At 71.8% G+C, this 57,197-nt stretch carries 47 protein-coding genes and 1 tRNA gene (1 of these 48 running past the window's edge); 19 read left to right on the top strand and 29 right to left on the bottom strand.

Going from position 1 to position 57,197, the window contains the following annotated elements:
• The 6 genes from ACWDUZ_RS17810 to ACWDUZ_RS17785 all read right to left on the bottom strand — a co-directional run.
• Positions 1–1,036 carry the 5' portion of an HD-GYP domain-containing protein gene (locus tag ACWDUZ_RS17810; protein ID WP_451632740.1) on the bottom strand. Its footprint begins 203 nt before the window's first position, so only the first 1,036 of its 1,239 coding nucleotides appear in the window; the start codon lies at positions 1,034–1,036; the stop codon falls past the left edge of the window.
• Positions 1,033–2,457, bottom strand: a complete 1,425-nt coding sequence (locus ACWDUZ_RS17805; RefSeq protein WP_451632739.1) for an HD-GYP domain-containing protein — start codon at positions 2,455–2,457, stop codon at positions 1,033–1,035. Before ACWDUZ_RS17805 ends, ACWDUZ_RS17810 begins: the two co-directional genes overlap by 4 nt.
• A 156-nt stretch (positions 2,458–2,613) precedes the next feature.
• Entirely contained in the window at positions 2,614–2,925 is a 312-nt protein-coding gene (gene rsrA / locus ACWDUZ_RS17800) for a mycothiol system anti-sigma-R factor (RefSeq protein WP_451632738.1), read from the bottom strand.
• Positions 2,922–3,617, bottom strand: coding sequence for an RNA polymerase sigma factor SigR (sigR, locus tag ACWDUZ_RS17795; protein WP_451632737.1), 696 nt, complete (start codon positions 3,615–3,617; stop codon positions 2,922–2,924). Before sigR ends, rsrA begins: the two co-directional genes overlap by 4 nt.
• Positions 3,618–3,923: 306 nt before the next feature.
• Positions 3,924–4,571 (bottom strand): alpha/beta hydrolase family protein, encoded by a 648-nt coding sequence (locus tag ACWDUZ_RS17790; protein ID WP_451632736.1) that lies wholly within the window; start codon positions 4,569–4,571, stop codon positions 3,924–3,926.
• A gap of 1 nt (position 4,572) precedes the next feature.
• Entirely contained in the window at positions 4,573–5,388 is an 816-nt protein-coding gene (locus tag ACWDUZ_RS17785; RefSeq protein ID WP_451632735.1) for an SOS response-associated peptidase, read from the bottom strand.
• A 103-nt stretch (positions 5,389–5,491) separates the two neighbouring features.
• Here ACWDUZ_RS17785 and ACWDUZ_RS17780 point away from each other — a divergent pair, with 103 nt between their 5' ends.
• From ACWDUZ_RS17780 to ACWDUZ_RS17765, 4 genes are all read left to right on the top strand, one after another.
• A complete protein-coding gene (locus ACWDUZ_RS17780; protein ID WP_451632734.1) occupies positions 5,492–6,214 on the top strand; it encodes a M50 family metallopeptidase in 723 nt (240 codons plus the stop codon).
• Positions 6,215–6,414: 200 nt separating this feature from the next.
• Positions 6,415–7,743, top strand: coding sequence for a 3-phosphoshikimate 1-carboxyvinyltransferase (gene aroA, locus ACWDUZ_RS17775; RefSeq protein WP_451632733.1), 1,329 nt, complete (start codon positions 6,415–6,417; stop codon positions 7,741–7,743).
• 18 nt (positions 7,744–7,761) lie between these two features.
• Positions 7,762–8,772 carry a ribosome small subunit-dependent GTPase A gene (gene rsgA / locus ACWDUZ_RS17770; protein WP_451632732.1) on the top strand — a complete coding sequence of 337 codons (1,011 nt, stop codon included), beginning with the start codon at positions 7,762–7,764 and terminating at the stop codon, positions 8,770–8,772.
• 107 nt (positions 8,773–8,879) lie between these two features.
• A complete protein-coding gene (locus tag ACWDUZ_RS17765) occupies positions 8,880–9,203 on the top strand; it encodes a DMT family transporter (RefSeq protein WP_306190532.1) in 324 nt (107 codons plus the stop codon).
• A gap of 55 nt (positions 9,204–9,258) precedes the next feature.
• Here ACWDUZ_RS17765 and ACWDUZ_RS17760 read toward each other — a convergent pair whose 3' ends face one another.
• Positions 9,259–9,870, bottom strand: a complete 612-nt coding sequence (locus ACWDUZ_RS17760; RefSeq protein ID WP_451632731.1) for a TetR/AcrR family transcriptional regulator — start codon at positions 9,868–9,870, stop codon at positions 9,259–9,261.
• A 166-nt stretch (positions 9,871–10,036) separates the two neighbouring features.
• Here ACWDUZ_RS17760 and hisN point away from each other — a divergent pair, with 166 nt between their 5' ends.
• Entirely contained in the window at positions 10,037–10,837 is an 801-nt protein-coding gene (hisN, locus tag ACWDUZ_RS17755; protein ID WP_451632730.1) for a histidinol-phosphatase, read from the top strand.
• Between the two features lie 148 nt (positions 10,838–10,985).
• Positions 10,986–11,372 (top strand): CBS domain-containing protein, encoded by a 387-nt coding sequence (locus tag ACWDUZ_RS17750; protein WP_358866976.1) that lies wholly within the window; start codon positions 10,986–10,988, stop codon positions 11,370–11,372.
• Between the two features lie 177 nt (positions 11,373–11,549).
• On the opposite strand, the gene ACWDUZ_RS17745 is transcribed toward ACWDUZ_RS17750, so the two are convergent.
• Positions 11,550–13,001 carry a catalase gene (locus ACWDUZ_RS17745; protein WP_451632729.1) on the bottom strand — a complete coding sequence of 484 codons (1,452 nt, stop codon included), beginning with the start codon at positions 12,999–13,001 and terminating at the stop codon, positions 11,550–11,552.
• 142 nt (positions 13,002–13,143) lie between these two features.
• Between ACWDUZ_RS17745 and ACWDUZ_RS17740 the strand changes: the two genes are divergently transcribed.
• The gene (locus ACWDUZ_RS17740) at positions 13,144–13,560 is read left to right on the top strand and encodes a Fur family transcriptional regulator (protein ID WP_358866978.1); all 417 of its coding nucleotides are present in this window, start codon (positions 13,144–13,146) and stop codon (positions 13,558–13,560) included.
• Between the two features lie 233 nt (positions 13,561–13,793).
• On the opposite strand, the gene ACWDUZ_RS17735 is transcribed toward ACWDUZ_RS17740, so the two are convergent.
• From ACWDUZ_RS17735 to ACWDUZ_RS17725, 3 genes are all read right to left on the bottom strand, one after another.
• Positions 13,794–13,867: transfer RNA gene (locus tag ACWDUZ_RS17735), tRNA-Met, on the bottom strand.
• Between the two features lie 68 nt (positions 13,868–13,935).
• A complete protein-coding gene (locus ACWDUZ_RS17730) occupies positions 13,936–15,885 on the bottom strand; it encodes a sel1 repeat family protein (protein ID WP_451632728.1) in 1,950 nt (649 codons plus the stop codon).
• Between the two features lie 238 nt (positions 15,886–16,123).
• Positions 16,124–19,078 (bottom strand): UPF0182 family membrane protein, encoded by a 2,955-nt coding sequence (locus ACWDUZ_RS17725; protein ID WP_451632812.1) that lies wholly within the window; start codon positions 19,076–19,078, stop codon positions 16,124–16,126.
• 177 nt (positions 19,079–19,255) lie between these two features.
• Here ACWDUZ_RS17725 and ACWDUZ_RS17720 point away from each other — a divergent pair, with 177 nt between their 5' ends.
• Positions 19,256–19,798: a PPA1309 family protein gene (locus ACWDUZ_RS17720; protein WP_451632727.1), complete on the top strand. Its 543-nt coding sequence runs from the start codon at positions 19,256–19,258 to the stop codon at positions 19,796–19,798.
• Positions 19,799–19,851: 53 nt separating this feature from the next.
• Here the strand turns inward: ACWDUZ_RS17720 and ACWDUZ_RS17715 are convergent, their stop codons facing one another.
• The 4 genes from ACWDUZ_RS17715 to ACWDUZ_RS17700 all read right to left on the bottom strand — a co-directional run bounded on the left by ACWDUZ_RS17715 (position 19,852) and on the right by ACWDUZ_RS17700 (position 23,194).
• The gene (locus ACWDUZ_RS17715) at positions 19,852–20,949 is read right to left on the bottom strand and encodes a YlbL family protein (RefSeq protein WP_451632726.1); all 1,098 of its coding nucleotides are present in this window, start codon (positions 20,947–20,949) and stop codon (positions 19,852–19,854) included.
• Positions 20,950–21,044: 95 nt separating this feature from the next.
• On the bottom strand, positions 21,045–21,209 hold the full coding sequence (locus ACWDUZ_RS17710) for a hypothetical protein (protein ID WP_451632725.1): 165 nt from the start codon (positions 21,207–21,209) through the stop codon (positions 21,045–21,047).
• 237 nt (positions 21,210–21,446) lie between these two features.
• Positions 21,447–21,908 carry a molybdenum cofactor biosynthesis protein MoaE gene (locus ACWDUZ_RS17705; RefSeq protein WP_451632724.1) on the bottom strand — a complete coding sequence of 154 codons (462 nt, stop codon included), beginning with the start codon at positions 21,906–21,908 and terminating at the stop codon, positions 21,447–21,449.
• A gap of 173 nt (positions 21,909–22,081) precedes the next feature.
• Positions 22,082–23,194, bottom strand: coding sequence for an SDR family oxidoreductase (locus ACWDUZ_RS17700; protein WP_451632723.1), 1,113 nt, complete (start codon positions 23,192–23,194; stop codon positions 22,082–22,084).
• 190 nt (positions 23,195–23,384) lie between these two features.
• Between ACWDUZ_RS17700 and ACWDUZ_RS17695 the strand changes: the two genes are divergently transcribed.
• Entirely contained in the window at positions 23,385–24,842 is a 1,458-nt protein-coding gene (locus ACWDUZ_RS17695; protein ID WP_451632722.1) for a zinc-dependent metalloprotease, read from the top strand.
• The gene (locus ACWDUZ_RS17690) at positions 24,839–25,354 is read left to right on the top strand and encodes an NUDIX hydrolase (RefSeq protein ID WP_451632721.1); all 516 of its coding nucleotides are present in this window, start codon (positions 24,839–24,841) and stop codon (positions 25,352–25,354) included. Before ACWDUZ_RS17695 ends, ACWDUZ_RS17690 begins: the two co-directional genes overlap by 4 nt.
• A gap of 61 nt (positions 25,355–25,415) precedes the next feature.
• Here ACWDUZ_RS17690 and ACWDUZ_RS17685 read toward each other — a convergent pair whose 3' ends face one another.
• From ACWDUZ_RS17685 to ACWDUZ_RS17670, 4 genes are all read right to left on the bottom strand, one after another.
• Entirely contained in the window at positions 25,416–26,171 is a 756-nt protein-coding gene (locus tag ACWDUZ_RS17685; protein ID WP_451632720.1) for an AIM24 family protein, read from the bottom strand.
• A gap of 17 nt (positions 26,172–26,188) precedes the next feature.
• On the bottom strand, positions 26,189–26,869 hold the full coding sequence (locus ACWDUZ_RS17680) for an AIM24 family protein (RefSeq protein ID WP_451632719.1): 681 nt from the start codon (positions 26,867–26,869) through the stop codon (positions 26,189–26,191).
• 12 nt (positions 26,870–26,881) lie between these two features.
• On the bottom strand, positions 26,882–28,606 hold the full coding sequence (locus ACWDUZ_RS17675) for a TerD family protein (RefSeq protein ID WP_451632718.1): 1,725 nt from the start codon (positions 28,604–28,606) through the stop codon (positions 26,882–26,884).
• Between the two features lie 216 nt (positions 28,607–28,822).
• Complete coding sequence (locus tag ACWDUZ_RS17670; RefSeq protein ID WP_451632717.1) at positions 28,823–29,419, bottom strand: M48 metallopeptidase family protein; 597 nt, start codon at positions 29,417–29,419, stop codon at positions 28,823–28,825.
• Between the two features lie 261 nt (positions 29,420–29,680).
• On the opposite strand from ACWDUZ_RS17670, the gene ACWDUZ_RS17665 reads away from it, so the two are divergent.
• Together ACWDUZ_RS17665 and ACWDUZ_RS17660 are read left to right on the top strand one after the other, a co-directional pair.
• Positions 29,681–30,925 (top strand): TOMM precursor leader peptide-binding protein, encoded by a 1,245-nt coding sequence (locus ACWDUZ_RS17665; protein WP_451632716.1) that lies wholly within the window; start codon positions 29,681–29,683, stop codon positions 30,923–30,925.
• Positions 30,918–32,318 (top strand): ABC1 kinase family protein, encoded by a 1,401-nt coding sequence (locus ACWDUZ_RS17660; protein WP_451632715.1) that lies wholly within the window; start codon positions 30,918–30,920, stop codon positions 32,316–32,318. The genes ACWDUZ_RS17665 and ACWDUZ_RS17660 overlap by 8 nt, the downstream gene beginning before the upstream one ends.
• Positions 32,319–32,370: 52 nt before the next feature.
• Here ACWDUZ_RS17660 and ACWDUZ_RS17655 read toward each other — a convergent pair whose 3' ends face one another.
• From ACWDUZ_RS17655 to ACWDUZ_RS17635, 5 genes are all read right to left on the bottom strand, one after another.
• On the bottom strand, positions 32,371–32,580 hold the full coding sequence (locus ACWDUZ_RS17655) for a hypothetical protein (protein WP_451632714.1): 210 nt from the start codon (positions 32,578–32,580) through the stop codon (positions 32,371–32,373).
• Between the two features lie 137 nt (positions 32,581–32,717).
• Complete coding sequence (locus tag ACWDUZ_RS17650) at positions 32,718–33,041, bottom strand: hypothetical protein (RefSeq protein WP_451632713.1); 324 nt, start codon at positions 33,039–33,041, stop codon at positions 32,718–32,720.
• Positions 33,038–33,406, bottom strand: a complete 369-nt coding sequence (locus ACWDUZ_RS17645) for a WhiB family transcriptional regulator (protein WP_030183342.1) — start codon at positions 33,404–33,406, stop codon at positions 33,038–33,040. Before ACWDUZ_RS17645 ends, ACWDUZ_RS17650 begins: the two co-directional genes overlap by 4 nt.
• A 174-nt stretch (positions 33,407–33,580) precedes the next feature.
• On the bottom strand, positions 33,581–33,904 hold the full coding sequence (locus ACWDUZ_RS17640; RefSeq protein WP_451632712.1) for a hypothetical protein: 324 nt from the start codon (positions 33,902–33,904) through the stop codon (positions 33,581–33,583).
• 164 nt (positions 33,905–34,068) lie between these two features.
• Complete coding sequence (locus ACWDUZ_RS17635; RefSeq protein WP_451632711.1) at positions 34,069–36,288, bottom strand: ATP-dependent DNA helicase UvrD2; 2,220 nt, start codon at positions 36,286–36,288, stop codon at positions 34,069–34,071.
• A 185-nt stretch (positions 36,289–36,473) separates the two neighbouring features.
• On the opposite strand from ACWDUZ_RS17635, the gene ACWDUZ_RS17630 reads away from it, so the two are divergent.
• The 3 genes from ACWDUZ_RS17630 to ACWDUZ_RS17620 all read left to right on the top strand — a co-directional run bounded on the left by ACWDUZ_RS17630 (position 36,474) and on the right by ACWDUZ_RS17620 (position 38,338).
• Complete coding sequence (locus tag ACWDUZ_RS17630) at positions 36,474–36,731, top strand: mycoredoxin (protein ID WP_451632710.1); 258 nt, start codon at positions 36,474–36,476, stop codon at positions 36,729–36,731.
• Positions 36,732–36,831: 100 nt separating this feature from the next.
• Complete coding sequence (locus ACWDUZ_RS17625; protein ID WP_451632709.1) at positions 36,832–37,623, top strand: class I SAM-dependent methyltransferase; 792 nt, start codon at positions 36,832–36,834, stop codon at positions 37,621–37,623.
• 199 nt (positions 37,624–37,822) lie between these two features.
• Positions 37,823–38,338, top strand: a complete 516-nt coding sequence (locus ACWDUZ_RS17620; RefSeq protein ID WP_451632708.1) for a GNAT family N-acetyltransferase — start codon at positions 37,823–37,825, stop codon at positions 38,336–38,338.
• 128 nt (positions 38,339–38,466) lie between these two features.
• Here the strand turns inward: ACWDUZ_RS17620 and nudC are convergent, their stop codons facing one another.
• From nudC to ACWDUZ_RS17595, 5 genes are all read right to left on the bottom strand, one after another.
• A complete protein-coding gene (gene nudC / locus ACWDUZ_RS17615; protein ID WP_451632707.1) occupies positions 38,467–39,411 on the bottom strand; it encodes an NAD(+) diphosphatase in 945 nt (314 codons plus the stop codon).
• Positions 39,412–39,565: 154 nt separating this feature from the next.
• Entirely contained in the window at positions 39,566–40,969 is a 1,404-nt protein-coding gene (locus ACWDUZ_RS17610; protein ID WP_451632706.1) for a dipeptidase, read from the bottom strand.
• A gap of 10 nt (positions 40,970–40,979) precedes the next feature.
• A complete protein-coding gene (locus tag ACWDUZ_RS17605) occupies positions 40,980–44,579 on the bottom strand; it encodes an ATP-dependent helicase (protein WP_451632705.1) in 3,600 nt (1,199 codons plus the stop codon).
• Between the two features lie 101 nt (positions 44,580–44,680).
• Complete coding sequence (locus ACWDUZ_RS17600; protein ID WP_451632704.1) at positions 44,681–48,190, bottom strand: UvrD-helicase domain-containing protein; 3,510 nt, start codon at positions 48,188–48,190, stop codon at positions 44,681–44,683.
• 314 nt (positions 48,191–48,504) lie between these two features.
• On the bottom strand, positions 48,505–48,897 hold the full coding sequence (locus ACWDUZ_RS17595; protein ID WP_451632703.1) for an MGMT family protein: 393 nt from the start codon (positions 48,895–48,897) through the stop codon (positions 48,505–48,507).
• Between the two features lie 186 nt (positions 48,898–49,083).
• On the opposite strand from ACWDUZ_RS17595, the gene ACWDUZ_RS17590 reads away from it, so the two are divergent.
• From ACWDUZ_RS17590 to ACWDUZ_RS17575, 4 genes are all read left to right on the top strand, one after another.
• Positions 49,084–51,993: a lysylphosphatidylglycerol synthase domain-containing protein gene (locus ACWDUZ_RS17590; RefSeq protein ID WP_451632702.1), complete on the top strand. Its 2,910-nt coding sequence runs from the start codon at positions 49,084–49,086 to the stop codon at positions 51,991–51,993.
• Positions 51,994–52,153: 160 nt separating this feature from the next.
• Positions 52,154–53,716 (top strand): alpha/beta hydrolase, encoded by a 1,563-nt coding sequence (locus ACWDUZ_RS17585; RefSeq protein WP_451632701.1) that lies wholly within the window; start codon positions 52,154–52,156, stop codon positions 53,714–53,716.
• Between the two features lie 122 nt (positions 53,717–53,838).
• Positions 53,839–55,404 carry an alpha/beta hydrolase gene (locus tag ACWDUZ_RS17580; protein ID WP_451632700.1) on the top strand — a complete coding sequence of 522 codons (1,566 nt, stop codon included), beginning with the start codon at positions 53,839–53,841 and terminating at the stop codon, positions 55,402–55,404.
• A 589-nt stretch (positions 55,405–55,993) separates the two neighbouring features.
• A complete protein-coding gene (locus ACWDUZ_RS17575) occupies positions 55,994–56,755 on the top strand; it encodes a hypothetical protein (RefSeq protein ID WP_451632699.1) in 762 nt (253 codons plus the stop codon).
• Positions 56,756–57,197: the final 442 nt, after the last annotated feature.

Here is a 57,197-nt window from a genome sequence, read left to right as displayed (position 1 = left end):
AGGGGTCGGCCTGCCGCTCCACCACCACCGCCACCTCCTGGGAGACCCCGGTCTGGCGGACCACGGCCCCGCCGAGCAGCGCGATGCGCCGCTGCTCGGCGACGGGCAGGCCGGCCGTCGCCCCCGCGGGCATCGGGTCGACCAGGCTGAGCTGCCCGATGTCGTGCATGAGCGCGGCATGCTCCAGCACGGTCAGCTCCGGTTCGGTCAGCCCCAGGTCCCTCCCCACGGCCACGCTGAGCGCGGCGACCCGGCGGGCGTGCCCGGCCGGGGTGTACCCGGCCACCTCGGTGGCCCGGGCCAGCGAGGCGATGGTCTGCCGGTAGGTGTCCCGCACGGCCGCGTACCGCCGGAAGGACAGCTGGGTGAGCAGCAGCGGCAGCGAGAAGACGGGCAGCGCCCACAACCCGGCGACGGCGACCGCGAGGGCCATCACCGCGCCCGTCGCGCACACCGCCGACCCGATCCCGAGCAGACCCCGCAGCTCCTCCCGGAGCAGCGGGCCGAACGGCCACCCCGTGCGGCAGTGGGCGGGCACGGCGGCGAGCACGGCCCCGCACAGGGCGGTGAGCGCCAGGAGCGCGAGCAGCAGCAGGGCGTACGCCGGGCCCACCCAGCCCCGGAAGACGCCTTGGCCGTACAGCGGTTGGAAGCAGACCGCGGCGAAGAAAACGGTGAGGATCCGCCGGGACAGGTGGTCGAGGGTCGATCCCCGCCCACGGGCGATGTGCGGCACGCCGGCCAGCAGACAGGCAGCGAGCACCACGGCGACGGCCTGGAGGGCGCCGTGATGGCTGGGCCGCCCTGCGTTCTCCCCCAGCAGGGCGTACGACAGCGCGCCCGCGGCGCCCAGCGGCGCGGCCTCCCGGGCCTGGCCGCCCGACCACCGGGCCAGCTCCCCCACCAGCACGAGCACACCGAACGCGAGCGCCGTCCCGCGCTCCTCGAGACCGGTCCACACCGTGACGGCGAGCGACAGCAGGCCGACGGCGAGGGCGGAGCCGCGGATCAGCACCAACGGCCACGGCCGGTTCACCCGCGCGTCTCCTCACGCCCGCGGACCGGCCCGGCCGGGGCACGGGGGGCGCGGTGCCTGCCCGGGGCGCGTGGCGCGCCGTGTCCGGACCGAGGCGACGGCGTACCGTCCCCGGGCGGAGGCGGCGGCGCGCCGTCCTCCGCCGTGACCGCGGGGTGCCAGCCGTTTCGGTCCAGGGCCCGCACCAGGGCCGTGACCATGCGCGGGTCGAACTGGGCGCCCGCGCAGCGCTCCAGTTCCCGCAGCGCCGTGGCCACCGGCCGGGCCCTGCGGTAGGAACGGGTGGACGTCATCGCGTCGAAGGCGTCGGCGACGGCCACCACCCGCGCGCACTCCGGGATCTGGCCGCCGCTCAGCCCGTAGGGGTACCCGCTGCCGTCCAGGCGTTCGTGGTGGTGCAGGATCGCCGAGCGTGCCTCGCCGAGGAAGGAGATCCCGCGTACCATCTCGTGTCCGTACTCGGGGTGCAGCTCGATCACCCGCCGCTCCTCGGGGGTCAGCGGGCCGTCCTTGCGCAGCAGCCGGGTGGGCACACCCAGCTTGCCCACGTCGTGCAGGATGCCGGCGAAGCGCAGCACCTCGACGCGATCGTCGTCCATGCCGAGTTCGCGGGCGATCATCATGGAGGCGTGTCCGACCCGCTCGCTGTGGCCGCGCGTGTAGCCGTCCTTGATGTCGACGGCCTGCACCAGCGCCCGGATCGTCGCCTGGTGGGCGGCCCGTTCCCGGTGGTACTGCGCGTACGCCCACCAGGACACGCACATCGGCAGCAGCACCAGGAGGGCGGCCACCGGCCCGTACGGGCTGCGCCAGAGCACGGCCATCATCAGGCCGGCGAGGCCGTGGACGGCGATCGGCGCCAGGGAGCGGGTGAACAGTCCCCGTCGGCCCGGCGGGGCGGGCGATGCCGTCGCCAGCGCCCGGACCCCTCCGTCCAGCGCGGTCAGCACTCCGCAGAACGCCACCACCGCGGCACCGGCCGGGACCAGGGCGTACGGGAAGTCGGGGTCGGCGACGGCGCCCGGGCCGCCCAGTCTCCCGTGCACCGCGGACGCCATCCACACGGCGAGCGCGAGTTGGGCCGCCCGCCAGACGCGGCGCAGCGACTCGGGCCGCTGCCCGGCCGCGGCCAGCAGTGCGCCGGGCAGCGGGACCAGCGCGGCGGCGGACGGCGGCAGCAGAAAGGCCGCGGCCAGCAGCACGGGGTAGAAGGGCCCGGCGGAGCTCCGGCGGGCCAGGTGCTTGCAGCAGGTGTACACGGCGGCCAGCAGGCCGACGACCCACCAGGACGCGTGCGTCACCACCGGCACCGGGACCAGCGGCGGCGCCGTGGCCGGCGCCAGCACCGGCAGCAGGCAGACCAGGGCGCCGACGGCGACGCAGACGACGTATGCACGTGCGCGCGGTGGAACCGCCTCCATGCCGTCCCTCCCCCGTCGCGCCGGTCCTGCCTGCCCACGGCTGGGAGACTAGGGGGCACGGAGGGACGTCCGTGGGCCGATAACCCGCGGATTAGCACGTACGGGTGACGAACGGCCTGCCCCGCGGGGAGCAGGCCTTCGTCGTACGTGGGCCGGTCAGGGCTCCTGGAAGGTGACCGGCTCCTCGGTCACGTCGCGCTCGGAGACGGTCTGGCCGGAGCGGATCAGCTCGAGCCGTCCCATGACCTTGGCGCGCAGGTCGGCGGGTACGTCGTCATGCCCGCAGCACCGCTTGACCAGCTTCTTCACGGCCTGCTCCAGGCCGTACTTCTCCAGACACGGCGAGCACTCCTCGAAGTGCTGCTCGAACTTGGTGCGATCGACGTCCGGCATCTCACGGTCCAGGAACTCGTACAGATGGTCGAGTACCTCACTGCAGTCCGTCTCGTGCGGCTCTCCGCAGCTCATGAGCCCGAGCCTTTCGCTTCGTTCGACTCTCCGGCACCGGCCGGGACCAGTCCGCGATCGCGGGCGTAGTCCTCGAGCATGCCACGCAGCTGACGGCGGCCCCGGTGCAGCCGGGACATCACCGTACCGATGGGTGTCCCCATGATGTCCGCGATCTCCTTGTACGCAAAGCCCTCTACGTCCGCGAGATACACGGCGATACGGAACTCCTCGGGGATGGCCTGGAGCGCTTCCTTCACGTCCGAGTCGGGCAGGTGGTCGAGCGCCTGCGACTCCGCGGAGCGCAGACCCGTCGACATGTGCGACTCGGCGCGGGCGAGCTGCCAGTCCTCGATCTCCTCCGCGGCGGAGCGCTGCGGCTCACGCTGCTTCTTGCGGTAGGAGTTGATGAAGGTGTTGGTCAGGATCCGGTACAGCCACGCCTTGAGGTTGGTGCCCTCACGGAACTGGTGGAAGGAGGCGTACGCCTTGGCGTAGGTCTCCTGCACCAGGTCCTCCGCATCGGCCGGGTTGCGCGTCATGCGCAGGGCGGCCGAGTACATCTGGTCGAGGAATTCCAGCGCGTCCCGCTCGAAGCGCGCGCTGCGCTCGGCGGTCGACTCCGCGGACGCGTCCACGCCCGTGCTCAGGCCCTCGGGCAGCTCCGCCTGGCCGTTGTCGTTCCCTGCGTCGGTCCCGGGAACCGGACCCACCTCCTCAAACGATGGCGCGGGACCGAAACCGGTCCCACTCGATTCGGAGGATAGACGACGACCTGTGCCTCCCGCCGCTCGAATGGGAGCGGTCTTGGCCGCGTGCAGCACGGACCAGTCCAGGTCAGCGCGGCTGCGGCTGGAATCGGACTCTGCCGGGTGCGGCCCGTCCAGGGGATGGCTGCGGGACGCGGGAGGGCAGATGGTCGAACCCATGCGGCGGACTTCCTCTCCTGGGACGTCGGTGCCGAGGCATCAGCACTTCTTTAGCCCTTAACAGTGACCCGCCACCCGGCATTCCCGGGATCACCCGAGTGACGCGATCCACTCCACGACGCCGTCCGTGACGATCTCCAGCGCCCGCTCCTGACTGATCTCCGCGCGTTTGGGCACGGCGAAGCCGTGGTCCCCGTACGGCACCTCGACCAGCCCGTAGGAACCCTCGGGGAACTCCGCCGGCTTCCCGAACGGGTCGTTCCCGCCCTGCACGACCAGCGTCGGCGCCCCGGCACCGAGCAGCTCGTCGGCGCGCGACTTCTCCGGCTTGCCGGGCGGGTGCAGCGGGAAGCTCAGCGCCAGCACGGCGTGGGCGCCCAGTTCGACGGCGGTGCGGCAGGCGACCCGCGCCCCCGCGCTGCGGCCGCCGGAGACGACGGGCAGCCCCGGTGCGGCGAGCGCGGGCCACACACCCCGCCAGCCCACGTCCAGGGTCTTCGGCGCGGGCGCGACCTTCTTCCCGGCGACGCGCCAGGGCTGCTCCACCAGGGCCACGCTCACCCCGCGGCCGGGCAGCACCTCGGCCAGGGCCCGCAGGTCCCGCGCCTCGATGCCGCCCCCGGCGCCATGGCCGACGGCGAGGACCATGGCGGGCTTCCTCGCTCTGTGCCAGGTGATGCGGGCATCACCCGCGTCCGTGGTGACCGTCTCCGGGGTACCGACCGTCTGCGGAGTCATGTCAGAAGAGTGTGCCCTCTTCGGGTGCGGGCAGCTCCTTCAGCAGCTCCGGCCCGTTGTTGCGGACGTTGCTCACGGCGGTGGACACGGGATAGGCGCGCATCAGGCCGGCGGGCGGCGGGGCGAGGAGGGCGCGCAGGTCGTCCACCTCCGTGCGGGCCGGGTCCAGCCAGGCGTCCCAGCGGTCGGGTGTGAGCAGGAGCGGCATCCGGGGGTGGATGTCGGCCAGTGAGCGCGGGCCGTCAGCCGGGGCCACCGCCAGCGGGGTGCGCTCCGCCTCCGTGGTGATCACCGAGCAGGTCGCCCACCAGGCCAGCGGATGGTCGTCGGGCAGCGTGCGGTCCCGCCAGAACTCGTACAGCCCCGCCATCGCGAACACCGAGCCGTCCGCCGGGGTGACGAAGTACGGCTGCTTGCGCGGCCGCTTGCGCCTGCCCTCCACCTCCAGCTCCCGCTCCTGGGTGCCGGTGACCCACTCGTAGTAGCCGTCGGCGGGCACGATGCAGCGCCGGACGGCGAAGGCGCGCCGGTACGAGGGCTTCTCGTGCACGGTCTCCGCCCGCGCGTTGATCATGCGGGCGGCGCCCTCGGGGGACTTCGCCCAGGAGGGCACCAGACCCCACTTCAGCTTCCGCAGCTGCCGAACCGGACGCTTGTCCCCGGCGTCCCTCACAGGGCGGTCCAGGACGACATGGACCTCCTTGGTCGGGGCCACGTTGTAGTCGGGCTCAAGCGTCTCCTCCGGCTCCCACTTCTCGATCTCGAAGATTCCCGCGAGATCCTCGGCTCCGCGACTTGCCGCATACCGTCCGCACATACGTGCAACACTGCCAGGCCCGCCCGTCCCCCGACCACCACCCCTGAACGAGGCGCTTCGCGCCGCCCCTTCCGAACCGCGAGCACAGGAGCCACCGGAACACATGGACAGCCTCGCCTCGACCGCGCTGCCCGGTCTCTGGGACCGGCTCGTGGGCACCCAGCCCGACCCGGACCTGTGGGTGGTGATCGCCACCGCGGTCGCCGCGCTCGGCGTCGTCGTCCCGCACACCCTGTGGCGCGTCTCCCGCAACGCCATCACCATCGCCCACGAGGGCGGCCACGGCCTGGTGGCCCTGTTGAGCGGCCGCACCCTGACCGGTATACGGCTGCACTCCGACACCAGCGGACTGACCGTGAGCCGCGGCAAGCCGTACGGCGCCGGCATGATCCTCACCGCGGCCGCCGGCTACACCGCTCCCCCGTTGCTGGGCCTGGGCGGCGCGGCCCTGCTCGCCGCCGGGCGGATCACGCTGCTGTTGTGGGTGGCCACGGCGCTGCTGGTGGCGGTGCTGGTGATGATCCGCAACGCGTACGGGGCGCTGACCGTGCTGGTCACGGGCGGTTTGTTCCTGCTGGTGTCGTGGCTGACCGGGCCCCAGGTGCAGGCGGCGTTCGCGTACGCGGTGGTGTGGTTCCTGCTGCTGGGCGGGGTGCGGCCGGCCTTCGAGCTCCAGGCTAAGCGGTCCCGTGGCGGTGCCGGGGACTCGGACGCGGACCAGCTGTCCCGGCTGACGCACGTACCGGCGGGCCTGTGGCTGTTCCTGTTCCACGCGGTGTCGCTGTGCTCGCTGATGGGCGGCGGCCGCTGGCTGCTGGGGGTGTGAGCGGGCCGTGGCTACGGGCGCGCTCCGGGCCGGAGGGGCGTACGACTCCGGGAGGTGCGGTGGGCGCACGGCTCCGGGAGGTGCGAGGCGCGACGTACGCGTACGGCGTGGGGTACGGCCGCGCCGCCCGGCGTGCCCGCCCCCGGCCGGGCCGCACCCGTAGGACGGCCTGTCGAAGCGCCTCCTTATAGAGTGGGTCCATGGCCCCGAACCCCGCAGACACCGCCCTCTGGCCCGCCCCGCACGCGAGCGGAGCCGTCGAAGCGACGGTCCACGTGCCCGGGTCCAAGTCGGTCACCAACCGCGCGCTGGTGCTCGCCGCCCTCGCCTCGGAGCCGGGCTGGCTGCGCCGCCCGCTGCGCTCCCGCGACACGCTGCTGATGGCCGGGGCCCTGCGGGAGATGGGCGTGGGCATCGAGGAGACGGTGTCCTCCGCGTCGGGCGCGGGGGCCTCGGGCGAGGCCTGGCGGGTGATCCCCGCGGGGCTGCACGGCCCGGCCACGGTCGACGTCGGCAACGCGGGCACGGTGATGCGCTTCCTGCCGCCGGTCGCGGCGCTGGCCGACGGCCCGGTGCGCTTCGACGGCGACCCTCGTTCGTACGAGCGTCCGCTGCACGGCGTGATCGACGCGCTGCGCGCGCTCGGTGCCCGCATCGACGACGACGGCCGGGGCGCTTTGCCGATGACCGTGCACGGCAGCGGTGCGCTGGACGGCGGCCCGGTCGAGATCGACGCCTCTTCCTCGTCCCAGTTCGTCAGCGCCCTGCTGCTGTCCGGCCCGCGCTTCAACCAGGGCGTCGAGGTCCGGCACACCGGCTCGACGCTGCCGTCGATGCCGCACATCCGGATGACGGTCGACATGCTGCGCGCGGTGGGCGCCCAGGTCGACACTCCGGAGTCGGGCGGCGAGCCGAACGTGTGGCGGGTCACGCCGGGCGCGCTGCTCGGCCGGGACCTGACCGTGGAGCCGGACCTGTCCAACGCCCAGCCGTTCCTGGCGGCGGCGCTGGTGACCGGGGGCAAGGTGGTCGTTCCGGACTGGCCGGAGCGGACCACCCAGCCGGGTGACCGGCTGCGCGAGATCTTCACCGAGATGGGCGGTTCCTGCGAGCTGACCGACTTCGGCCTGGTGTTCACCGGCTCGGGGTCGATCCACGGGATCGACGTGGACCTGGGCGAGGTCGGCGAGCTGACCCCGGGTATCGCCGCGGTCGCCGCGCTGGCGGACTCCCCCTCGACGCTGCGGGGCGTGGCCCATCTGCGGCTGCACGAGACCGACCGGCTGGCCGCGCTGACCAAGGAGATCAACGAGCTCGGCGGCGATGTCACCGAGACCGCCGACGGCCTGCACATCCGCCCGCGCCGGCTGCACGGCGGAATCTTCCACACCTACGAGGACCACCGCATGGCGACGGCCGGCGCGGTCATCGGCCTGGCGGTCGAGGGCGTGCAGATCGAGAACGTGGCGACGACGGCGAAGACCCTTCCGGACTTCCCCGAGTTGTGGGCCGGGATGCTCGGGGCGTAGGGGCGCGAGGACCACGCGATGCGCCGCTACGGCAAGCACACCGACGAGGACGACATCCGGACCCGGCCCGGTCGCCGAGGCACACGACCGCGTACGAACATCCGGCCCAAGCACGAGGACGCCGCCGAGGGCATGGTGCTCACCGTGGACCGCGGGCGGCTGACCTGCCTCGTCGACGGCCGCACGGTCATGGCGATGAAGGCCCGCGAACTGGGCCGCAAGGCCGCCGTCGTGGGCGACCGGGTGGCCCTGGTCGGGGACCTGTCCGGCGCCAAGGACACGCTCGCCCGCATCGTCCGCATCGAGGAGCGGAGCTCGTTGCTGCGCCGCACCGCGGACGACGACGACCCGTACGAGCGCGTGGTCGTGGCCAACGCCGACCAGCTGGCCATCGTCACCGCGCTCGCCGACCCCGAGCCGCGCCCACGGCTGATCGACCGCTGCCTGGTGGCGGCGTTCGACGGTGGTCTGGACCCGCTGCTGGTCATGACCAAGTCGGACCTGGCCCCGCCGGACAAGCTCCTGGAGCTGTACGGGGCGCTGGACATCCCCCATGTCGTCACCAGCCGTGAGGAGCTGGAGAACGGGGACGCGGCGGACCGGGTGCGCGAGCATCTGGACGGCAAGATCACCGCGTTCGTCGGTCACTCCGGCGTCGGCAAGACGACGCTGGTCAACGCGCTCGTCCCGGAGGACAGGCGCCGGCTGACGGGACACGTCAACGTGGTGACGGGCCGCGGCCGGCACACCACCACCTCGGCGCTCGCCCTGCCGTTGACCGGCGGGGACGGCTGGGTCGTCGACACCCCGGGCGTCAGGTCCTTCGGACTCGCCCACATCGATCCCTCCCGGGTCATCCACGCCTTCCCCGACCTGGGACCCGGCACGGAGGGCTGCCCGCGCGCGTGCAGCCACGACGAGCCGGACTGCGGGCTGGACGCGTGGGTCGAGGAGGGGCACGCGGACCCGGCCCGGCTCTACTCGCTGCGCCGGCTGCTGGCCACCCGGGAGCGTAGGGAAGGCGACTGACGCCGCGTGCTCACCTTGGCGTAGTTTGTGTCCGCCACGGTCCGGCACGTGCATAATCGCAGCGAGCCGGAGCGGTCACGGAGCAAGGACCTACGGGAGGACGGCACATGGCGTGGCTGCTGGTCATCGTCGCGGGACTGCTCGAGACCGGCTTCGCGGTGTGTCTGAAGCTGTCGCACGGTTTCACCAGGCTCTGGCCGACCATCGCCTTCGCCTGCTTCGCGCTCGGCAGCTTCGGCCTGCTCACCCTGTCCCTGCGCAAGCTCGACGTCGGCCCCGCGTACGCGGTGTGGACCGGTATCGGCGCGGCGGGCACCGCCATCTACGGCATGGTCTTCCTCGGCGACCTGGTGTCCACACTGAAGATCGTGTCGATCAGCTTCGTCATCATCGGCGTGATCGGCCTGCAGCTGTCGGGCTCGGCCCACTGAGGGCCGGGCACGGGCCCGAACCGGGTCCTGTCCGTACGGCCCGGCGGCCGGTGGCTCAGACGAACTGGTGGCGGCGCAGGGTCTCGCGCACCAGGGCGGCCACGCCTCCCTCGCCGGGGGGCACCGCCACACAGGACAGGGCGAGGCGGATCGCCAGCTCGCAGACCCTCGCCAGCTCGGTCACGTCCGTGCCGGACGGGACCGAGGCGGCCAGGGCGGCCACGGCACGGTCGCGGACGTGTCCCAGCAACTCGCCCGGCGACGGCAGCGGACCGTCCGCCCTGCGCTGCGCCGGGACGGGAGAGGTCGAGGGCACCGCCGACAGCGTCGGCCAGGGCAACCGCTCGCTCCAGCATCCCGTGAGCATGGCCTTCACCAGCGCGTTCTGGCGAGCCGCCGCCACGGTCCACTCGGCGGCGGCGGTGAGCCGCTCGGACGGGTCGGTGTGTCCGGCCAGGGCGCGGTCCACGCCGGCGAGATAGCCGTCCGCCTCTCTCCTGACGAGCGCCCGCGCGAGTCCGTCCTTGCTGCCGAACTCGTTGTACAGCGTCTGCCGGGACACCCCGGCCGCCGCGGCCACGTCCACCATCCGTACCGCGGACCACGGCCGACGCGCCAGCGCCGTGTAAGCGGCGTCCAGCAGGGACTCCCGCGCTGCAGGCATCATCGCCTCCCGGGGGCGAGCGACTCTGCGCACAGATTTGACGCGCCCCGCGGCACTGTCAAGGGTGCCCGGGGGCATGTGAGCCCTTCGAGCGACACACCGTGACCCCGGCCCCGCCGTCCGCGCCCCCTGTGGCCCGGTGTCGCCCCGGGCCGATACCGTTCCCTACATGCCGGACTACCTTGACGACCTGCGCCTGGCCCACGTTCTCGCGGACGCCGCCGACGCCGCCACCATGGACCGCTTCAAGGCCCTCGACCTGAAGGTCGAGACCAAGCCGGACATGACCCCGGTCAGCGAAGCGGACAAGGCGGCGGAGGAACTGATCCGCGGCCAGTTGCAGCGCGCCCGCCCGCGCGACGCGGTCCTCGGCGAGGAGTACGGCGTCGAGGGCACCGGTCCGCGCCGCTGGGTCGTCGACCCGATCGACGGCACCAAGAACTACGTGCGCGGCGTGCCCGTGTGGGCCACGCTGATCTCCCTGACGGAGGCGGGCGAGGGCGGCTTCCAGCCCGTCGTCGGCGTCGTCTCCGCGCCGGCCCTCGGCCGCCGCTGGTGGGCCGCCAGGGGCCACGGGGCCTTCACCGGCCGCAGCCTGTCCCAGGCGTCGCGCCTTCGGGTCTCCAGCGTGGCCAAGCTGGCCGACGCCTCCTTCGCGTACTCCTCGCTCGGCGGCTGGGAGGAGCAGGGCCGCCTGAACGGTTTCCTGGACCTGACCCGCGAGGTCTGGCGCACCCGCGCCTACGGCGACTTCTGGCCGTACATGATGGTCGCCGAGGGCTCGGTCGACCTGTGCGCGGAACCCGAGCTGTCGCTGTGGGACATGGCCGCGAACGCGATCATCGTGACCGAGGCGGGCGGCACCTTCACGGGCCTGGACGGCCGGCCCGGCCCGCACAGCGGGAACGCGGCGGCGTCCAACGGGCTGCTGCACGACGAGTTGCTGGGGTATCTCAACCGGCGCCACTGAGGAACGGGAGTCGTCCGCGCACGCCCCCCGACCGGCTACGCACGCCCTCTTGTTGACCGCCGCTTTGCCTGCGACTCTGAGAGTCCCCCACTTGTGAACTTGTGAATCCAGTCACCAACTGGATTCCGCGAGGAGGTGGCTCCATCCCATGCTCGTCCGCGACGCCATGAGCACGGTGGTCCTCACCATCGGCCCCGCCCACACCCTCCGACAGGCCGCCGCCCTGATGTCCGCCCGCCGGGTGGGCGCGGCCGTGGTCCACGACCCCGACGCCGGCGGCATCGGCATCCTCACCGAACGCGACATCCTCAACTCCGTCGGCCTGGGCCAGAACCCGGACACGGAACCCGTGCACGCCCACACCACCACCGACGTCGTGTTCGCCGCCCCGTCCTGGACCCTGGAGGAGGCCGCCCGCGCCATGGCGCACGGCGGCTTCCGCCACCTCATCGTCCTCGACGACGGCGAACCGGCCGGCATCGTCTCGGTCCGCGACATCATCAGCTGCTGGGTTCCGGCCCGCGTGGCGGCCTGAACACAGCCGCGCGCCGGCCCGGGGAGAGGCGGGCGGCGGCCGAGGCGTACGGGCCGCGTCCGGGAGGCGTACGGGGGCCGCCGGAAGGCGACGAGCGGCGGTCCGAAGGCATACGGGCGGGCCGGGCCCCGTGAAGGGCCCGGCCCGCCGCCCCGGCAAGCGGTCCAGCGCTGGAGATCAGCCCCGCAGGTCCTGGACCGCGGCCTCCAGCCGCTTGCCGAAGTCCGCGTCCGCCCGGCGGAAGTTGTCGATCGCGCGCGCGGCGATGTCCTCGCGCGACACCTGCGCGATGGCGCCCGCCAGGTTGCCGATCAGGCGGTCCTTCTCCTCGTCCGACATCAGCCGGTAGAGGTTGCCTGCCTGGACGAAGTCGTCGTCCTCGGCGTGCCCCGGGGTCGCGTGGTCGCCGGTGACACCGGAGACCGCGAGCGGCTGCCACAGCGGCCGGTCCGTCTGGAACGGACCGCCGAAGCTGTTCGGCTCGTAGTTCTTCGCGCCCTTGTGGCGGCCGTCGTAGAGGTAGCCGTCACGGGCATGGGTGCGCGCCTCGGCGGCGTGCGGCCGGTTCACCGGCAGGTGGTCGGCGTTGATGCCGACGCGGTAGCGGTGGGCGTCGCCGTAGGCGAAGAGACGGCCCTGGAGCATCTTGTCCGGGGACGGGCCGATGCCGGGCACGAAGTGTGCCGGGGAGAAGATCGACTGCTCGACCTCGGCGAAGACGTTCTCCGGGTTGCGGTTGAGCTCCAGCCTGCCGATCTCGACCAGCGGGTAGTCGGCGTGCGGCCAGACCTTGGTCAGGTCGAACGGGTTGAAACGGTAGGTCGCCGCCTCGGCCGCCGGCATGATCTGGACGTGGACGGTCCACGAGGGGTACTCGCCGCGCTCGATCGCCTCGCGCAGGTCGCGCTGGTGGGAGTCGGGGTCCTCACCGGCGAGCTTGTTGGCCTCCTCCTGGGTGAGGCACTTGATGCCCTGGTCGGTCTTGAAGTGGTACTTGACCCAGAAGACCTCACCGGCCTCGTTGTTCCACTGGTAGGTGTGCGAGCCGAAGCCGTCCATGTGGCGGTAGGACGCCGGGATGCCACGGTCGCCGAACAGCCAGGTCACCTGGTGCGTGGACTCCGGGGACAGGCTCCAGAAGTCCCAGACGTTGTCCGGCTCCGTCGAGCCCGTGTACGGGTCGCGCTTCTGGGTGTGGATGAAGTCGGGGAACTTGATCGCGTCCCGGATGAAGAACACCGGGGTGTTGTTGCCGACGAGGTCGTAGTTGCCCTCCTCGGTGTAGAACTTCAGCGCGAACCCGCGCGGGTCGCGCACCGCGTCCGCCGCACCGAGGTTGCCCGCCACCGTCGAGAGGCGCAGGAACGTCTCCGTCTGCTTGCCGATCTCGGAGAGGAACGCGGCACGCGTGTACGGCGTGACGTCGGCGGTCACCGTGAAGGTGCCGTAGGCGCCGGCACCGCGTGCGTGCACGACGCGCTCCGGAATGCGCTCGCGGTTGAAGTGGGCGAGTTTCTCCAGCAGGAGTTGGTCCTGGACGAGAACCGGGCCGCCGACGCCCGCGGTCTCGCTGTTCTGGTTGTCGGCCACCGGTGCACCGGCCTCCGTCGTGAGCGGCCCCTGGGTCATGTCGCCTCCCGGCACATCTGTCTGTTTCCTGTTGCTTGGCCAAAGCCGTTCTGGATCCTACAATGGACTTTGTCCAAGTCAAACAGACATCCAAAGTCACACTCGTTCGGAAACTATTCCCCTTGCTGTTAAGCTGGTGCTCATGAGCGACCTTCTGGAACGGCTGCGCGGACGCGGATGGCGGATGACCGCGCAGCGCCGCGTCGTGGCCGAGGTCCTGGACGGCGAGCACGTCCACCTGACGGCCGACGAGGTGCACGCGCGGGCTGTCGCCAAGCTGCCCGAGATCTCCCGTGCGACCGTCTACAACACCCTGGGCGAGCTGGTCTCCCTCGGTGAGGTGATCGAGGTCAGCACGGACAAGCGCGCCAAGCGGTACGACCCGAACGCCCACCGGCCGCACCAGCACCTGGTCTGCGCCGGCTGCGGCGCGATCCGGGATGTGCATCCCGGCGGCAATCCGCTGGCCGACCTTCCGGACTCGGAGCGGTTCGGCTTCACGATCTCGGACGTCGAGGTGACGTACCGCGGCCTGTGCCCGAACTGCGCGGCAGCGTGACGAACGTCTGAAAGTCCCGGCACCAGGGAGTGCCGGGACTTTTCGCATGCCGGGACTTTTCGCCCGGAGGCTGCCCGCGTGGGACTCATCGCACGTCGGGGCTGCCCGAGCACCGTGCCTTGGCGTGCCGGCGTCTTCGCGCGGAACGGAGATACCGAGGGGCGTCGCGGCACCCAGAGGCGAAAACACCGAGGGCCGGAACCCTTGATCGGATTCCGGCCCTCGGCCTTCAGTAGCGGGGACAGGATTTGAACCTGCGACCTCTGGGTTATGAGCCCAGCGAGCTACCGAGCTGCTCCACCCCGCGTCGGTGAATAGAACACTACGTGACCGGCGGGGAAAGAAGCAAATCGCTTACGGGGCAGGTCGCGCACGTCACGCCGACAGCTCCTCCCGCAGCGCGTCCCTGAGCCGTGCCGCCCGCTCCGCGACCTCGGCCGGGCCCAGCGCCACCGCGCGGTCGGCCCACCGCTGCCCCTCCGCGAGCTCCCCGCGCCGCGCGTAGACAAGGGCCAGCCGCAGCGCCGCCCGCCCGTGGCCCGCGTCGGCCGCCCGGGCCCACCACACGGCGGCCTCGGGCTCGCTCCCCTCCCGCGCGAGCAGCAGCCCGAGGTTGAAGGCGCCGTTGCGGGACCCGGCCTCCGCCGCCGCCCGGTACCAGCGGGCCGCCTCGACCACGTCCCCCCGGGCGGCGGCCAGCATGCCGACCCGAACCTGTGCGCGCCGGTGGCCCTGGGAGGCCGCCCGCTCGTACCACTCCTCGCACTCGGTCTTCTCGTGGATCACCGACTCCCCGAGCTCGTGCGCCGGGACCGGAGGCCGTCGCGCGTCGAGCACCGTCGCCAGCCGGTAGGCGGCTTCCGCGCTCCCGCCGCCGGCCGCGCACCGCAGGTGCCGCTCGGCCTGCTGCTCGTCCCCCGCGCGCAGCCGGGCGATCCCGACCTGTAGCGCCGCCTCCGTGTGCCCGGCGGCCGCCGCACGCTCGTACCAGCGCAGGGCCTCGGACTCCAGATCCCGCCCGGCATAGAGGATCCCCAGGTTGAACGCGGCGTCCACGCTCCCGGACTCCGCCGCCCGGGAGAACCACGGCTCGGCCCCGCTGGTGTCACCGCCCTGGAGCAGCAGGACGGCCAGCGCGTTCGCCGCCTCCCGGTGGTCGGCGTAGGCCGCGCGCCGGTACCACTGCTCGGCCTGCGTGGTCCGTCCCTGCTCGGCGCAGAGCAGGCCGAGGTTGTAGGCGCCGTTCACGTCGCCGGCGTCCATGGCCGCCCTGTACCAGCGTTCGGCGGTCTGCGTCTCGCCGCGTTCGGCGTGCAGCGCGCCCAGCGCGTTCGCCGCGTTGCCGTCACCGTGCTGGGCGGCCCGCAGCCACCACACCGCCGCGGCCTCGGTGTCCCCGGCGTCGCGCAGCAGGAACCCGAGGGCGCAGGCCGCCCGGGCCTCGCCGTCCTTGGCGGACGTCAGGTACCAGCGGCCGGCCTCCTTCAGCTCGCCCCGCTTCTCCAGGATGGCGCCGAGGTGCAGCGCCGCACGCCGGTGCCCGCGCGCCGCGGCCTGCCGGTACCACTGCTCGGCCTCCGCCGTCCGGTCGCTCGGGTCCGAGCCCGCGCCGTGGCGGTCCGTCCCGGTGGGGCCGGCGCCGCTCGAGCCCGTGCCCCGGGCGCCGGCACCGTCCGCGGTGGAGTCGTCCGCCGCACGCCGGTCCAGAGCCCGCGCCAGCCGGTAGGCCGCCTCGCGGTGGCCGCGCTCGGCGGCGACCCGCATCCAGCGTTCGGCCGCGGGGTCCGCGCGGTGCTCCAGGAGATCGGCGAGCGCGTAGGCGCCCAGCACGTGGCCCTGCTCGGCGGACTGGCGCAGCCAGTACTCGGCGGCGGGCTCGTCGCCGCGCTCGCGGTGGTGCCGGCCGAGCGCGTGCGCGGCCGCGGCGGAGCCGGCGACCGCGGCGATCCGCCACCAGCCCGCCGCCTCGTCGGCGTATCCACGCTGGTGAAGGAGGACTCCCAGGTTGTTCGCGGCGGCGCGGTCACCGGCCGAGGTGGCGGCACGCAGATGGGGTTCGGCTGCGTCGAGGTCGCCGCGGCGCAGCAGCATGGCTCCGAGAACGCTCATCGCGTCGATGTCGCCGGCCTCGGCGGCCAGCCGGCGGCGCGCCAGTTCGGCCATCTCGTCGGCGGCCTCCCCGGTCTCGTCCGCGACCGCGTCCCCGATCCCCTGGGCCCCCTTCGTCTCCTCGAGGCCCTCGGGCTCCCCGCCCGTCCCGGGATCGGAAGCCTGCACAAATCGCCCTGTGTCGAACAGAGTTACCTTGTCCCCCATAACGTTCATCGTCGCACCACCTGCAAACTGGGTACATCTGGTATACCGCAGCCAGTGAGGTCACTTCAGCGTTTTGTCGACATGCCCACAGAGAGACAAGTCAAACACAGATCGCCCAACTCCCCACGGCGGCACGGCGGTCTCCGCTGTCGGCACATGCGTTCGCCCTCCCCCACCGAGCGCCGTACGCACACCACGAGGGCCCGGATCCGCTCACGGACCCGGGCCCTCGACGCCGTACCGGCGATCAACTCCCCGTCGTGCCGCTACCGCTGCCCGTCTCGTCGCCGCCGGCGCCGTTCTTCGCACCGTCGGTGCCGTTCTCGGCGCCGCCGCTCCGCTTCTCCGCCTGGGCCTGGGCCTGCGCGGCCTGCTTGAGCGCGTCCTGCAACTGTTTCTGCGCCTTGCCGTACGCCTCCCAGTCGGTCGGCTTCTTGTTCAGCGCCGCCTGCCCCTCGTCGAAGGCTTTCTGCGCGTCCTTCAGCGCCTGTTGGACCGTCGGATTGTCCGAGCTCGGCGGAGGCGTGGTGCCGGTACTGGGCGGAGGCGTCGGACCCGACGCGCCGAAGATCTTGTCCAGGGCCTGACCGAGCGTGTCCTCGAACGCCGTGGAGCCGCCGTAGGTCACCAGGACCTTCCGCAGCAACGGGTACTTGAGTTGACCGCCGCGTACGTAGACCGGCTCCACGTAGAGCAGTCCTCCGTCGAGCGGAATGGTCAGCAGATTGCCGTACTCGATCTCCGAGTCGCCGTTCCTGACCTGCCGGACGAACTCGGTGATGTTCTGCTGCGAGTTGGAGTTGAACTGGCTCTGGACCTGCTTGGGTCCGTCCGCCGAGGTGCTCGTGCGCAGCTTCAGAATCCTTATCTTCCCGTAGTCGGACGTGCCCGCCTGCGAGTCGACCGCCATGAAGGCGCTGAGGTTGTCCCGGTTGTTCGGCGTGTACGTCGTCGTCAGCGAGAACGCCTGGGAGTCCTGGCCGGGCATCTTCATGGTCAGGTAGTACGGCGGCACCGCGTCGCCCGACTTGTTCGTCGGGTCGTCCGGAACCTGCCAGACCTCGCTGCCGCTGAGGAAGGTCTGCGCGTCCTGGACGTGGTAGCGGGTGAGCAGCTCGCGCTGGACCTTGAACAGGTCCTGCGGGTAGCGCAGATGGGACATCAGGTCCGGGGAGATGTCCGACTTCGGCCTCACCGTGTCCGGGAACGCCTTCATCCAGGTCTTCAGCACCGGGTCCTCGGTGTCCCACTGGTACAGCCGGACCTCGCCGGTGTAGGCGTCGACGGTGGCCTTCACCGAGTTGCGGATGTAGTTGACCTGGTTCTGCTGGGCGACCACCGCACGCGAGTTGTTGGTCGCGGTCAGCGAGTCCGCCGTGGTGTCGCCGAGAGTCGTACGGGAGGCGTACGGATAGCCGTTCGTGGTCGTGTAGGCGTCCACGATCCACTGGATGCGGCCGTCCACCACCGCCGGATAGGCGTCACCGTCGATGGTCAGCCAGGGGGCGACCGCCTCGACCCGGTCCTTGGGCGTGCGGTTGTACAGAATTCGCGAGCCGTCGCCGATCGCCCCGGAGTAGAGGATCTGCGGCTCACCGAACGCCAGCGCGTACGCGGCCCGGTTGACCGGGCTCGACAGGCTGACGCCGCTGTCGCCCCGGTAGCTGGTGGTCTTCTCGCCGTCGTTGTCGGAGTAGTCGATCTCCTTCTGGGGACCGCCGACGATCGAGTACGTGGTGGTCTTCTCGCCGTAGTAGACCCGCGGCTCGTACTTCGGCAGGTCGCCGGCGGGCGGCAGGTTCTTCTCGGTGAAGACGGGCTCGCCGTTGTCGGCCTCGGTGCCCTTGGCCGAGACGATGCCGTAGCCGTGGGTGTAGCGGAAGTGGCTGTTGATCCAGTTCTGCTTGACCCCGGCAAAGTTCAGCTCGCGCAGGCCGATGACCGTGTCCTGGACCTTGCCGTCCTTGGTGGGGTAGCGGTCGACGTCCAGATTGTTGGGGAATGCGTAGAAACCCTTGATCTGCTGCAGTTGCTGGAACGTCGGCGAGACGATGTTCGGGTCGAGTATGCGGATGCTCGCCGTCTTGTCGACGTCGTCGCGCAGCGCCGACTTGTTCTTGGTCTTGCTCGTGCCGTCGTAGGGCGTCACCTCGGTGTCGTCGATGCCGTACGCCTGGCGCGTCGCCTCGATGTTCTTCTCGACGTACGGCGCCTCCTTGGCCTGCTCGTTGGGCTGGACCTGGAACTTCTGGACGATCGCCGGGTACAGGCCGCCGATGAGGATCGCGGAGAGCACCATCAGACCGAACCCGATGACCGGCAACTGCCAGGTGCGCCGCCACAGGGTGGCGAAGAACAGCAGCGCGCAGATGACCGCGATGCAGAACAGGATCGTCTTGGCCGGCAGATAGGCGTGGGCGTCGACGTACCGCAGACCGGTCCAGTTGTCGGTGGCCTTGAAGTCGCTCGACTTGACCGCGAGCCCGTACCGGTCGAGCCAGTACGCGATCGCCTTCAGGGACACGAACACGCCGAGCAGCACCGACAGGTGCCCGGTCGCCGCGGCCGTGGCCCGGGCGCCGGGACTGGTGAGCCGCAGCCCGCCGTACAGGTAGTGGGTCAGCGCCGCCGCGATCAGGGACAGGATCGTCGCGGCGAAGCCGAAGCCCAGCAGGAAGCGGTACCAGGGCAGGTCGAAGGCGTAGAAGGAGACGTCGAGGTGGAACTGCGGGTCCGTCCGGTGGAAGGGGACGCCGTTGATCCACAGCAGCCAGGTGCGCCACTGACCTGCGGCGGAGGCACCCGCGATCAGGCCGACCAGGGCGGTGATGCCGCACAGCAGCCACTTCTTGTACGGAGCGATGCCCATCCGGTAGCGGTCGAGGTTCTGCTGCTCCACCGACATGGCGCTGAGCGGGGGCCGCAGCCGGTGCGCGAGCCAGATGTTGAAACCGACGGCCAGGGCCATCAGCAGTCCGAAGACGAAGAACAGCCCGATCTTGGTCCACAGGGTGGTGGTGAACACGGACGAGTAGTGCACCGACCGGTACCACAGCCAGTCGGTCCAGAACCCCGCGAACATCGTGAACGCCATGCCGAGGACGGCCAGGACGCCCAGGGTCATCAGCAGGACACGGGCTCGCCGGGACGGGCGGCCGACTCTCATCCGCGGCCCGGACGGGCCTGAGCCACGGTCCGGCATCTGGAAAGCCAAGGTGCGCACCTCGAAGTTCGCTGGTGGTTCGCTGTCGTTGCGTCTGGCCCCCGTGCCCGCGGACCGTACGGTGTGCCCGCCGTCGTCGCGGGCACACACCTATGAAACTTACTGACGGTTTACTCGGTTCCCGATTCCGGCCGGGAACGAGGCAGGATTGTGACCATGTCCAACACTCCCATGGCAGCGAGCCCGCTCACCCGGGCCGTACTCGAGATCGACGAGTACGCCTCCGGCCTCGGCTGGGACCAGCCCGCTCGCCTCTTCGCCCTCGTAGACACCGCGCGCCTGCGGGCCGAGGAACCCGCCCTGGCGGCCCAGCTCGGCCTGGAGGATGAGGAGCAGACCTCCGGTCTCACCCCGATCGAGCAGGACGAGATCCCGGCCGGTCAGCCGCTCGACGAGTTCCTCGGCACGATCGCCTGGCCCGACGCGGTGGCCGGCTGCGCGCTGACCGTGGAACGGCTGATGCTGCCGCCGTCCGCCGAGGCGCAGGTGCCGCAGGGGCTGGACGAGGAGAAGCTGACCCGGTGGGTGGCCGACCACCCCGAGCGGCAGGAGGTCCGGATGACGGTGGCCGTGCTGCGCGACGGCGGCCGGGAGTCGGCCCTTCGGCTGCGCGAGAAGGACTCCTCCACGGAGGTGCTCACGGGCGCCGACCTGGTGCCGGGGCTCGCGGAGGCACTGGCGGCCACGTTCGAGGACTGAGACCCGGGCTTTCGTGATCGGGAGCGCCCGCGGTCGGGCGCTCCCCCCTCGTCTCAGCCCTTGGCCGTGCACTTGGGCAGGTCGGAGGTCTTCCCGGAACGGATGTCCTTCAGGGCGGCGAGGGCGTCCTCGATGGTGCCGACCTTCACCAGGGTCAGCCCGGAGGGGGTGTCCTCGGCGGCGGCCGCGCAGTTGTCCGCGGGGGTGAGGAAGTACTGGGCGCCCTTGTCGCGCGCGCCGACGGTCTTCATCTCGACCCCGCCGATCGGGCCGACCTTGCCGTCGTCGTCGATCGTTCCGGTGCCGGCCACGAACTTCCCGCCGGTCAGACTGCCCGGGGTGAGCTTGTCGTAGATGCCGAGGGCGAACATCAGACCGGCGCTGGGTCCGCCGACGTCGGCGAGCTTGATGTCGATCGTGAACGGGAACGTGTGATCGGTTCCGGTGGAGATCCCGACGATGGCGCGCTTGGCGCCGGTGTCGTGGGACTCCGCCGTGGTGACAGTGACCTTCTTGGTGGTGGTCGCCGTCTTGTTCTGCTTCTCCGCGGCGGCCTGATCCTTGGCGGGCACGATGGTGAAGACGACGTCCTGCCCGGGTTCGTGCCGGGTGACCAGCTTCGCGACGTCGGAAGGCTGCTTGACCGCGGTGCCGTCTACGGCCTTGATCACGTCACCGGCGTGCAGCCTGCCCTGGGCCGGGGTTCCTTTGAGGACCGCGGAGACGATCACCCAGGACCGCACCGGGACGCCGAGTTCCTTCAGGGCCGCCACCTTGGCGCTTTCCTGGGACTGGCTGAACTCCTCGGCGTTCTCCTGCGTCGACTGCTCCTCCGTTTTGCCGTCGGGGTAGAGGGTGTCGTGCGGGACGATCTTGTCGTCGTGCGCGAGCCAGCCGTAGACGGCCTCGACGAGGTTCATCCGGTAGTCGGCGCTGGTGACCCGGACGGTGGTCATGTTGAGATGGCCGTCCGTCGGATACGTCTGGTGCCCGGAAATCTGCAGCACCGGCTCGCCGTCGTGCTCGTCCAGCGTGTTGACCGTCGGTCCCGGGGACATCTCCGAGTACGGCACGGGGAGGAAGACCCCCGCGCACAGGAGCGCGATCAGCATCAGAGTGGAGGCGAGCATCGTCGCGGTGCGGCGTGGCATGAGTCGACAGTACGGGACGCGCCTGTCAGAGGACCGTCAGGGCCGTCGCACGGAGCCTGGGCACCTGGTCTTCGCACGCGGTTCTCCGCACGGCCTCACGTGCCGGACGTGGACCTCTCCATGGCCTCACGGAAACGGGCGTACCCGTCCAGCTCGGGACGATCGCTGCGCACCTTGCGGGTCCGGTTCGCCCAGATCCCCCACAGTCCGGCGGCTATCGCAGCCACCAGTGGTATCAGCAACCAGGCGAGTGCCGCCATGCCGACCTCCCGACCCCAACCGAGCGACCCCAACTGACTGATCAGCAGATTAACCATCTGCAATGACAACGCTCGGGTCAGGGGGTCGGTTACGCAACCGGAGCGCCGGCGCGGGGAGCGGCGGTGACCGCCTGCGGCATCGGCAGGTCACCGGGCTGGGCAGAAGGTGCGCCGGCGGACCGGGGAGTGACGTCGCCAGGCCCCGGGACGGGCGTCGGCAGACTGCCGGGAGTGCCGTCAGCAGGCTCCGACCCACTCCTCGGTGCCGTCCGAGAACTTCTGGTGCTTCCAGATGGGTACCTCGTGCTTGAGGTCGTCGATCAGCTTCCGGCAGGCCTCGAAGGCCTCCCCGCGGTGCGGACACGACACGCCGACGACGACGGCGAGATCCCCGACTCGGAGGTCCCCCACACGGTGGACGGCGGCGAGCGCACGCACCGGGTACTCCGCGACGACCTTCTCCGCGATCCGCCGCATCTCGGCCTCGGCGCTGGGATGGCAGGAGTAGCCGAGCTCGTCGACATCGGCACCCCCGTCGTGGTTGCGCACGGTCCCGACGAAGAGCGCGGTGCCGCCGGCGGCGTCGTCCCCGACGGCCCGGAAGACCTCGTCGAGGGAGAGCGCCGTCTCACGGACGGCGATCAGCTTGATGGGATCGTCGGCGGCGTGTTCGCCCGGGTGATCGGTGGTGGGTGCCATGCCCCCATCGTGCCGCACGCGCCCGACCACGCGGAATAGCGTCATCGCCCGGCACGCGCGCGTGCCGGTTCGGAGCCTTCTACGACACCGAGGACGCGCACCGCGGACCTCGTTCTACGACCGGGACCCGGACCGCGGACCTCGTGTCCGCGGCGCATCCCGCCGGGCCGGGGTCACATCCGCCGTCGGGCCTTGCGCGCCCGCCGTACCACGGCGGCCGCGCCCAGCAGGGCGACCGTGGCCCCCGCGGCGCCCGCCGCCGTCGCGTCCTTGCGGCCCAGCCGTCGGCCGGCCACCGTGTGCCGCCCGGCGACCTCCTCCAGCAGCTCGGCGAGCACCTCCTCATTGGTCCACCTCGGCCGCCAGCCCGCGTCGTGCAGCCTGCTGCCACTGACCACCCAGGGGTACATCGTGTACGCGAGGTCCCCCGCCGGGGACGGGGTGAGCCCGATCCGGTGCAGCCGAGCGGCCGCCCCCAGCGCCACCGCCGAGGGAAGCTCCATCCGCCGGATGCCGCTGAGCTCCTCCACCTCCTCCTGCTCCAGCCATCCGTCGCAGCCGACGGCCAGCTCGCCGTCGACCTTCTCCAGCACGGCGTACTCCAGCGCACTGCACAGGTCCTCGACGTGGCAGAACTGCCAGGCGGGCCGTGAACCGGCCACGACCAGCAACCGCGGCGACTCGAAGTACCTGGTCAACGCGGTGTCGGTGCCGCCGACCAGCACGGCCGGCCGGACCACGGTGACGTTCAGCCCGGGGTGCGCCCGCGGCGCGCGGCGCGCCAGCCGCTCGACCTCCAGCAGGTCCCCGACGCCGGTCGCCTCGGCGGTCGCCCGCAGCTCGGCGTCCTCCGACAGCGGCAGCTCGTTGTCCGGCAGCGCTCCGTACACCATCGCGGACGTGCACAGCACCACCCGGTGGACACCGGCCGCCGCGGCCGCGGTGAGCACGGTCTGCGTCCCTCGGACGTTGTAGGCCGTACGGGCGGCGGGGTCGGTCTCCAGGTCGAGATCGAGCGCCAGGTGCACCACGACGTCGGCGCCGCGCAGCTTGTCGGCGATCGCCGGGTCCCGCACGTCGAGGATGTGCCACCGCGCCGCCGCGCACTCCCCGCGTCGCTCGTCGATGGCGATGACCTGCCTGACCTCGTCGGACGCGGCCAGCCGCTCCGTGAGCAGCGCGCCGACACCGCTCGCGGCTCCGGTGACCGCGACGACGGGCCCGCGCACGGCGGGAGGGTTTTCAGGGTTTCGCGCTGCGCGAACCTGCGGATCTGGGGAACTCACCGGGCGTCTCCAGCGGTTGTCTTCCATACGGGCGCGAATGACGCGTACGTACCAGGTGGCTCCATCCTGCCGCAGCCGCTGTGTCGGCGAAGCACCGAGGCCCGATGCGTCCGCGGTGTCTACGCTGGGTGGTGTTGTCGGGCAGCCGCGCCGCCGGAAAAACCGGTGGCCTTACCAGCCGAGGAACCCCGTGAGTGACACCCCATTCGGATTCGGCCTTCCGCCGGAGGAGCCGGACGACGGCGACGAGGGCAAGAAGAAGGACCAGCAGAGCGGTGGTGGGCAGGGACCGGCCAACCCGTTCGGTTTCGGGCGGCCCGGAGCCGGAGGCCTTGGCGGGCCCGGCGCCGACAATCCGCTCGCAGCGATGTTCGGTTCGCTGAACCCCACCGACCTGGGCGCCGCCTTCCAGCAGCTCGGCCAGATGCTCTCCTACGAGGGCGGCCCGGTGAACTGGGACATGGCCAAACAGATCGCCCGCCAGACGGTCGCCCAGGGCGCCCCGGACGGCACGAAGGACGCGAGTGTCGGCGCCGCCGACCGCACCGCCGTCCAGGAGGCCGTCCGCCTGGCCGACCTGTGGCTGGACGACGCGACGTCCCTGCCGTCCGGCGCCGCCTCCGCGGTGGCCTGGTCCCGTGCGGAGTGGGTCGAGGCGACCCTGCCCGCCTGGCAGGAACTCGTCGACCCGGTCGCCGAGCGCGTCGGCACCGCCATGGGCGACGTGCTGCCCGAGGAGATGCAGGCCATGGCCGGCCCGCTGATCGGCATGATGCGCTCCATGGGCGGCGCCATGTTCGGCACGCAGATCGGCCAGGCCGTCGGCGTGCTCGCCGGCGAGGTCGTCGGCTCCACCGACATCGGCCTGCCACTCGGTCCGGCCGGCCGCGCCGCGCTGCTGCCGGTGAACATCGAGAGGTTCGGCAAGGACCTGGGCGTGCCGCTGGACGAGGTGCGGCTGTATCTCGCACTGCGCGAGGCCGCCCATCAGCGGCTGTTCGCGCACGTGCCGTGGCTGCGCTCGCATCTGTTCGGCGCGGTCGACGGGTACGCGCGCGGGATCAAGGTGGACACCGCCAAGCTGGAGGACGTGGTCGGCCAGTTCGACCCGCAGAATCCCGAGCAGCTGCAGGACGCTCTGCAGCAGGGCATGTTCCAGCCGGAGGACACCCCGGAGCAGAAGGCCGCTCTGGCCCGTCTGGAGACCGCTCTGGCGCTCGTCGAGGGCTGGGTGGACGCCGTGGTGCACGCCGCGGCCAAGCCCCGTCTGTCGTCCGCGGACGCGCTGCGTGAGACGCTGCGCCGCCGTCGGGCGTCGGGCGGCCCCGCCGAGCAGACCTTCGCCACGCTGATCGGCCTGGAGCTGCGTCCGCGCCGTCTGCGTGACGCCTCCCGTCTGTGGGCCTCGCTCACCGACGCGCGCGGGGTGGAGGGCCGCGACGGTCTGTGGGCCCACCCGGACATGCTGCCGACGGCCGCCGACCTGGACGACCCGGACGGCTTCGTGCACCGTGAGCAGCTGGACTTCTCCGAGCTGGACAAGATGCTCGGCGAGGCCGCGGGCGGCTCCGCGCCGAAGCCGGACCTGCACAAGAAGGACGAAGGCGACGAAAAGGACGGCAGCGACACGGGCGACGACGCCGAGTGAGCCTCCATGACGACGCGACCCTGGTGCTGAAGGAGTACGAGGGCCAGGAAGAGCTGCGGCAGACATACCTGGAGCACCTGACCGCCCACCCGGACGGCATGTGGAAGGCCTGCGCCGACGGGCACATCACGGCGAGCGCCCTGGTGGTCGACGCCGAACGCGGCCGGGTGCTGCTGACCCTCCACAGGAAGTTGCGGATGTGGCTCCAGATGGGCGGCCACTGCGAGCCGGCCGACGCCACGCTAGCAGCCTCCGCGCTGCGCGAGGCCACCGAGGAGTCCGGCATCGCGGGGCTGGCTCTGCTGCCCGGTGGCCCGGTCCGCCTGGACCGGCATCCCACGCCGTGCGCCTGGCACCTGGACGTGCAGTACGCCGCCGTCGCCCCGCCAGGATCGGTGGAGGTCATCAGCGACGAGTCCCTGGATCTGCGCTGGTTCTCCTACGACGAGGTGCCGGGCGTGGCGGACGAGTCGGTCGTACGCCTGGTGGAGGCGACCCGCGCCAGGCTCTGACCAGACGGACGAGCGAGGGGTGGCCGTCCTCGCGGCCACCCCTCACCTCGGCTCCAGCGCCTCAGCTCCAGACGTTGCCCTGGTTCTGTCCGCGTGCGCCGTGCTGTCCCATGCCGAACTGCGCGGCGACGCCCTGACCGATCACCGCGTTCTGCGGCGGCAGCAGCTCGCTCGGCTGGACGAGCACGTAACCGCTGCCCATGAAGCTGAGCTCCCAGCCCTCGCCGGTGTTGCCGCGCCGCCGCCACACCCCGGAGGAGTGGGTCTGGGCCTGCATCTGCACCCGCAGCCCCGTGGACCAGGCGACGATCGCGTCAGCGTCGCAGTTGACGTACTTGTCGGGCGTCACCTGCATCATCAGCGGAGCGCCGGAGGTCATCAGGGCGACCTTGCCACGGCCGGTGATGTTCAGCTGGTACTTCCCGGAGCCGGAGATGCCGTACATGCTGTCGACGGCGATGACCTCGTGGTGCAGCGAGGAGTCCATCGCCAGCACATAGCTGCTGTCCACGGTCAGGCCGTCCTGCTCGACGTCCATGACGTGGACGTACTGGGCGAGGTTGGCCAGGTAGACCGTGCCCTGCCCGTGGCAGCGCATGAGGTCCAGGCCCTCGCCGGTGCGCGCCCGCGCATAGGCCTGGTTGCTGCTCTGGTACTCGGCGTCGAACTCGACCAGCCCCTGGTAGGCGACCATGGTGCCCTTGCGGGCGAGGATGTCGTCGTGACTCTCCAGGGTGACGCGCAGCATCTGCTTGTTCTGCAGGCTCCAGCGCTCCTGGGTCTGGGAGTCGTTGAACGCGAAAAGCGGGCTCTGCATGGTGTCCTGTCTCCCCCTCAGCCCCGGATCCGGAGGCGGTCGGTGCTGTCCTCGCTGGGCTGCACGACGACGATGCCCTGGCCGGAGAAGGCCATCTGGTACGCCTCGCCGCTGCCCCGGCCGATCAGGGACTGCGCCTTGAAGCTGCGCTTGCCCTTCACCTTCAGGTTCGGGGACCAGGCGACGAGCGCGTCCGGGTCGACGTAGGTCTCGTCCTCGCCACTGCCGCAGTCGACGACGATCGGCTTGCCCCGGGAGGTGAACGCGACCCAGCCCTGTCCGGAGATCTTCGTGTTCCACAGGCCCTGCCCGGCGAACTTCGCCAGGCCCTTGACCCGCTCGACGCCCCACTGGAGGTTCGCGTCGAAGGCCAGCAGGTTGGTGGCGTTCACCGAGATGGCGTCGCCACCCAGGTTGATGACGACGACATTGGCGCCGTAGTCGGCGAGGTAGAGCAGGCCGTCGCCGGAGCACTTCATCAGGGGCGCGCCCTCACCGGTGATCCAGTCGCGGGCGATCTGCCGCACGGCGGGCGGGTTGGGCTCGTACTGGATGAAGCCTTCGTAGGCGACCATGGATCCGACGCGCGCAAAGAGGTCGTTCCCGGTCTGCATGGCGACCTTCAGCATGTGACTGCCGTGGTTCTCCATGCGGGCGGTGACGGGTGCGGGGGCGTAGCCCGCGAGCGGCTGGTTCATGACGGGCTCCCTCTAGACCTCGTAGGGCTGGACGACGACGAAGTTGCCGGGTGCGGCCCGGAACTGGAGGTTGACGCCCTCTCCGGTGTGGCCCGGGTAGGCGTTGCGACGCATGCGCACCTGGCTGGAGACGATCACCTGCGCGGCGGCGGACCAGGCGACGACGGCATTGGAGTCGACGAACGTCGTCGGAGTCACCGGCAGCACCACGGGCGTGCCGTGCGTCTTGACGACGATGGTGCCGGTGCCCTGGAACTGCATCGTGAACAGGGCTCCTCCGGGGATGCCGTGTCCCTCGATACGGCGCACCTCGTACTGGAGGCTCTCGTCGAAGGCGAGGACGTTCTCCGCGGAGACGCAGATCGCGTCGCCCTGCAGTTCCACGGGGTGCAGATGCGTGGAGTTCTCCGCGAGGAACACCTGGCCCTGGCCCGTGCAGCGCATCAGCTGCATCTCCTGGCCGGTGGCGTTGCCCACGATGCGGCCGGCGAAGCCGGCGCCCTTGTAGCTGAAGTCGACCTTGCCCTGGTAGAGCACCATGCTGCCCTGACGGGCCAGCACGGGCTGGCCGCCCATGCCGAGGTCGACCCGGATCAGCTTGCTGCTCTGCGGTGTCCAGCGCTGGCCGGTGGGCGTCTCCTTGAACTGCTGCAGCGCGGCGGCCACGCCGGTGCCCTGGGGGACGCCCTGCGGGGCTCCGTACGGCGCGGGCGCGGCCTGGCCGGGGACCTGTCCGTACGGCTGCCGGCCGTAGCCCGGGGGCGGGGTGGGCTGGCCGTAGCCGGGAGGCGGGGCGGGTGCCTGCGGTGCCTGGGGCTGTGCGTAGCCGGGGGGCGGGGGCGCGCTCGGGGCGCCGGCCTGGTGGTACGGCGACTGCTGGCCCGGCTGGCCGTAGGGCGCGGGGGCCGGGGGCGGGGGCGGGACAGTACCGCCCGGCGGTGTCATGGGCGCCACGATGGTCGGCGCGGCGTGCACCGGGGGCGTGGGCGGCGGGGTGGCCGCTCCCGGGGGCGGCGCGAAGCCCTGCGCGGCAGGCTGCGGTGCCGGGGCCGGCGCAGGGGCGGGCGCGGGCGCCGGGGCCGCGGGAGCGGATGGTCCGGTGGGAACGCCGAAGGCCGGCGGCGGCGAGGTCTGGGCGGGTGGGGCGAAGCCCGGAGCACCGCCCGTCTGCGGCTGCTGGGGGGCCTGTGCCGGAGCGGGAGCTTCCTCCTCCAGGACCTCGCCGCCGAAGTTCTTCAGCAGCGCATCCAGTCCGCCGTCGAATCCCTGTCCGACGGCGGCGAACCGCCACACGTCCTTGAGGTAGATGTCGCCCAGCATCACGGCGCGTTCGGTGGAGAACTCCGAGCCGCTGAACGCGTACCGGGCCACTTCTTCGCCGCCTGCCACGATGCGCAGATAGCCGGGTCCGATCTGCGACATCTGCCCAGCGCCGTCGATGGTCGCCGTGAACGACAGCTTCTGGATCTGTGGCGGTATCCGGTCGAGCGTGACCCTGAAGGACTCCGTGTCACCCGCCTGCGCACCCAGCAACTGGATGGCCTCCTCGGGGGACTTCGGCTGGTTGAAGAAGACGAAGTACCGGTCGTCCGAGAGCCGTTCGTCGGCGTCGAGGCCGAAGCAGCTGATGTCGAAGGTCAGTCCGGGGCCGGAGATCTGCACGCCTACGTACAGATCCGTGCCCGCGGTCAGGTCACTGATCCTGGCCTTGTGGCCGCGTTGGAATTCCCTGGGCATGCGTAACGACCGTCCCCCATCCCGAATACGAGTGCGTCGCGCCAGGCTAACGGCAAACTCCGACACCGGACCAAGCCGGTACTGACCCGGTACACAATCCCCGCCCGCCTGTGCCGCACGTGCCTCCGTCCGCCGCCTCCCCGGTCTCACGTCCCCCGGCTGCCTCGCGGGCCGCCGTCCGGCCGCCGGGTGGGCCGTTCCTCTTCCGAGGGGCCGTCACTCGCCCCGTGCGGCCGGCAGGTGCGGCAGCCGGCCCGCGGCGACCACCCCTTCGAGATAGCCCCGGGCCCGCTCGGTGCGCGGATAGGCCTCCAGGAGCCGCCAGAAGTCGGGACCGTGTCCGGGGACGAGCAGGTGGGCCAGCTCGTGCAGGAGCACGTAGTCGACGACGTACTCGGGCATGCCCTGAAGGCGGTGCGAGAGCCGGATGCTGCCCTCCGCGGGGGTGCACGATCCCCAGCGCGTGTTCTGGTTGGTGACCCAGCGGACCGAGGCCGGCCGGGCCCGGCCGTCGAAGTACTGTGCGGACAGCCGCTCGGCCCGCGCGGCCAGCTCGCCGTCACCGAGCGCACGCCGGCTCTCCTGGGCGGCCAGCTTGTCGAGCATGACGTTCACCCAGCGCCGCTCCTCCGCCTCGGACATCCGGGCCGGGATGAGCACGATGGTGCGGTCGCCCTCGCGGTACGCGGAGACCGTCCTGCGTCGGCGGGCGCTCCTGCGGACCTCGATCGCGCTCGTCGCCGAGCCGCTCGGCGGCGGGCTCGTCTTGCTGCGCTGTGGTGCTCCGGCGCGGTGCAGTGGGTCGGCGGACACGCCCCGACGTTACCGGGTGTACGCACGGGAAGTCCCGGGTCCGGGACGGTTCCGCACGGATCCCCCACCGAGCGTCTGATTCGTACGACGAATATCCCCTGCCTGTGGACAACTTTCCGCACCGACCGGCCGGGCCGGGCATGCTGGCACCTGTCGGCGGAGCGATGACCGGCTCCGCCGGCGTCCGGGGACGGACCTGACCCTCTCCCGGGCTGCTGTCCATGCTGTTTCCTTGGGTTTCTTCGGCTACGGGGGCCGCACATGCATCCGATGGTGAAGCCCGCGCTGCGGCGCGGATGGCGCGATCTGAACACCGTGCAGTTCGGGATGACTCCCGCGCACGCGCTGACACTCGGCCCGGTCGACACGGCGACAGGCCATTTCCTCGAACTGCTCAACGGCGCACGCGGCCTGGTCCTTCTGCGGGAGGAGGGGCGCCGCATGGACCTGCCGGAGGGCCATGTCGACCGGCTCGTGACCCGGCTGGCCCACGCCGGGCTGCTGGACGACGCCCGCGGCGGGGGTACGGCTGCCCGGGCGCTGCGGGAGCGGAAGGAGGTCATGGACCGGCTGCGGCCGGACCTGGCCTCTCTGTCCCTGGTGGCTCGGGAACCGGGCGAAGCGATCGACCGGCTGGCCGCCCGGGGTGATCTGCGCGTCCAGGTGCGCGGCGCGGGCCGGGTGGGTGCGGTCCTGGCTGCCCTGTTGTCCGGCGCGGGTGTCGGTGAGGTCGATGTGCTCGACGGGGGATGCGTCGAGCCGTGGGACGTCGCCCCCGGCGGGCTGTCCGCCGAGTCCGTCGGGGGGCGCAGGACCGCCGCGGCCCGCCGGGCCGTGCGCAGGGCGGCCCCGGACCGTCGGGCGCGCCGCGGCGCCCGCGGGGCGCGGCAGGAGTCGCAGGAGTCAGGCCAGTCGCACGGGGCGGGTGAGCCCGGCCACTCACTGGTGATCCTCGCCCCCCGGGACGACCTCGCCGTCCACGCACCCGACCCGGTCGCGGCGGCCCCGCTGATCGCGTCGGGCACCCCTCATCTGTACGTCGGCGTCGTCGAGGCCACGGGCGTCGTGGGACCTCTCGTCCTGCCCGGCCAGACGGGCTGCGCCGAGTGCCTGCACCGGGACCGTACAGGCCGGGACGAGACATGGCCGCGTCTGGTGGCCCAGTGGCGGTCCGGCGGACAGCGCACCGTGCGCCCCTGTGACCTGGCCCTCGCCACGTCGGTCGCCGGGCTGGCGGCGGCCCACGCCCTCGCCTTCCTGGACGGGGAGCCGCCCTCCGGCGCGGGTGTCCGCTGGGAGGTGTCCACGCCCGGTCTGAACTGGCGCGCGCGACCGGTGTGGCCGCATCCGGACTGTCCGTGCGGAGCCGGACGGAAACCCGTGGCCGAGGACACCTCGGACGAAGGTGACTCACGCGCGACAATGGCTGGGCAACGGCCGTCATCGACGCCCTGCCGACAGGCAGACGCCGCGCGGCTTGCTGGGACTTGGAGGGCGCATGTCTGATCTTCCCCGGAAGGCGGTCACCCGGACCGCCAAGCTCGCCGCGCTCCCGCTCGGCTTCGCCGGGAGGGCGACCTGGGGACTCGGCAAACGGATCGTCGGTGAGTCCGCCGATCTCGTCGGGCGGGAACTGCAGCAACGCACGGCCGAGCAGCTGTTCAAGGTGCTGGGCGAGCTCAAGGGCGGGGCGATGAAGTTCGGGCAGGCGCTGTCCGTCTTCGAGTCCGCGCTGCCCGAGGAGGTCGCCGGCCCCTACCGGGCGGCGCTGACCAAGCTCCAGGAGGCCGCTCCGCCGATGCCGACGCGCACGGTCCACGGCGTTCTGGAGGAGCGGCTCGGGGCGGACTGGCGTGAGCTGTTCGAGGAGTTCGAGGACAAGCCGTCCGCGGCGGCCTCGATCGGACAGGTGCACCGGGCCGTGTGGCACGACGGCCGCGAGGTGGCGGTCAAGGTGCAGTACCCGGGCGCCGGCGATGCCCTGCTGTCCGACCTGGGGCAACTGAGCCGGTTCGCGCGCCTGCTGGGACCGCTGATCCCGGGGATGGACATCAAGCCCCTGATCTCCGAGCTGAAGGACCGGGTCTCCGAGGAGCTGGACTACGGCCTGGAGGCGCAGGCCCAACAATCTCACGCGGAGGAGTTCGCGGACGACCCCGACGTGGTCGTCCCGGCCGTCGTCCACCAGCGCGACCAGGTGCTCGTCACCGAGTGGATCGACGGCATCCCGCTGTCGGAGGTGATCGCGGACGGCTCCCGTGAGCAGCGCGACCGGGCCGGCCAGCTGCTGGCCCGCTTTCTGTTCTCCGGTCCGGCCCGCACCGGTCTGCTGCACGCCGATCCGCATCCGGGCAATTTCCGTCTGCTGCCCGGCGGGCCCGACGGCGAGGACGACTGGCGCCTGGGCGTGCTGGACTTCGGCACCGTCGACCGCCTGCCCGGTGGTCTGCCCACGCCGATCGGGGAGTCCCTGCGGATGACCCTGGACGGGCAGGCCGACGCGGTCTACGAGCTGCTCTGCGCGGAAGGCTTCGTGAAGGAGTCGATCGAGCTCGACCCGGACGCGGTCCTCGACTACCTGCTGCCGATCATCGAACCGGCCCAGGCCGAGGAGTTCACCTTCACCCGGAGCTGGATGCGCAACCAGGCGGCCCGCATCGCCGACCCCCGCTCCCCCGCCTACCAGCTGGGCAAGCGGCTCAACCTGCCTCCCGCGTACCTGCTGATACACCGTGTGACGCTCAGCACCATCGGGGTGCTGTGTCAGCTGGGGGCCACGGTGCGGTTGCGGGAGGAGCTGGAGGAGTGGCTGCCGGGCTTCGTCCTGGAGCCCGAGGATGTGCCGGACGCCGAAGACGTTCTGGAGTCCGAGGCTGAGGAGTCCGCCGTCGAGGCCTGAGCCGGGCGAGGGCCCCGGATCGAGGAAGGGCCGCGCCGTACGTCCGGCGGGTTCACCACCAGGCCGAGTCGAGCCGGCTCTCGATGGAACGGAGATGCTCCCGGGAGCAGGTGTCACAGAAGTAGCACCGGAGGCCGTTCTCCACGGAGCAGGTCCATGTGGGGGGAAGGCCCTCGGCCGGGGTGGCGCAGCGCGTGCAGACCACGGGCGGGCGCTGCGCGGTGTGGCCGCCGTGGCCGGGTTCTGCGGGAAGACTCGTCACCCGGCGACGATACCTCCGCCGTCGTGCGTCGGCGTGTGCAACGCACCGCGGGGGCGGGTCCGCATCCCAACGGACCCGCCCCCGCGGGAGAGTTCACCTCCCGGCTGGGGAGGCCACCGCTCGGCGGTGTCGGGCGGTCAGTGCATGACCGCCATGGCGAGCGCACGGCGGGCGCGCAGCGAGGCACGCTCGGCACGGCGCTGCATCCGGCGGGCGGCCACCAGACGCGTGGCCTGGCGTTGCCGATCCGCCTCCATCAGTCGTTCGTGCATATGCGCACGAGCCATGGCTTCGGGGATGAGTTGCATCTCTCGGGTCCTGTTCTGACGCGAGTCGTTCGCGCCGGTGGTGGTGACGTCTTCGGTCGCGGAGCCTGCGGGCTCGCTGGTGGACGGCTTCATCGGGGCCTGCTTCTGGGGGTCGTGCGTGAGGGGGCGGTCGATCGTTCCTGCGGTGTTCATGCTGTGACCGGGTTCTTGCGCGGGCGGCCACGCGGCCGCTTCCGGGCGACGACGACCCCCTGGACGAACAGCTCGCCGCCCCAGACGCCCCAGGGCTCACGCCGCTCCTTGGCGCCGGCGAGGCAGGCCTCCATCAGCGGGCAGGTGCGGCAGAGGGACTTGGCGTACTCCACGTCCGCCGGCGACTCGGCGAAGAAGACCTCGGGGTCGTAGGAGCGGCACGGGACGGGCACGCCGAGGTTCTCGATGGCGTCGTCGAGCGCGGTGAGCGCGGTGAGCGGGATCAAGGTGGGGTCCTCCGTGAGACCGGGCTTGGGGATCGTGTCTGAAGGCGGTACGGACGGGGCGTGCGCTTCGAGTTGCACGGTTTGTCTTCCTCGTCTGGTCGGTCCGGCCGGTCGGCCGGGTGTCGGCTGGGTACCGGGTTCTTTTCCTGTCCCGAGGCCCCTTCGGTCCGCTGTCCCCGTTCGGGGAAAACAGAAGGGCCGCGGATCCCGGATGGGGTTCCGCGGCCCTGAAGGCGCCGGCCTGATCGGCGGTCAGGCTGGATCACTCCAGGGTTTCGGCCCACGGAAGGCCCACATCTGGTGGTGGTGCTGCGTCGTCTGCTTCCGGCTTCCGGCACCGGCCGCCGTAAAGGCATAGGCCTGCGCCTGTGCCGCTACTGCTTCCAGTGCCTTGGTCGGTCGCTCATTGCGCTCACGGATGGGAAGACCCGCGAGAGACACAGAGGACGCCGGACGCACGGCACGAATGCCGGACAGACCGGTGCCCTGGTCGGAGACGCCGAGCATGCACAGGGAGGCGACCGAGCGATCGGTCATTTTGGCGGTGCTGAAGAAGCTGCTCTTGATGCTGATCACTGGACTCGCCTCCTCTCGGCGTCTAAGGGACTGACGTGAGCCAGTCCGCTCGGATGTGCAAGTACAACACGGAATCAGGGCCTCAGGAAGACCGCTGTTCCCGTGACCAAGAACCTATGGGGATCGACGGGGCGGGCGCAAACTATTTTTTCGACGAGTTCGTATCAGTCCTCGGCGTCTCCGGTCGGGCACGGCCGGCCAGCGCAGATGGCGAGAACCTCGGCTCCGTGGCGGCGCAGCTTGCGCATGCCGACCCCCGGGATACGCGCGAGCCCCCGCTCGTCGTCCGGGACCGCCTCCGCGATCGCCATCAGGGTTCTGTCGGTGAAGACGCAGAACGCGGGTTGTCCGGTGCGCCGCGCCTGTTCCTCCCGCCACTCGCGCAGCCGCTCGTAGAGGCCCTCGTCCATGTCGGAGGGGCAGTCGTCGCAGCGCATCAGTTTCATCTCACCCGCGTCGGTCAGCGTGCGGCCGCAGACACGGCACCGGGCCGGGGTCCGCTGGACGCGCCGGGGGACGCCCTGTGACGTCGCCGCCTCCGCCGTCCGGCCGGACATGGCGACCCCGCGCTCGATGCCACCGCCGGCGCCGGCCCTGGCACGGCCGGCCGTGGCGGCGGACCCGGGACGCAGTCCGTCGAGGAAGCGACTGGGGCGGCGGTTGGGACGGCCGCCGGGCGAGCGGCTCAGCGACCAGGAGACATGCAGCCGCTCACGGGCGCGGGTGACGCCGACGTAGAGCAGGCGCCGCTCCTCCTCGATCTGCTCGTCGGTTCTGGCGTAGCTGATCGGGAGCATTCCCTCGGTGACGCCGACGAGGAAGACGACGTCCCACTCCAGGCCCTTCGCGGAGTGCAGGGAGGCCAGGGTGACGCCCTGCACGGTGGGGGCGTGCTGGGCGTTCGCCCGCTCGTCGAGTTCGGCCACGAGGTCGGCGAGGGTGGCGCGCGGGTGTGCGGCGGCGAAGTCCTGGGCCAGGTTCACCAGGGCGGCGAGCGACTCCCAGCGTTCCCGCACGGCGCCCGAACCGGCCGGGGGCTGCGGGGTCCAGCCTTCGCCGGAGAGGACGGCACGCACCTGCGACGGCAGGTCCACGGCCTCGTCGAGAAGGGAGTCGTTGGACCCGAAGCGGGCGGCGCCGCGCAGGGCGACACCGGCCTTGCGTACCTCGGGACGGTCGAAGAAGCGGTCGGCGCCCTTCAGCTGATAGGGCACGCCGACGTCGGCCAGGGCCTGCTCATAGCTCTCGGACTGGGAGTTCGTCCGGAACAGGACCGCGACCTCGCTCGCCGGCACCCCGGAGGCGACGAGGTCCCGGATGCGGCGGGCCGCGCCCTCCGCCTCGGCGGGCTCGTCGATGTACTCGGCGAATTCGGGCTCCGGACCGGCGGCCCGTTGGGAGACCAGTTCCAGCCGGTGGTCGGCGGCACGGCCGCGAGCCTGGGCGAGCAGTCCGTTGGCCAGGTGGACCACCTGCGGAGTGGAGCGGTAGTCGCGTACCAGCTTGACCACGGTGGCGCCCGGGTGGCGGGTGCGGAAGTCGAGGAGGTGGTCGGGGGTCGCGCCGGTGAACGAGTAGATGGTCTGGCTGGCGTCGCCGACGACACACAGGTTGTCCCGGTCGCCCAGCCACAGCTCCAGCAGGCGCTGCTGCAGCGGGCTGACGTCCTGGTACTCGTCCACCACGAAGTGCTGGTACTGGGCGCGGACCTGTTCGGCGATGTCGCGCCGGTCCTGGAGGACGGCGACGGTCAGCAGCAGGACGTCCTCGAAGTCGATGACCGAGCGGTCCCGTTTGAGGTCCTCGTAGACCGAGTAGAGCTGGGCGATCTCGGCCGGATCGCGCGGGACCTCGCGGCCGGCCTCAGCGGCTGCGAGGGCGTACTCGGCCGGGACGGTCTGGGTGACCTTGGCCCATTCGATCTCCGCCGAGACGTCCCGCAGCTCGCCCCGGTCCAGGCGGACGCGACAGGCGGCGGCCGCGTCCCCGACGAGCTGGATCTTGCGGTCCACGAGCCGGGGCATGCCGCCACCGACCGCTTTCGGCCAGAAGTACTGGAGCTGGCGCAGGGCGGCCGAGTGGAAGGTGCGGGCCTGGACGCCGTGGGCTCCGAGCTGACGCAGCCGGCCGCGCATCTCACCGGCGGCACGGTTGGTGAAGGTGACGGCGAGCACGCTGGAGGGCTGGAGGATCCCGGCCCGGACCCCGTACGCGATGCGATGAGTGATCGCTCGGGTCTTGCCCGTACCGGCGCCGGCCAGCACGCACACCGGACCGTGCAGCGCGGTGGCGACCTCGCGCTGCTCGGGGTCGAGCCCTTCGAGCACCGCGTCGGCAGAGTCCGGTACCTGCGGGAAGAGGGTGGAGTGCGTTGCTGCTGTCACATGGCCATGCTGCCAGGTCGCCGGAGACCGGTGAGCCGGTTGTCCACAGGTGAGCCCCTGCGGTCGTACCAATGCGACAGGCGTCACGCGGTCCAGCCGTATACCCCCGGTGGGAATGCCGTGCCCGTGCCGTGCGTTCTTCCACCGCGACCATTACGTCCCGACCCGCCGAAGGAGCGCGAGACATGCCGGGCACTGTGACGATGTACAGCACCACGTGGTGCGGCTACTGCCGCCGGCTGAAGAGCCAGCTGGACCGCGAGGGCATCGCATACACCGAGATCAACATCGAGCAGGACCCGGAGTCCGCGGCCTACGTCGAGAAGGCGAACGGCGGCAACCAGACGGTCCCGACCGTTCGGGTCGTTCCTGCCACCGGTGGTGACGAGGTCGTGATGACGAACCCCAGCCTTGCCCAGGTGAAGCAGGCTCTGGCGGCCTGACGCTCCCCGATCACCGCGGCCCCCTCCGGTCTTGGTCACCGGAGGGGCTGCTGTGTTCCGGGGAGACCGGGGAAGACGAGCAGACCGCTATCGTCGCCGGATGTCCGAAGCTCCGGAGAAGTTCAACACCGCGATGACCGCCTGGCAGGAGTGGCAGGAAGCCCCCTGGGGCCGCCTGCGCTACTCGATCGCCGAGGCGAACGTGCTGCGTCACCTCGACGACCCCGGCGCGTCGCTGCGGATACTCGACCTCGCCGGCGGCGACGGTGGGGACGCCGTTCGCCTCGCGGCCCGCGGGCACCATGTCACCATCGTCGACCACGCGCCCGCCATGCTCGCCGCGGCCACCGAGCGAGCCGCCGCGCGCGGCGTCACGGAGCTGATGGACTGCGTCGAATCCGACGTGACCGATCTGCCCCGCGACCTTGCCCAGGGGGAATTCGATGTCGTGCTCTGCCACAACCTCCTGCCCTACGTGAACGACGTCCCAGCCACCCTCGCCTCGGCACTCTCCCCACTCAAGCCTGGGGGGCTGTTCTCCGTCATGGCGCTGAACAGGCACGCGGCGCCGTTGAACATCGCCGTCCGGCAGATGGACCCGGCGGCCGCGCTCGCCGCGCTCGAGACCGATCAGGCACAGACGCGGATGTTCCATGCGACGTTGACACTCCACACAGCCGACGAGGTCATCCCCATCCTGCGGAAGCTCGGATGCCGGGACATCGCCCACTACGGCATCCGTGGCTTCTGCGACTACATCACCGACGAGGCACGCAAGCACGAACCGGACTTCTACGCCGACCTCGAACGCCTCGAACTCGCCACCACCGCCCTGCCGCCCTACATGCACACTGCCCGGGCCTTCCAGCTCACCGCCCGGACGGCGAGATAGGGGCAGCCGTTCAGCGGTGTCGGTCTCATCGACATGTCGGGCTCCCTTCCCCCGCGGTCGGCAGAGACGGGCAGCACCGGCCGATCGCTCACATCCCGCGACTGGAAACGGGCTGTCTCGGACGTCTGGGCGGAGCACGCCCGTGGGCGGCCGACACCACCGATGATGTGACCATGCTCGGTCGACCCAAGGAGGACCAGTGCGGTTGCGCGACGTTGTACCGGACGATGTCGACGCCTACATCCGGATGCGGTGCGATCCGATCATGATGGCCGATCTCGGTGGAGCACTGCCTCGCGAACGAATGCGGGACAAGGTGAGCCGAGACGCCCGTGACGCGGCGGCCGATCTCGCCTGGATCAAGATGATCGTTCCGGACCCGGAAGCTCCCGACGTGGTGGCCGGGTCGGTGACCATCTGGTCCCACGACACCGACGACGGTCCCGTATCGGAGATCGGGTGGATGATCCTTCCTCAGTTCCAGGGACAGGGCATGGGCAAGCGTGCGGCCTACACCCTGCTCGAGCAAGCTCGCGACGACCGCCGCTGGGGCGTCGTCCATGCGTTCCCGGCAACGAGCAACAGGCCCTCGAACGGCATCTGCCGATCTCTGGGCTTCCGGTTCATCGCCGAGCAGAACGTGACCTTCGCCGACCGGGTTCTGCGAAGCAACCACTGGGCGATCGACCCGGCCACCGACCTGGTGTCACCGTGACCGTCCGCCCAGCCGTGCGCAGGTACCGGCCGAGCCCCATCGCTCGGAGAGTCGCATGTCGCCTCGCAGGACCGGATCGATCACCAGGCGGCCCTCGAGTGCCGGGGGCCGCCTTCGGTCGTGGTCCCTCAGACGACACTCCGGGTGGGCAGGGGCTTGCCGTACCAGAGTTCGATCAGCCGGGCCGCGATGGAGATGCCGTACGGGGGCAGAACCTCGCCGGAGTCGAAGGCCGCGCCCAGTTCCTCACGGGAGAACCAGCGGGCCTCGTGGATCTCGTCACCGTCGACGTCGATCACGGTGGAGGTGGCGTGGGCCATGAAGCCCAGCATGAGGCTGGAGGGGAACGGCCAGGGCTGGCTGGCGACGTACTCGACCCGGCCGACGGCGATGCCCACCTCCTCGTGGACCTCGCGGCGCACCGACTGCTCGATGGACTCGCCGGGCTCGACGAAGCCCGCGAGCGTGGAGAAGCGGCCCTCGGGCCAGTGCACCTGGCGGCCGAGGAGGATGCGGTCCTCGTCATCGGTGACGGCCATGATCACCGCCGGGTCGGTGCGCGGGTAGTGCTCGGCGCCGCAGGCGGGGCAGCGGCGGATGTGGCCGGCCGCGGCGATCACGGTGCGCTCGCCGCAGCGGGAGCAGAAGCGGTGCAGTCGCTGCCAGTTCTCCAGGGCCACCGCGTGCACCATCAGGCCCGCGTCGCGGGGCGGAAGCAGCAGCCCGGCCTCACGCAGGCCCGCCGCACGGGCGGACTGGTCCATGCGGCCGGGCAGGGAGTCCTTCTGGAGCGCGAAATAGCTCACGCCCTCCTCGTCGGTGCCGAGGAAATAACGGTGGGCCTCGGTGAGGGGGGCTTCGAAGGACGGGGTCATGACGAGCTCGGTGCGGCCGTCGGGCGTCTCGTCGATGAGCACCTGGCCGCCGGAGACCACGAAGCAGCGGGTGGTGGGGTGGCTCCAAGCCGCGGCGAGCCAGGCCTCGTCGAGCCGGTGGTGCGCGGCCCGGTCGATGCCGTTGGGCGCGGTGAGCGAGATGGGTCGGTCGGCGGTGTGGTCGGTCCAGGTGGTCACGAGTGCTTCCAACTCCCCCGGTGGAACGGTGGTTTAGGCAACGGTTCGGCAGGACGTACGGCGGGAGGCGACCGGGTCCGGCGGTGCCTGGAGGTGCCGGGCGGCCTCTCCAGTGTCCCCCGCGCGGGAGGGTTCCCCGGACGGCGGCCGCTCGTCAGGGCGCATCGCGCCAGTGCTCGGCGAGGTCGCCCCACAGGTACGCGCTGGTCTCGACGCCCTTGAGCAGAAGGTCGAGCTCGACCTTCTCGTTCGGGGCGTGCCAGCCGTCGGACGGGACGGAGATGCCCAGGAAGAGCACCGGAGCGCCGAGGACCTCCTGGAGGTCGGCGGCCGGTCCGGAGCCGCCCTCGCGGGTGAAGCGGACCGGGGTGCCGAAGGCACGTTCCATGGCACGGGTCACGGACCGCAGCGCCGGATGCTCCAGCGGGGTCAGGCAGGGGCGGGTGGCCGCGCCGAACACGGTCTCGTGCCGGATCCCGTCGGGCACGTGTTCGTCGGCCCAGGCGCGGACGGCCTTCTCGATGTGGTCGGGGTCCTGGCCCGCGACCAGGCGGAACGACAGCTTCACCATCGCCGAGGACGGGATGATCGTCTTGCTGCCGGGGCCCTGGTAGCCGCCGCCGATGCCGTTCACCTCGGCGGTGGGGCGGGCCCAGACGCGCTCCAGCGTGGAGTAGCCCTCTTCGCCGTGGGTGGCGTAGGACTTGGCGGTGCGCAGCCACTGGTGTTCGTCGAAGGGCAGCTCGGCGAAGAGTTCGCGCTCGCGCTCGGTGAGGTCCACGACGCCGTCGTAGAAGCCGGGGACGGCCACGCGCCCGTGGTCGTCGTGCAGGGCCGCGACGAGGCGGGCGACGGCGGTCGCCGGGTTGGGCACGGCGCCGCCGAAGGAGCCGGAGTGGATGTCCTGGTCCGGACCGGACAGCCGGATCTCGCACTCGGCGAGGCCGCGCATGCCGGTGCACACCGTGGGGGTGTCCTCGGACCACATGCCGGTGTCCGAGACGATCACCGCGTCGGCGGCGAGCCGGTCGGCGTGGCGCTCGACCAGCGCCCGGAAGTGCGGGGAGCCGGACTCCTCCTCGCCCTCGATCAGCAGCTTGAGGTGCACGGCCGGAGTCGTGCGGCCGGTGGCGGCGAGGTGGGCGCGGACCCCGAGGGTGTGGAAGAACACCTGGCCCTTGTCGTCGGCGGCCCCGCGCGCGTAGAGGCGGTTTCCGCGGACGACCGGTTCGAAGGGCTCGCTGTCCCAGCCGTCCTCGCGGGCGGCGGGCTGGACGTCGTGGTGGCCGTAGACGAGGACCGTGGGCGCGCCGGGGTCGTCGGAGGGCCATTCGGCGAAGACGGCCGGGGCACCCTCGGTCTGCCAGACCTCGGCGGTGGTGAACCCGGTCTCCATGAGCTTGCCGGCGAGCCAGTCGGCGCTGCGCCGTACGTCGGGCGCGTGGTCGGGCTGGGCCGACACGGAGGGGATGCGCAGCCACTCGACGAGGTCGGCGAGGAAGGTTGTGCGGTGCTGGTCGATGTACGTGCGGACGGCGCTGTCCGGGGTCTGGCTCATGCTCTCGAGCCTATCGGCACGCGGTGACATCCTGTTCGGGCGGTTCGTCACACTGTGGCTCGCCCCGTGGTTCCTCCAGGAGCAGCCGCTCCAGCGCGGCCCGGTCCGGCAGGCCGTCCGGCCGCACCACCTCGCCGGTGCGCACGTACAGGAACGCGGCGCCGACCCGCTCCAGTGGCACGCCGTGCCGCTCCGCCCAGGCCAGCCGGTACACGGCGAGCTGAAGCGGGTCGGCGGTGCGCCCCCGGCCGGTCTTCCAGTCCACGATCTCGTACGTCGCCTCCTCGCCGTCGCCCTCCTGGTAGACGGCGTCGATCCGGCCGCGGACGACGCGGCCGGCGATCTCCAGCTGGAAGGGGGCCTCGACGCTGTGGGGCGTGCGGTGTGCGTACTCGGTGCGTTCGAAGGCCTCCTTGAGGGCTGCCAGGTCGCGTTCGTCGGCGATCTCCGCGTCGGAGCCGGGCAGCTCCTCGGGCTCGAGCATGGGCAGCGCGAGCTCTTCGAAACGGGTCTCGACCCAGGCGTGGAAGCGGGTGCCGCGGCGCGCGGCCGGTTGTGGGGGGCGCGGCATGGGGCGCGCGAGCTCCCGCGCGAACCCGTCCGGGTCGGCGGCCAGACGCAGCAGCTGCGAGGCGGTCAGGGTCGTCGGCAGAGGCACCTCGGTGATGCGCTGCCGGGCGCGCCGGAGCTCCCCGGTGAGCGCGTCGAGGTCGCGGTCCCAGGAGGCGACGAGGCGGCTCTCCTCGGCGGTGAGCGGCGCGGGCCGGGCATCGGGTGCGGGCTCCGCCGGGGCGGTGTGCGCTGCGGGCGCACGCCGGTCGGGTGCGGCGGGGTCCGGTGGAGCGGTGGGCCGCGGGTCCGGTGCCGTGGCCTGGTGCGGGATCGTCGCCTGGCGCTGGGCCGCGGGCTGGTCCGGAACCGTGGGGCGGTCGCTGCTCCAGGAGTCCCAGTCGCCCGGGTCGTCCTCGAAGGGGACGCCCTCGCCGTGGGGCGGTTCGTCGCCGTAGGGCGGTTCGTCGTCCTCCGGAGGCGGGGGCCAGTCCGGGTCGTCCTGGGTCTCGGGGTCGTGCACGGCCGGGCGGGGCCCGTCCGCGCGCGTGGCGAGGTCGTCCAGGTGGGCCAGGACGGTCGCGGCGGCGGCGCGGCGGCGGGTCAGGGCGGCCTCGTCCAGGGGCAGCGGCCAGACCTGGTCGGCAGCGGCCTGCCGAAGGGCCGGGTTCTCCTCGTCCTCGCCGGGCTCCTCCGCCCAGGCTTCGATCTCGCCGTACCCGGCGGTGCAGTGGTCGTACAGGGCCTGGAGGAACTCGGAGGGGCCGCGGGGCTTCTTCTGGCTCGGGCCCCACCAGTGGCCGGAGCCGAGCAGCAGGGAGCGGGGACGGGTGAAGGTGACGTAGCCGAGGCGCAGCTCCTCGGTGTGCTGGTGGTCCTTCATGGCCTCGTGGAAGGCCTTCAGGCCGCGCGCGTCCCAGCCGTCGACGTCAGGGAGGGTGGCGGCGTCGCCGCGCAGGGCGTGCGGCAGGACCTTGCCCTGGCTGGTCCACTTCTCACGGCCCTGGGCGCTGGGGAAGGTGCCGGTGACCAGGCCGGGGACGGCGACGACGTCCCACTCCAGGCCCTTGGACTTGTGCGCGGTGAGCACCTTGACGGTGTTCTCACCGCCGGGCAGTGCGTTGTCCAGGCCCTTCTCGTACTGGGCGGCGGTGCGCAGAAACCCGAGGAAGGCGAGCAGGCTCGCCTGGCTCTCGTTGGCGGCGAAGGAGGCGGCGACGTCCAGGAAGTTCGACAGGGTCTCGCGGCGACGGGCGGCCAGGGCGTGCGGGGACGCGGACAGCTCGACCTCCAGGCCGGTGACGGCCAGGACCCGGTGCAGGACGTCCATGAGCGGGTCGGACAGCGAGCGGCGCAGGTCGCGCAGTTCGGCGGCGAGCCGGGCGAAGCGCACGCGCGCCTCCGGAGAGAACGGCAGCCCGTCGTCGTCTCCTCGGCCGGGCGCGCCGTTCCAGGGCGTCTCCAGGAACGTGTCGAGGGCGTCGGCGAGCGAGACGACCTCGGCCGGGTCGACGCCCTCGACCGCCTCCGCTAGGCGGCGGTCCGGGTCGTCGTCGGCGTCCACGCGCGCGTGCGCCACGAGCAGCCTGGCGCGGCGTCCCAGGAGCGCGAGGTCGCGCGGGCCGATACGCCAGCGCGGGCCGGTCAGCAGCCGCACCAGGGAGGCGTTGGCGCCGGGGTCCTGGAGGACCTCGCAGACGGCGACGAGGTCGGCGACCTCGGGCAGATGCAGCAGCCCGGACAGGCCGACCACCTCGACCGGGACGTCCCGGGCGACCAGGGCGCCCTGGATCTCGGCGAAGTCGGTCGCCGTACGGCACAGGACGGCGATCTCACCGGGTGCCTTCCCCGTCCGCACGAGGTGGGCGATGGAGTCGGCGACCCATTCGATCTCCTCGGCGTGGGTGCGCAGCAGCGCGCACCGCACCAGCCCGTCGCGCTCGGCTCCAGGAGCGGGGCGCAGTGCCTCCACGCCCGCGTGCATGGCACGCAGGGGAGCGGCGAGGCCGTTGGCGAGGTCGAGCAGACGGCCTCCGCTGCGGCGGTTCTCGCTGAGCGCCTGGCGCGTGGCCAGGCGCCCGTCGGCGTGCGCGAAGTGCTCGGGGAAGTCGTCGAGGTTGGCGACGGAGGCGCCGCGCCAGCCGTAGATGGCCTGGCAGGGGTCACCCACCGCGGTCACAGGGTGGCCCGTGCCGCCGCCGAAGAGGCCGGCCAGCAGGATGCGCTGGGCGACCGAGGTGTCCTGGTACTCGTCCAGGAGGACCACCCGGAAGTCCTCGCGCAGGATGCGGCCGACCTCCGGGAGCTGGGCGAGCCTCGCCGCGAGGGCGATCTGGTCGCCGAAGTCGAGCAGGTCCCGCTCACGCTTGACGGTCCGGTAGCGCAGCACCAGCCCGGCCAGCTCGCGGCGGGCGGCGGCGGTCTCGGGGACCTTGCGCAGGTCGGCGTTGGACAGCTTGGCGCCTTCGAGGGTGCGCAGCAGCCCGGCGTCCCAGCTACGGAGGTCCTCGGGTGGCACCAGGTGTTCGGCGAGCTCGGCGTCGAGAGCGAGGAGGTCGCTGACGAGGTCGGGAAAGGAACGGGTCAGCGCCGGGTACGGGCCCGGTGCCTCGCGCAGCACGCGCGCGGCGAGCTGGTAGCGGGTGGCGTCGGCGAGCAGGCGGGTGGTGGGTTCGAGTCCGATGCGCAGGCCGTGGTCGGTCAGCAGGCGCCCGGCGAAGGCGTGGTAGGTGGAGATCACCGGCTCGCCGGGGGGATGGTCCGGGTCGATGACATCCGGGTCGGTGACGCCCGCCTTGATCAGCGCCTTGCGGACGCGCTCGGCGAGCTCTCCGGCGGCCTTGTTGGTGAAGGTCAGACCGAGGACCTGTTCGGGGGCGACCTGGCCGGTGCCGACCAGCCACACCACGCGCGCCGCCATCACGGTCGTCTTCCCGGACCCGGCTCCGGCCACGATCACCTGCGGGGCGGGCGGCGCGGTGATGCAGGCCGTCTGCTCCGGGGTGAACGGAATCCCGAGGAGCTCCTTGAGCTGCTCGGGATCGGTGATACGGGCGGACACGTCGAAGAGGCTAGCGGCGGCCACTGACAACCGGTGCCCGAGTCGGTCTCAGGGGCGGAGAAAGTGCAGGTCACCACGCGTCGTGCAGTACGTCACGTGCGTCACTCGACGATGTGGCGTCCCTCCGGCCGGGCGCTGCACGAGGCCCGGAAGGCGCAGTGGGCGCAGTGCTGGCCGGCGGTGGGAGTGAACCGCTCGTCGAGGACCTTTCCGGCGGCGGTGGCCAGCAACTCGCCGACCCACTCGCCCTCCAGCGGCTCCTGGGACTGCACCTTGGGCAGGCTGTCGCCGCCGTCCCTTCTGGCCGCGCCCTGGCGCAGCTGGACGAGTTCGGCGCCGCCCGGCTCGGGACGTTCGCCGTCGAAGGCGTCGTCGACGGCGCCTTCGCGGACGGCCAGCTGGTAGACGGCGAGCTGCGGGTGGCGTGCCACCTCGGCTCCGGTGGGCGCCTGCTTCCCGGTCTTGAAGTCGACGACGTAGGCACGGCCGTCGCGGTCCGCCTCCACGCGGTCCATGGAGCCGCGGATGCGCACCTGGTAGTCCCCGGCCGCGAGGGTCACGTCGAAGTCGTGCTCGCTGGCCACCGGGGTCCGGCCGGCGCGCTCCAGGACGTGCCAGCGCAGGAAGCGTTCGAGCGCCACGCGCGCGTGCTCCTTCTCCTGGGCCGACTTCCAGGGCGCGTCGAAGGCGAGCGCGTTCCACACCGTGTCCAGGCGCTCCATGAGGACGTCGAGGTCGGCGGGGGTGTGTCCGGAGGCGACCTCGTCGGCCAGGACGTGCACCACGTTGCCGAAGCCCTGGGCGGCGGTCGCCGGGGCGTCGGCCTTGACCTCGCGGCCCAGGAACCATTGCAGGGCACAGGTATTGGCCAGTTGGTCGAGGGCGCTTCCGGACAGCACGACGGGCTGGTCGCGGTCGCGCAGCGGCACCTTGCTCTCGGTCGGCTCGGCCAGGCCCCACCAGCGGTAGGGGTGCGCCGAGGGCACCAGGGGACGGCCCTCGTCGTCGGTGAGCGCCGCGAGCCGGGCCAGCCTGCGCGCGGCCGCCTGCCTCAGGGCGTCGGACGCGTGCGGGTCGACGGTGGTGGCCCGCAGTTCGGCGACCAGTGCCGCCACGGCCAGCGGGCGCCGGGGGCGTCCGGTGACGTCCCTGGGCTCGACGCCGAGTTCGGTGAGGAAGCGTGACGGCTGGTCGCCGTCGTCCGCGGGTGCCTTCACCGCGGTCACGACGAGCCGATCACGCGCGCGCGTGGCGGCCACGTAGAACAGCCGGCGCTCCTCCGCCAGCAGGGCCCCGGGCGTGAGCGGCTCGGCGAGGCCGTCGCGGCCGATCCGGTCGGCCTCCAGCAGCGAGCCCCGGCGGCGCAGGTCCGGCCAGAGGCCCTCCTGGACGCCCGCGACGACGACCAAACGCCACTGAAGGCCCTTGGAGCGGTGGGCCGTCATCAGACGTACGGCGTCGGGACGTACGGAGCGCCGCGTGAGCGTGTCGGCGGCGATGTCCTGGGCGTCTATCTCCTCCAGGAAGTTCAGGGCGCCCCGGCCACCGGTGCGCTCCTCGGCGCGGGCGGCGGTCGCGAACAGCGCGCACACGGCGTCCAGGTCCCGGTCCGCGTTGCGGCCCGCGGCGCCGCCGTGCCGGCTGGTCCGTTCCAGACGCTCGGGCCACGGCGTGCCTTCCCACAGGTCCCACAGCGCCTCCTCGGCGGTGCCGCCGCCCGCCAGGCGCTCCCTGGCCTTCCTGAGCAGCGCGCCGAGGCGCTGAGCGCCGCGCGCGTACGCCGGGTCGTGCGCGACCAGGCGCTCCGGTTCGGCCAGGGCACGCGCCAGCAGTTCGTCCGAGGGCGGCGGCAGCGGGTTGCCCGCGGCCCGTTCCTCCTCGCGCAGCGCACGGCCCAGGCGGCGCAGATCCGCGGCGTCCATTCCGGCGAGCGGCGAGGTGAGGAGGGTGAGAGCGGTTTCGGTGTCCAGCCAGCAGGAGTCCGTCTCCGGTTCCCGCTGACGCCGGTCCGAGTGCGCCGTCCGCTCGGCCTGCTCCGCCTCGGCCGTGTCCTCCTGAGGACGCCACTCGGCCGTGTCCCCCTCAGCCGTGTCCTCCTGAGGTCGCCGGGCCGCCTCAGCCGTGTCCTCCTGAGGACGCCGGGCCTCCTCAGCCGTGCCCTGCTCCGGACGCCGGCCCGCCTCGGCCGTCTCCCCCTCACCCTCGGGACGCCGGGCCGCCTCCGGCGTCGCCACCGCGCGCAGTGCCGTCAGCAGCGGTGCCACCGCCGGTTCGTGGCGCAGCGGCAGGTCGTCGCCGTCGACCTCCAAGGGCACGCCCGCGGCGGTCAGGGCGCGGCGGAGGGTCGGTATGGTGCGGGCGCCGGCGCGCACCAGGACGGCCATCTCGCTCCAGGGGACCCCGTCCTCCAGGTGGGCCCGGCGCAGGATGTCGGCGATGTTGTCCACCTCGGCGCCAGGCGTCGGGTACGTGTGGACCTCGACGCGACCACCCTCCCGTGCCGGGACCAGCTCCCGGTGGGCGCGGACCTTGTCGCCCGGGAGCCGGGTGAGCGGCATGCGCCGGGTCAACAGGCGGGTCGCGACCAGCAGTGCCGCGCCCGAGCGGCGGGACGTGCGCAGCACCGTGACGGGCGCGGGCCGGCCGTCCGCCCGCGGGAAGGTGTGCGGGAAGTCGAGGATGCCGTTGACGTCCGCGCCCCGGAACGCGTAGATCGACTGGTCGGGGTCGCCGAAGGCGAGCAGGGTCCGGCCCCGCCCGGCCAGTGCCCGCAGCAGACGGACCTGGGCCGGATCGGTGTCCTGGTACTCGTCGACATAGACGACGTCGTACTGCGCGGCGAGCCGGCGGGCCACCTCGGGACGGCGGGCGAGGAGCACCGCGCGGTGGACGAGTTCGGCGTAGTCGAGCACGCCCTGGAGGTCCAGGACGTCGAGGTACTCGGCGAGGAAGGTGGCCGCGGCCTGCCAGTCGGGGCGGCCGATACGGCGCGCGAAGGACGCCAGCGCCTCGGGGCCGAGGCCCAGTTCACGGCTGCGGGCGAGGACCGCCCGGACCTCGTCGGCGAAGCCGCGGGTGGTCAGGCAGGCGCGCAGCTCGTCGGGCCAGCGGACGTGCGCGAGCCCCTGACCCTCCAGGTCGACCTGGCCCGCCAGGAGCTCGCGGACGGTCACGTCCTGTTCGGGCCCGGACAGCAGCCGCAGGGGTTCCACGAAAAGGCCGCTGTCCTGGTGGGCGCGGACCAGGGCGTAGCAGAAGGAGTGGAAGGTGGTCGCGCGGGGCGCACGCGCCGCTCCGGTGCGCAGAACCATGCGGTCGCGCAGTTCCATGGCCGCCTTGCGGCTGAACGTCAGCACCAGGATCCGCTCGGGGTCCTGGCCGCGAGCGATCCGAGCGGCCACGGACTCGACCAGGGTGGTCGTCTTGCCGGTGCCCGGGCCGGCGAGGACGAGCAGCGGGCCGGCCTCGTGGTCAACCACAGCACGCTGTGCGGCGTCCAGACGAGGGGGATCCGGCTTGGCCGGCGGGGTACGCACCAGTCGGTAAGCGCCACGGCTCCCCTGTCGCACCTGGGGGTGCGACAGGCGTCTGCTGGAGGAAGAGGAGCTCACGTGGTTCGCCGGTCCTGGTGGGAGTGCTGGGGTCTGTCGCTGCCGGCGCGAGGCGCCGCGGTCGTGGGGGCGGGCCGCCCCCCGTGGAGGGCGGTGGCCGCGGGGTGAGAGGCACACGTTCAGCCGACGCTACGCCGACGCCCGGCGCGGAAGCAGGGCTTCCCCTTCTTCCCTCGGTGCACCGGGGCCCCTGCGGGCACTGCCGTCACCTGTGTCCCTCGATGCACGAACGTACGCCATTGCACGTGCGTGCCCGGATTCGCCCGTACGGGTGGCCGCAGGCTCCCCATCGGCCCGCGGAAAGGCGGAAGCTGTCAGGTGTGACCCTGCTCACGTTCACTGTCGCCACCGTCCCAGCGGGCCCTCCGCATGTCCAGGCGCGGCAGGTGGCCCTCGGCCGCCCTGCTCGCCTCCTTCAGAGGCGTGCCCTCCGTGCGGTAGTGCGCGAGCGCTCGCAGTTCGTGCCCCGGGAGCAGGACGCCGTCGGCGCGCACGACCCGCCACCACGGGACGGCGCCGCCGTAGAGGGCCATCACACGGCCGACCTGGCGGGGGCCCCCTTCCTCCAGCCACTCCGCGACGTCCCCGTACGTCATGACACGGCCCGGCGGGACCAGCTCGGCGACCTCGAGGACCCGCTCCGCGTACTCGGGCAGCGCGTCGCCCCGCCCGGGGCGGCCGTCGTCCGGAAGGCTCACTTCGCTCATCCGTCCCATCCTGCCCCACCCCACCGACAGCGTGACCGGCTCGTGACGCGGTGTGCCCCTCGCTCCCGGGCTGCGCTTGGGGCAGACTGTCGGATCCCGCATATGCACCCTCATGTCCCCGTGTGTCGGTGGGGCATGCCACCATCGTGCGGGCGGTGACCGGTGATACGAGACCAAGAAGAGATGATGAAGCAGCAGGGTGTGCACCCCGACGACGCGGAGGGCACCTCTGGGGCTTCATCGCGCCCGGACACCGAAGGCACGGCCGGCCGGGAAGGCGCGGACACCACGGACACGCGGGCCGGACGGGATCGCGAGGACACCACCGACGCCCGGGCCGTCCGGGGACGCGCGAGCGCCCCTGAGACGGCCGCAACGGCTCGTACGCCCCCGGCGGCTCCCACCTCTCCGGCGGCTACGACGTCTCCGACGACCCCGGCGGAGAAGAAGCCGGACGGAACCGCGGACGTGGCCCACGTCGACGAGCTGGAGGGCGACGAACCGCTGCTCCCCGCGCGCGTGCATCGCCCATCGGACCTGATGCGGCTGCTGGTGGGTGTGCTCGCCATCGTCGTACTGCTCGCGATCGCCGCGTTCGCGCACGGCACCACCTCGGGCCTGGAACAGGACATCAACAAGGGCACCGGGCAGGCGCCCGACCTGCTCATCAAGCTCGCCGGGCTGGGATCCAGCATCGCGATCCTGCTGGTGCCGGTCGCCTTCGCGATCGAACGGCTGATCAAACGGGACGGGCTGCGGATCGCCGACGGCGTACTGGCGGCGGTCCTCGCGCACGGGGTGACCCTGGCCACCGACCTGTGGGTGGCCAAGGGAGCCCCGCACTCCATCCAGGAAGCGCTCACCCAGCCCTCCCCCGGCGACATCCACGCGCTGACCGACCCCGTGCACGGGTACCTCGCGCCCGTCATCGCGTACATGACGGCCGTGGGCATGTCCCGAAGACCACGCTGGCGCTCGGTGCTGTGGATCGTGCTGCTGCTCGACGCGTTCTCGATGCTGGTCACCGGCTACACGACACCGTTCTCGATCATCCTGACCGTGCTGATCGGCTGGTCCATCGCCTACGGCACCCTCTACGCGGTCGGCTCCCCGAACATCCGTCCCACGGGACGGACGCTGATGGCGGGGTTGCGCACGGTCGGCTTCCACCCGGTGAGCGCGGCCCGCGAGGAGGTGCCGGAGACCGCGGACAGCGGCGACCGCGGCCGTCGCTACTTCGTCACCCTGGAGGACGGCCCGCCGCTCGACGTCACCGTCGTCGACCGGGAGCAGCAGGCGCAGGGCTTCTTCTACCGGGTGTGGCGCAATCTCACGATGCGCGGCTTCGCCACCCGCAGCAGCCTGCAGTCCCTGCGCCAGGCCCTGGAGCAGGAGGCGCTGCTCGCGTACGCGGCGATCGCGGCCGGAGCCAACGCCCCCAAGCTGATCGCGACCTCCGAGCTCGGACCCGACGCCGTGATGCTCGTCTACGAGCACACCAGTGGACGCACACTCGACGCGCTCAGCGACGAAGAGATCACCGACGAGCTGCTCCGCCATGCCTGGCACCAGGTGCGGGCGCTGCAGTCCCGGCGCATCGCACACCGCAGGCTCGCGGGCGACGCCATCGTGGTGGATCGTTCCGGCAAGGTGATCCTCACCGATCTGCGCGGTGGTGAGATCGCCGCCGGTGACCTGCTGCTGCGCATGGACATCGCCCAGCTGCTGACGACGCTGGGACTGCGGGTGGGGGCGGAGCGGGCCGTGGCGTCCGCCGTCGGCGTGCTGGGGCCGGACGCGGTCGCCGACTGCCTGCCGATGCTGCAGCCGATCGCGCTGACCCGCTCCACGCGTGCGACGCTGCGCAGGCTGGCCCGGGAGCGGGCGCAGCGGGAGCGCGAGGCGGTCCTGGAGTCGGCCCGGAAGGCCAAGCAGGCCCGGCTGGAGGAGGCCGCCCAGGACACCACCGGAACCGTCACCGGAGTCGTCCTCGAAAAGCCCGACCGCAAGAGCGAGAAGAAGGCCGAGCGGGCCGAGGCGCGGGCGCAGAAGAGGGCCATGGACGAGGCCCTGGAGGAGGCCCGGGAGGAGGACCTGCTCACCCAGATCCGGCACCAGGTGCTGAGGATCAGGCCGCAGGCGCCGGTCGAGCCGGCCCGCCTGGAGCGGGTGCGGCCGCGCACGCTGATCAGTTTCATCGCCGGTGCCATCGGCGCGTACTACCTGCTCACACAGCTCACGCACATCGAGTTCGGCACCCTGTTCGCCAACGCCCAGTGGGGCTGGCTGGCGGCCGCGGTGCTGTTCTCGGCGCTCAGCTACGTGGCGGCGGCCATGGCCCTGCTCGGGTTCGTTCCGGAGCGGGTGCCGTTCCCGCGGACGGTGGCGGCCCAGGTCGCCGGCTCGTTCGTGAAGATCGTGGCCCCGGCGGCGGTCGGCGGTGTGGCGCTCAACACGCGCTTCTTGCAGCGCGCGGGCGTGCGCCCGGGGCTCGCGGTGGCCAGCGTCGGCGCGTCCCAGCTGTTCGGGCTCGGCTGTCACATCCTGATGCTGCTGTCGTTCGGTTATCTGACAGGCACCGAGAAGACGCCGTCCCTGTCGCCGTCGCGGACGGTCATCGCGGGTCTGCTGACGGTCGCCGTGCTGGTGCTCGTGGTCACCTCGGTGCCGTTCCTGCGCAAGTTCGTCCTCACGCGCGTACGGTCGCTCTTCGCGGGTGTGGTGCCCCGCATGCTGGACGTGCTCCAGCGGCCGCAGAAGCTGATCACGGGCATCGGCGGCATGCTGCTGCTGACCGCCTGCTTCGTGATGTGCCTGGACGCCTCCATCCGGGCGTTCGGCGACGAGTCGACCTCACTGAGCATCGCCAGCGTCGCCGTCGTCTTCCTCGCCGGGAACGCACTCGGTTCGGCCGCACCGACCCCCGGCGGCGTGGGCGCCGTCGAGGCGACCCTGACGGTGGGCCTGATCGCCGTGGGGCTGCCCAAGGAGGTGGCCGCTCCCGCGGTACTGATGTTCCGGCTGCTGACGCTGTGGCTGCCGGTACTGCCGGGCTGGCTTGCCTTCAACCATCTGACACGCAAGGGGTCTCTGTAACCCAAGAGCTTCGTGTTGCTCATGGGCTCTTGCGACTCGAGATCGTATGGTGGCTCACGCCCTGTGCACCCGAAGGGCTCTTGTGGCGAGCGGGTCACGGCTTCCTCCGGACGGCCCGTGTCGCGACGCGGAGCGCCGCCCTCGGAGCCAGGATGGAGGCATGCAGAGCCCCCGCGGGCTGCGCGCAGCCGCCCTGACCACCACCGCCGTCCTGCTCTCCGCCCTCGCGGCGGGCTGCGGCGGCGAGACGCCCAAGGACGGCTACGACGGCAGGGACCTCGCGGCCCAGAAGCTTCAGTGGACGGACTGCCCCGCCCCGTCCGCGTCCGAGGGCGGCGACACGGCGCCGCCCTCCCCGCTGCCCGGCGGCGCCAAGTGGGAGTGCGCGACCATGAAGGCCCCCCTGGACTGGGGCAGGCCCATGGGCGACACGATCGACATCGCGCTGATCCGGGCGCGGGCGAGCGGACCCGGCGAGCGCATCGGCTCGCTGATCTTCAACTTCGGCGGTCCGGGTGGATCCGGGGTGAGCGCCCTGCCCTCGTTCGCCCCGGACTACGCCACACTGCGCACCCGCTACGACCTGGTCAGCTTCGACCCGCGCGGGGTGGGCCGCAGCGCGGGCGTGCGCTGCGAGAGCGACGCCCAGCTCGACCGGTTCTTCCAGCAGGACGCGACGCCCGACGACCAGGCCGAGCGGAACACGTACCTGAAGAACATCGAGCAGTTCAACGCGGGCTGCGAGAAGAACTCCGGGGAGATCCTTCCGCATGTGCGCACCACCGACGCGGCCCGCGACATGGACCTCATGCGCCAGGTCCTCGGCGACCGGAAGATGTACTACTTCGGTATCTCCTACGGCACCCAGCTCGGCGGCGTGTACGCCCATCTCTTCCCCGGTCACGTGGGCCGGGCCGTGCTCGACGCGGTCGTCGACCCCACCCAGACTCCCGAGGAGACCTCGCTCGGCCAGGCCCGTGGGTTCCAGCTGGCCATGGACAACTTCGCGCAGGCCTGCGTGTCCGACCCGACCACGGAGTGCCCCATCGGGGACTCCGCGCAGGACGTCGAGAACCGCGTGGCGGCGCTGCTCAAGAAGCTCGACGCCAAGCCGATCCCCGGCATCTCCCCGCGTCAACTGACCGAGAGCGCGGCGACCAACGGCATCGCCCAGGCCCTGTACTCCAAGGATCTGTGGCCACCGCTCATCGAGGGACTGGAGCAGGCCTACGCCGGCGACGGGACGATCCTGATGCTGCTGTCCGACGCGTTGAACGGCCGAAACGAGAACGGGGAGTACAGCAACCTCACCTCCGCGAACGTCGCCATCAACTGCTCCGACGAGAAGCAGCGGTACGACGCGGCCTACGTGCAGCGCAAGCTCCCCGAGTTCCGGGCCGCCTCACCGCTGTTCGGAAACTTCCTGGCCTGGTCCATGCTCACCTGCACCGACTGGCCGGTGCCCGGCGCGGCCGATCACCCCGACGTGAGCGCGCCCGGGTCGGCGCCGATCCTCGTCGTCGGCAACACCGGGGACCCGGCCACCCCGTACGAGGGCGCGAAGAAGATGGCCGACGCGCTGGGCAAGGGCGTCGCCGTCGAGCTGACCTACGAGGGACAGGGGCACGGCGCGTACGACAGCAAGAACAAGTGCGTGCAGAACGCGGTGAACGCCTACCTGCTCGACGGCAAGGTCCCGGCGGACGGGACGGTCTGTTCTTAGCCGTAAAGCCCCAGGTCAGACAGTTATCCACAGGCTCACGCGGATGCGGCGGGGTCCGCCTACCATGGCCTGACGTGCTTGCCCGCGGCCGATCCGCGGGAGTCGGGGAGGGGGGATGCGGCATGTCGCGTCTCATGCGATGGACGGCCGTGGTCGCGACCGTGGTGCTGCTGGCCGGGTGCAGCGGATCGACCGGCTCAGAGGGCGACGCCGACGGGGGCAAGGGGAAGGGGCGCTCCAGCCCGGCGGTCACGGCGCCGGCGTCACCGGACGACGCCGGGTCGTCCCGGCCGCTGCCCACCTCGCTCACCGCGCAGCGGCTCGACTGGGGCCGCTGCAAGGCCGGCTCCGGCTCGCCCCCGCCGGGCGGTGGCTGGCGGTGTGCGACGCTCAGGGCGCCGCTGGACTGGTCCCGGCCGGACGGCGAGACCATCGGCATCGCCCTGATCCGGGCGAAGGCCACCGGTGAGCGCACCGGCTCGCTGCTTTTCAACTTCGGCGGTCCGGGTGGCTCCGGCGTGGCCACGCTGCCGGCGTACGGCTCCGTCGCGAGCACGCTGCGGCAGCGGTACGACCTGGTGAGCTGGGACCCGCGTGGGGTCGGCGCGAGCGAGGGCATCCGCTGCCGCGACGACCGGCGGATCCAGGCCGCCGAGGCGATCGACGCGACCCCGGACACCCCGGCCGAGGAACGGATCTACCTCGAGGACGCGGCCGACTTCGGCAAGGGTTGCGCCGAGACCGCCGGAAAGCTGCTCGGACACGTCTCCACGACCGACACGGCCCGCGACATGGACCTGATCCGGCAGGTTCTCGGTGACCGGACGATGCACTACTTCGGCATCTCCTACGGCACCGAACTCGGCGGTGTTTACGCCCACTTGTTCCCGCGGAACGTGGGGCGGCTGGTACTGGACGCGGTCGTCGACCCGACCGCCGACTCGGTGGGTCACGCCCTGAACCAGACCCTGGGCTTCCAGCGGGCGCTGGACGACTACCTGAAGTCCACCGGCGAGGACCCCACGCGGGGCTCGCGGAGGATCGCCGGCCTGCTGAAGCGACTCGACGCCAAGCCGCTGCCCACCTCGTCGGGACGGAAGCTGACGCAGACACTCGCGCTGACCGGCATCGTCACCCCGCTGTACAGCGAGAAGAGCTGGCCGGCACTGACCGGCGCCCTGAACGCGGCTGAGAAGGGCGACGGCTCCGGCCTGCTGGCCCTGGCCGACGCCTACAACGAACGCGACACCTCGGGCCGCTACGGCACGACGACCCATGCCCAGCGGGTCATATCGTGCCTGGACGACAAGCAGCGGCCGACTCCCGAACAGGCGAGGAAGCTGCTGCCCCGGTTCGAGAAGATCTCGCCCGTCTTCGGCGCGTACATGGCCTGGGACACGGCCGGCTGGTGCCACGACTGGCCGGTGCCCGGACAGTACGACACCCCCCAGGTCAGCGCACCGGGTGCGGCCCCGATCCTGGTGATCGGCAATACCGGGGACCCGGCGACCACCTACGAGGGCGCGAAGAAGATGGCGGACGAACTCGGCAAGGGCGTCGGAGTCGAACTCACCTGGAAGGGCGAGGGCCACGGGGCCTACGGCAGCGGCAGCGACTGCGTGGACTCGACAGTCAACGCCTACCTCCTGCACGGCTCGATACCGGGGAACGGCAAGGTCTGCTCCTGACGCCGGCGGGGCCGCGATCACCTCGTGGCCCCGTAGTCCGGCAGACGGACGGGCCGTGCCCGGCGCACCGTCAGGTCAGTCCACGCGCTCGACGACCTGCGGGTTTCCCGCAACCTCACCCATCCCCCGCCGTGGGGGCCCCGCGCCGGTGAAGCGGTGAGCGACCTGCTGTCGGCCGCCCGCGATGGCCGCTCCACAGCATCGGACTGACGTCGGCCGATGCTCCGCCCAGCAACCGAGCGACGCTCTCAGGCAGTGGGACCGTGGGCGTCCTGGCCCCTCGGCCCGCTGTCACGTACTGACGCGCCGCCACCTTCCCGATGTCTCGGCGCCATAACGGGTGACCATGCGTCAGAAGATCACCTGCAAAGGCTAACTGCCCCTCAAACTCCGGGCTGACAAGCCGTTTTGACGGCCTCTGAGCTCGCACGCAAGGCAGCACAAGGGGCCTCTGCACACCCGATCGGCCTCACGAGGCCGATAATCCGATTTGCTCGATATGACAGCAATAGAGGGTGTTAGTACGTTCAATCACGCACCGGCTGTCATAGCGGGCCTGTCTCTGCTTTCAAGAAGGAGAACAAGCAACATGGTCATGACCCGTTCCCACGCAATCACCACGGCCGTTGTGGCCGCGGCGGCACTGACCGCGACCGGCATCACCTACGCCACCGCCGCCACCGCCCCCCAGGCCAAGGTGGCCCCGGCCGCTCTCCCCGCCCAGGCACCCATGGGCGGAGAGAGCGGCAACACCGGCAAGGGCAACGAAGGCAACGAGCGCGGGGGCAAGGAGTTCAAGGGCGGGCGCCATCACAAGGAGGGCTGGATCCACATCAACGAGCGCAGCTTCTCCAGCCGCCCCGACGGCTGCATCGTCGTCGTCAGCGGCCTGGGCTCCGACAGCTTCAACATCCGCAACGACAGCCGTAACACCGTCGAGTTCTTCCGCGGCGTCACCTGCGACAACGGTGCCCCCATCGCCACCGTCGGCCCGCGAAGCGAAGCGAACAACGTCAGCCCGAACACGGACGAAGATGGGCGTCACGAGAGGGGCGACCGCCACGAGGCCGGCAACCGATCCGAGAGAAGCGACCGCCACGAGGCCGGCAACCGCTCCGAGAGAAGCGACCGCCACGAGGCCGGCAACCGCTCCGAGAGAAGCGACCGCCACGAGGCCGGCAACCGCTCCGAGAGAAGCGACGGCCACAAGAACAGCAAGCGCCACGGAAGGAGCGACCACCACGAGAACAGCAACCGCCACGAGCACGGCGACGTGTGGGGCGGCCTGAAGGTCAAGGACGGAGTCGTCGGCAGCTTCCGCGTCGTCAAGGGTCACGGGGGCGGGTACTGAGCCCGGCAACCGGGTGATGCACGTGCTGGACCGTCCCGGCCCGCCGTAATCAGGCCGGTGCCCTCCGGAAAGGCGCACAACACGGAATCCCGGCCCGCCGTGATCGGGCCGGGATTCTGGTTTGACCACCGGCGACAGAAGCCCACGGCGCCCGAACTGGTCGGGACCGCGGGCTTCTCCTGTCTCGCTGGTCAGCGAGCCTCGCGATCAGTACACCGGCAAGTCAGGCCGCATATGGCGTGACCAGCGGCTTTCCTGCATTCTTATCCCTCCTGGGCCGTCGTGGGGCCGTCATCGGTCTCCGGGGGTTGCGTCCGGAGAAGTGGTGTACGGGTTCACCTGATCCAGGGGTTTGCTCCGGCGTCGGGGTGAGGCCCGCATAGACGAACGGCCACCGGCTGATCTTCGAAGTGTCGAAGCCTCGAAGGAGATCAGCACGATG

This window comes from Streptomyces sp. NPDC003393, assembly GCF_053589015.1.
This window is presented reverse-complemented; position numbering and strand designations above follow the sequence as displayed.

Coding starts and splice junctions, on each gene's coding strand:
- ACWDUZ_RS17805 (WP_451632739.1), bottom strand. CDS start 2,457: ATGGAGGCGGTTCCACCGCGCGCACGTGCATACGTCGTCTGCGTCGCC.
- rsrA (WP_451632738.1), bottom strand. CDS start 2,925: ATGAGCTGCGGAGAGCCGCACGAGACGGACTGCAGTGAGGTACTCGAC.
- ACWDUZ_RS17790 (WP_451632736.1), bottom strand. CDS start 4,571: ATGACTCCGCAGACGGTCGGTACCCCGGAGACGGTCACCACGGACGCG.
- ACWDUZ_RS17785 (WP_451632735.1), bottom strand. CDS start 5,388: ATGTGCGGACGGTATGCGGCAAGTCGCGGAGCCGAGGATCTCGCGGGA.
- ACWDUZ_RS17780 (WP_451632734.1), top strand. CDS start 5,492: ATGGACAGCCTCGCCTCGACCGCGCTGCCCGGTCTCTGGGACCGGCTC.
- aroA (WP_451632733.1), top strand. CDS start 6,415: ATGGCCCCGAACCCCGCAGACACCGCCCTCTGGCCCGCCCCGCACGCG.
- rsgA (WP_451632732.1), top strand. CDS start 7,762: ATGCGCCGCTACGGCAAGCACACCGACGAGGACGACATCCGGACCCGG.
- ACWDUZ_RS17765 (WP_306190532.1), top strand. CDS start 8,880: ATGGCGTGGCTGCTGGTCATCGTCGCGGGACTGCTCGAGACCGGCTTC.
- ACWDUZ_RS17760 (WP_451632731.1), bottom strand. CDS start 9,870: ATGATGCCTGCAGCGCGGGAGTCCCTGCTGGACGCCGCTTACACGGCG.
- hisN (WP_451632730.1), top strand. CDS start 10,037: ATGCCGGACTACCTTGACGACCTGCGCCTGGCCCACGTTCTCGCGGAC.
- ACWDUZ_RS17750 (WP_358866976.1), top strand. CDS start 10,986: ATGCTCGTCCGCGACGCCATGAGCACGGTGGTCCTCACCATCGGCCCC.
- ACWDUZ_RS17745 (WP_451632729.1), bottom strand. CDS start 13,001: ATGACCCAGGGGCCGCTCACGACGGAGGCCGGTGCACCGGTGGCCGAC.
- ACWDUZ_RS17740 (WP_358866978.1), top strand. CDS start 13,144: ATGAGCGACCTTCTGGAACGGCTGCGCGGACGCGGATGGCGGATGACC.
- ACWDUZ_RS17730 (WP_451632728.1), bottom strand. CDS start 15,885: ATGAACGTTATGGGGGACAAGGTAACTCTGTTCGACACAGGGCGATTT.
- ACWDUZ_RS17725 (WP_451632812.1), bottom strand. CDS start 19,078: ATGCCGGACCGTGGCTCAGGCCCGTCCGGGCCGCGGATGAGAGTCGGC.
- ACWDUZ_RS17720 (WP_451632727.1), top strand. CDS start 19,256: ATGTCCAACACTCCCATGGCAGCGAGCCCGCTCACCCGGGCCGTACTC.
- ACWDUZ_RS17715 (WP_451632726.1), bottom strand. CDS start 20,949: ATGCCACGCCGCACCGCGACGATGCTCGCCTCCACTCTGATGCTGATC.
- ACWDUZ_RS17710 (WP_451632725.1), bottom strand. CDS start 21,209: ATGGCGGCACTCGCCTGGTTGCTGATACCACTGGTGGCTGCGATAGCC.
- ACWDUZ_RS17705 (WP_451632724.1), bottom strand. CDS start 21,908: ATGGCACCCACCACCGATCACCCGGGCGAACACGCCGCCGACGATCCC.
- ACWDUZ_RS17685 (WP_451632720.1), bottom strand. CDS start 26,171: ATGCAGAGCCCGCTTTTCGCGTTCAACGACTCCCAGACCCAGGAGCGC.
- ACWDUZ_RS17680 (WP_451632719.1), bottom strand. CDS start 26,869: ATGAACCAGCCGCTCGCGGGCTACGCCCCCGCACCCGTCACCGCCCGC.
- ACWDUZ_RS17675 (WP_451632718.1), bottom strand. CDS start 28,606: ATGCCCAGGGAATTCCAACGCGGCCACAAGGCCAGGATCAGTGACCTG.
- ACWDUZ_RS17665 (WP_451632716.1), top strand. CDS start 29,681: ATGCATCCGATGGTGAAGCCCGCGCTGCGGCGCGGATGGCGCGATCTG.
- ACWDUZ_RS17660 (WP_451632715.1), top strand. CDS start 30,918: ATGTCTGATCTTCCCCGGAAGGCGGTCACCCGGACCGCCAAGCTCGCC.
- ACWDUZ_RS17650 (WP_451632713.1), bottom strand. CDS start 33,041: ATGAACACCGCAGGAACGATCGACCGCCCCCTCACGCACGACCCCCAG.
- ACWDUZ_RS17630 (WP_451632710.1), top strand. CDS start 36,474: ATGCCGGGCACTGTGACGATGTACAGCACCACGTGGTGCGGCTACTGC.
- ACWDUZ_RS17625 (WP_451632709.1), top strand. CDS start 36,832: ATGTCCGAAGCTCCGGAGAAGTTCAACACCGCGATGACCGCCTGGCAG.
- ACWDUZ_RS17610 (WP_451632706.1), bottom strand. CDS start 40,969: ATGAGCCAGACCCCGGACAGCGCCGTCCGCACGTACATCGACCAGCAC.
- ACWDUZ_RS17595 (WP_451632703.1), bottom strand. CDS start 48,897: ATGAGCGAAGTGAGCCTTCCGGACGACGGCCGCCCCGGGCGGGGCGAC.
- ACWDUZ_RS17590 (WP_451632702.1), top strand. CDS start 49,084: ATGAAGCAGCAGGGTGTGCACCCCGACGACGCGGAGGGCACCTCTGGG.
- ACWDUZ_RS17585 (WP_451632701.1), top strand. CDS start 52,154: ATGCAGAGCCCCCGCGGGCTGCGCGCAGCCGCCCTGACCACCACCGCC.
- ACWDUZ_RS17580 (WP_451632700.1), top strand. CDS start 53,839: ATGTCGCGTCTCATGCGATGGACGGCCGTGGTCGCGACCGTGGTGCTG.
- ACWDUZ_RS17575 (WP_451632699.1), top strand. CDS start 55,994: ATGGTCATGACCCGTTCCCACGCAATCACCACGGCCGTTGTGGCCGCG.